We start from the raw sequence: 57,671 nt of genomic DNA, 5'->3' as shown, positions 1-57,671 counted from the left end.
AAGGTGACCTGGGATTCCCCGGGCCGCGAGAACGAAACGATGCGCTCGTACTCACCGGTTTCCATCAGCTTTTTTTCGATGCGTTCGGTGACCTGGCGCGAGACTTCCTCGGCGGTCGCGCCCGGCCAGTTGGTGCGAATCACCATGGCCTTGAAGGTGAACGGCGGGTCTTCACTCTGGCCGAGCTTGGTGTAGGAAAGTGCGCCGACGATGGCCAGCAACAGCATCAGGAACAGGACGATCTGGCGATTACGCAGCGCCCATTCGGAAACGTTGAAGCGCATCGGGGCTTACTCCTTGTTCGCCAGATTGACCACGCGATTGGAGCGATCCACTGGACGCACCTGCTGCCCTTCGAGAAGCACATGGACACCGGCGGCCACGACCCAGTCGCTGGCGTTGAGCCCCTCGAGCACCGGTACGGTTTTCTCACCGAAGGCACCCACTCGCACCGGGGTTTTCTTCAAGGTGTTGTTGGCGCTGACGACCCAGACATAGGTCACGCCGTTTTCTGCGGTCAACGCCGACAGTGGAACGGACAGAGGCACCACGTCGGCGGCCTGCACGAACACCCGGGCGCTCTGGCCCAGCTCCACCGGCACCTTGCCGGAGGTGAAGGCGATGCGCGCCGCGAACGTACGGGACTTTGGATCAGCCGCCGGCGACAGCTCACGGATGCGCCCTTCGAAACGCTGGCCGGGCTGGGTCCAGAGCTCCACCGCCACCGGCTCACCGACCTTGAAACGGCCGAAGTTCTGTTCCGGCAGGCTGATCAGCACTTCACGCTCACCATCGGTCGCCAGGGTGAATACCGTTTGCCCCGCGGCCACGACTTGCCCGACTTCCACCAGACGCTTGGCCACGACGCCGTCCTGCGGCGCACGCAGCACGGCGTAGCTGGCCTGGTTATTGGAAACGTTGAATTCGGCCTTGATTTGCTTGAGGCGCGCTTCGCCGGAGCGATAGAGGTTTTCGTGATTGTCGTACTGCGAACGGCTGACCAGCTGACGATCCATCAGGGTTTTGTAGCGATCACGCTCGGCACGCACCATGCTCAGATTGGCTTCAGCTGCAGCGACCTGGGCCCGGGTGGCCTCCAGTTGCAGGCGCACGTCTTGAGGATCGAGCTCCGCCAAGGGTTGATCGGCCTTGACCCGCTGCCCTTCCTCTACCAGTCGTCGGCTGACTTTACCGCCGATGCGGAACGCCAGGTCCGGCTCATAACGCGCACGGACTTCCCCTGGATAACTTTCCATGGACTGTGCCGAAGGCTCTGGCTGAACCACCATGGCTGGGCGCACGCTGACTGGCGGCACTTCGTCGGAGCCACACGCAGACAGTAAAAAAGCCAGGGTGACTGGCAACGCGAGGGGCAAGACATAGCGGAACATGGTGAAGGACCTTTCGCTAACGGTGCTTTGAATAATTATACTGAGCAGTATGTTATTAATAGCAAACTCACCAGTCCAGTAATAAAAGCGAATATGCCAAACAATCTTTCAGCACCCAATGGCCCAGGCAGACCCAAGGATCTGGTCAAACGCCAGGCGATTCTCGATGCGGCGAAAGTGCTGTTTCTGAGTAAGGGTTATGCCAATACCAGCATGGATGCCGTTGCAGCCGAGGCCGGAGTGTCGAAGCTGACGGTCTACAGCCACTTCAACGACAAGGAGACGCTGTTCTCCGCCGCCGTGGTGGCCAAGTGCGAGGAGCAATTGCCCCCGCTGTTCTTCGAGTTACCCGAAGGCGTGGCGGTGGAAACCGTGCTGCTGAACATCGCGCGCGGTTTTCATGCACTGATCAACAGTGACGAATCAGTGAACCTGCACCGACTGATGATGACCTTGGGCAGCCAGGACCCGAAACTCGCGCAAATCTTCTTTGAGGCGGGCCCGGAGCGCATGCTGCATGGCATGGAACGCCTGCTGAGCCGGATCGACGAGAGTGGCGTGCTGAGCATCGACAAGCCACACAACGCCGCCGAGCACTTCTTCTGCCTGCTCAAGGGCGCCGGGAATTTCCGCTTGCTGTATGGCTGCGGCGAGCCGCCGGTCGGCGAGGCCGCGGAGAGCCATGTGCGGGAAGTGGTGGGGTTGTTTATGCGGGCTTATCGGCCCTGATTTGGCGTTGCCTGGAAAGAGATCGCAGCCTTCGGCAGCTCCTACATTGGAATGCGTTCCCCTGTAGGAGCTGCCGAAGGCTGCGATCTTTCAAGGCTTCAAAGCCTTCTTCGGATAAATATCGTACCGGCTCGACTTGCCATCCAGCGCATGGCTCGGTTTCGGCCCGTCGATGCACGGCGCCTTGCGCGGGCGCTTGACCACCACCCGGTGGCTGGCCAGGGCCAACGCCGCTTCGAGCAAGGCCGGCGCATCCGGGTCATCGCCCACCAGCGGCCGGAACAGGCGCATTTCCTTCTTCACCAGCGCGGTTTTCTCACGGTGCGGGAACATCGGGTCCAGGTAGATCACCTGCGGCGGCTCACCTTCCCAATTGCGCATCACCTCGATCGAGTTGCCCTTGAGCAGCCGCATGCGCGCCACGATCGGCGCGACGTCGAAATCTTCCGCGCCACGGGCCAGGCCATCCTCCAGCAAAGCGCCGATCAGCGGCTGACGCTCGATCAGGCTCATCTCGCAACCGAGGCTGGCCAGCACGAACGCGTCCTTGCCCAGCCCTGCCGTGGCATCCAGTACCCGCGGGCGCACGCCTTGGGCGACACCAACAGCCTTGGCGATCATCTGCCCGCTGCCGCCGCCGTACAACCGGCGATGGGCCGCACCGCCCTCGACGAAATCCACCCGCACCGGCCCTGGCGCATCCGGCCCCAGCTGTTGCAGCTGCAAGCCCATGTCACCCACCTGCAAGGCAAATTCGCCGTCCGCCACTTGCATCGGCAAGCCCAGGCGCTCGGCCCATTGCTCGGCTTGTGACTCGAAAGCCGCGTCCAGCGCCTGGACATGGATGCGGCAGGCCGCGGGTTGATCAATCATCGGAAAACACGCTCAAAAAATTAATGATCGGCAAAAACTGCCGATAACAAAACTATCGAGCATTTTGCCAGAGCTGAGCGTCGACCGAGAGAAATGTCAGACATTCAACCCACAATCACAGGTTTTATATCGCCCTACGGCAATTACAACCTGCGAAATACCCAGGCACTGAGCGGTGTCAGTCACATCTGGCAGGATTTCTTTGCCCGTGCGCTGGCCGATCAGTCGGGTGATGTGCTGCCTGAATCACTGAATTTCCCGCCGGTCGATCTCGAAAGCCCGGTCGAGCCGACCGTTGGCAGCGATCTGCTGGAACACATCGTTTCCCAGCGTGAGTGCGACGTCAAAGAGACCGAGGTCCGCCCGCCAGAGCCTCTGTTCCTGCCAATTGCCGAATTCGAAATGGACCTGGCCGACAAGCCATTCCCACCGTTCCCGGCGGATGAAATCATCGCCCAGCAAAAACAACAGGACTTCGAAAGCGGCTGGGTTCGCCCGCTCGTGCTCAACGCCGGTCAGCCACTGCCGGAAGCCGGCCCTGCCCCGCAACCGCGCCCGCTGCACCTGCCGATTGCCGAATTCGAACTCGATCTGCTCGACAAGCCGTTCCCGCCGTTCTCGCCAGAAGAACGGCGGGAACAGCAGAAACAACTGGACTTCGACAATGGTTGGGCGCGCCCGATCGTCCTGCAAAACCTGCGCATCGCCGCCTGACCCTCAGCCTTTGAAGAACTGATTGGCCTTCTGGTACGGCATCGACCGCGAAGTGAAGCCGAACGTGCCTGATGTCTGGATTTCTTCGGCGGCGCGGAAGAATTCACCATAGGCCGCCAACGCCAGCGCCGAACCGACGCTGATGCGTTTGACGCCCATTTCAGCCAACTGCGCGACCGTCAGCTTCAAGCCGCCCGACATCAACACATTCACCGGCTTGGGCGCCACCGCGCGCACCACCGCCAGCACATCCTCGGCGCTGCGCAAACCAGGTGCGTAAAGCACATCGGCACCAGCCTCGGCGAACGCCTGCAAGCGGCGGATGGTGTCGGCCAGATCAGGATTGCCATGCAGGAAGTTTTCGGCCCGGGCGGTCAATGTGAAGGGGAACGGCAAACTGCGAGCGACAGCCACAGAGGCCTCGATGCGCGCCACGGCGTGGTCGAAACAGTAGATCGGGCCTTCTTCGTGGCCGGTGGCGTCTTCAATCGAACCCCCGACGGCTCCGGCCTCTGCCGCGCGCAAGATGCTTTTCGCGCAGTCGGCCGGGTTGTCGGCAAAGCCGTTTTCCAGGTCCACGGCAACCGGCAGGTCAGTGGCGGCGACAATCGCCTGAACGTTCATCAGGGTATCGTCGAGGCTCAAGCCGCCATCGGCACGGCCCTGGGAAAAGGCATAACCGGCACTGGTGGTCGCCAGCGCCTCGAAGCCGAGGCTGGCGAGCATCTTCGCTGAACCGGCATCCCACGGATTGGGAATCACAAAAGCGCCGGCACGTTCGTGAAGGGCTTTGAACGCCTGGGCTCGAAGGGTTTGCGCATCCATTTGGCAGGCTCCTGAAGAGGGGAAAAGAATCCGCCTCAGAGCAGGCCAAGTTGCTCGGCGGCGGGTTCTCTGTATAGCTCAGGCAGCGCCGGCAAGCCAGGCAGACGCCGCATCAGCCTGGCGTGAAAACGCTGCGCCAGTTTCGCGGCCAGCAGGTTGTCGGCGGTGTGCAGGAAGATATACGGCGTGCGCCCTTCTTCGATCCACAGCGCGATTTTCTCGACCCAGGGTTCCAGGAACGAATCGTTGGCCTCAAGCACCGGATGGCCGATAAAACGCACCTGCGGACACAGCGTGAACGCCGCCGGACGCGGAGGCACCCGAGGCTTCTTCGATTGGGCGTGAAGCACTGACGGCTCGGTCGATGTGCAACTGAACAACGCTCGGGGATCGAGACAGATGCGTTCAACACCGCGATCCAGCAGCAGACGGTTGAGCATCCGTTCGCTGTCACCCTTGGCGAAGAAATCGCCATGACGCACTTCAACGGCCAGCGGGCGCTGCAGGGCATCGATAAATCCGGCCAACTCGGGCAAGCGTTGGGGCGTGAAGCTTTTCGACAGCTGCAACCACAATGGCGACACCCGATCACCCAGCGGACTGAGCAATTGCAGGAAGGTTTCGGCGGCTGTCAGTTGTTCGCGCAGGTCGCCACCGTGGCTGATCTCGCCGGGGAACTTGGCGGTAAAGCGAAAGTGCTGCGGCATGGTTTCGGCCCAACGCTGCACGGTGCTGGCAGCCGGGCTGGCGTAGAAGGTCGTGTTGCCTTCTACGGCATTGAAAACCTGGCAATAGAGATCAAGAAACTCGGCGGGTCGGGCGTGCGGCGGATACAGGTAATCGCGCCAGGCGTTCTCGCTCCAGGACGGGCAACCGAGGTGATACGGCAGCAACATCAGATGTACAGGTCGAGACCCAGCACATCCGTATCCCAATCGACGAAACCGGCGGTACTCAGGTAGCTGGCCAGCGCCGTCGCCACGCTTTTGCTCATGGCACGGTGGTAAATCATGTCGTGCTGACGGGCGGGAAGATTGCTCAGTTTTTGCGCAGAGGCTTTGGCGGCGCGGGCAGCCAGTTGCTCTTCAGTCGGGAATTCGGGCTCGCCTTCGATATCAATGGCGTCGTCTTCCACCACAGGGTCTTTGCGTGGCTTGCGCTTGATGGGGTAGGACTGAGAGGAAACGCCGTCGATACGCATACGTGCATACTCGGAATCAGTGATGGCAGTTTAGTGGCGCAAAACCCACTTCGCAAACCGCCGAGTGATAACTAGAACACATAAAAGGCAAAAGGTTTAAAAGCTGGGGTTAGAAAATGACGACTGGAAAAGATCGCAGCCTGCGGCAGCTCCTACAGAAGATCGCATTCCCCTGTAGGAGCTGCCGCAGGCTGCGATCTTTTACGGTTAACGCGCCTTTGGTGTGGCCACTTTGTCCCGCAGATAAACCGGCTGCGCCTCGTCAGCCACGATCGCCTCGCCACGCGCCCAGGCAAATCGCGCCAGGGTCAGCAGGTCTTCGGCATGGGGCAACATGGCCGCGTCCTGGCCGCTCAGGCTGACCGCGATACGCTCGCCATACCCCCAACCGGTACCGGCACCGAACCACTCGCCGCCGGCATCGGCCGGCAATGCCGCGGACTCCGGCGGCAGTACCGCTTCAGCGCCAACAAGACGCATCTCCCCGGCCTTTTCGCGGTAGCACCCCCAATACACTTCATCCATGCGCGCATCGATGGCAGCGGCGACCTGAGTGGCGCCGTGTTCGCGCAATGCACGTTGCGCCAGCACGGCCAGGTTCGACACCGGCAGCACCGGGCGATCCAGGGCAAACGCCAGGCCTTGCACCACGCCGATGGCGATGCGCACACCGGTGAAGGCTCCCGGCCCACGGCCGAACGCAATGGCATCGACCGCTTGCAGGGTGGTGCCAGCATCGGCCAGCAATTGCTTGATCATCGGCAACAGCTTCTGCGCGTGCAGGCGCGGGATCACCTCGTAATGGCTCGTGACCTTGCCGTCATGCAGCAAGGCAACGGAGCAAGCTTCAGTCGCGGTGTCCAGGGCCAGCAAGGTGCTCATCGATGTATCCGTAACAAGAGGTCAGAAAAAGTGCGTCAGTATAAACAACTACGGCCCGCAAGCGGGCCGTAGAAGATGAAGCGATTCAGACTTTTCAGCTCAGGGCTGCAAGCACCTTGGCGGTGATCGCTTCAACCGAACCGACGCCTTCGATATGGCTGTACTTCGGCTTGCCATTGGCAGCCGACAGCGTCTGGTAGAACTCCACCAGCGGCTTGGTCTGGGAGTGGTAGACCGACAGGCGATGACGCACGGTTTCTTCGGTGTCGTCCTTGCGCTGTACCAGCTCTTCACCGGTGATGTCGTCCTTGCCGGCGATTTTCGGCGGGTTGTAGACGATGTGGTACACGCGGCCGCTGGCCTCGTGAACACGACGACCGGCGATACGCTGGACGATTTCTTCGTCTTCGACGGCGATTTCAACCACTGCGTCCAGCTCGACGCCGGCAGTCACCAGGGCTTCAGCCTGGGGAATGGTGCGCGGGAAGCCGTCGAACAGGAAACCGTTAGCGCAGTCTGGCTGGGCAATACGGTCCTTGACCAGTGCGATGATCAGGTCATCGGACACCAGGCCACCGGCATCCATGATGCTCTTGGCCTTGATGCCCAGCTCGGTGCCGGCCTTGACCGCTGCACGCAGCATGTCGCCGGTGGAGATTTGCGGAATGCCGAATTTTTCGGTGATGAACTTAGCCTGAGTACCTTTACCGGCCCCGGGAGCTCCCAGCAGAATGACGCGCATCGATGTGCTCCTCAATTTTTTATATGGATAACGTCAGATTCGCCTCGTGGGGCCAATCTCAAAAAAGGGTCGTGGCCGCCCAAACGGCCAAAGGCTGATCAAGATACACAGCAGGCTGCGCCCACACAAGACGCCAAAAGTCGGAGAAACCGCTGCCTCCTGCGACCATTGCGCACGGTTCCCCAAGTCGCAACCCCAACATTAACTGTCGCCTGACAGCACTTTTCAACCCGTCCTGCGGCGGCATCCGCCTCACCTGCCGGATGCCTGCCCCCATGGCAAAAACCTTAGCCGGTGTTACGCAAACCGGCGGCAATCCCCGCGACAGACACCAGCAGGGCCTGTTCTACAGGGCTGCCCTGCGCCACGTCCTGCACGCGTGAACGGGCCAGCAACTCGGCCTGCAATAGATGAAGCGGGTCGAGGTAGGTGTTGCGCAAGCGGATGAATTCAAGGGTCGCTGGGCTATGTGCCAGCAGCTGCGACTGCCCGGTCAGGCCGAGGACGATGGCGCACGCCTGCGACAATAGGTCGCGTAAGTGCGCACCCAATGGCAACAGATTCGGCTCCACCAGACGCTCGTCATAGGACTGGGCAATGTCGGCATCCGCCTTGGCCAGGACCATCTCCAGCATATCGATGCGGGTGCGGAAGAACGGCCATTGCTCACGCATCTGCCCCAGCAGTTCACCTTCACCCCGCTCCAGTGCCTTGCTCAGGGCAGATTCCCAACCCAGCCAGGCCGGCAACATCAGGCGCGTCTGGGTCCAGCCGAAGATCCACGGAATCGCCCGCAGGCTTTCGATCCCCCCGGCCCGGCGCTTGGCCGGGCGACTGCCCAGGGGCAAACGGCCGAGTTCCTGCTCCGGCGTGGACTGGCGGAAATACTCCACGAACTGCGGATTCTCCCGCACCACGGCACGGTAGGCGCTGACACCGTCTGCGGCCAGTTCGTCCATCAAATGGCGCCACTCAGGCGTTGGTGGCGGCGGCGGCAGCAAGGTCGCCTCAAGCACGGCGGCCAGGTACAGGTTGAGGTTTTGCTCGGCGATGTCCGGCAGGCCGAATTTGAATCGAATCATTTCACCCTGTTCGGTGGTGCGGAAGCGCCCTGCCACCGAACCCGGCGGCTGCGACAGGATCGCCGCGTGAGCCGGGCCGCCGCCACGCCCCACGGTGCCGCCGCGACCGTGGAACAGCAGCAGTTCCACTTGCTGTTCGCGGCAGATATCCACCAGTCGCTCCTGCGCCCGGTACTGCGCCCAGGCCGCCGCGGTGGTGCCGGCGTCCTTGGCCGAGTCGGAATAGCCGATCATCACTTCCTGCGGCCCTTGCAGGCGCGAACGATAGCCCGGCAACAGCAGCAGCTTCTCGATCACCGGGCCGGCGTTGTCGAGGTCGGCCAGAGTTTCGAACAGCGGCACCACGCGCATCGGCCGCAGCACGCCGGATTCCTTGAGCAACAATTGCACCGCCAGCACATCGGAAGCGGCACCGGCCATCGAGATCACATAGGAACCGAGCGACGCCCCCGGTGCAGCGGCGATTTCCCGACAGGTCGCCAGCACCTCGGCGGTGTCGGCGGAGGGCTTGAAGTACGCTGGCAGCAAGGGCCGGCGGTTGTTCAATTCACGCATCAGGAAGGCGATGCGCTCTTCCTCACTCCAGTCCTCGTAGCGCCCCAGGCCGAGGTAGTCGGTGATTTCGGTCATGGCCGCGGTGTGTCGCGACGAGTCCTGGCGCACATCCAGACGAACCAGGAACAGGCCGAAGGTCACCGCCCGGCGCAGGCAATCGAGCAACGGTCCGTCGGCGATCACGCCCATGCCGCACTCGTGCAACGAGTGGTAGCACAGCTCCAACGGGTCGAGCAGTTCGCGGTTGTCTTGCAGCACATCGGCCGAAGCCGGCGTGGGCGTCGCCAGCGAGGTGTGCGCCCAGTTGCGCGTCGCCCGCAGGCGTTCGCGCAGCTGTTTGAGCACGGCCCGGTAAGGTTCGGCACTGTCACCCGCCTTGGCCTTCAATTCATCGCTGGCCTGCTGCATGGACAGCTCAGCCGCCAGGTGGTCGACATCGCGCAGGTACAGATCAGCCGCCATCCAGCGCGCCAAGAGTAAAACCTCTCGGGTCACCGCCGCCGTCACATTGGGGTTGCCGTCGCGGTCGCCGCCCATCCACGAGGCAAAGCGAATCGGCGCCGCCTCCAGGGGCAAGCGCAGGCCGGTGGCGGCGTGCAGGGCCTGGTCGGCCCTGCGCAGGTAATTGGGAATGGCCTGCCACAGCGAATGCTCGATCACCGCGAAACCCCACTTGGCTTCGTCCACCGGTGTCGGACGCGTGCGGCGGATTTCCTCGGTGTGCCAAGCTTCGGCGATCAGGCGCTGCAAGGTGGTCTTGATCTGCTCGCGCTCGGCACTGGTCAAATCGCGGTGATCCTGCGCCGCCAGTTGCGCGGCGATGGCGTCGTACTTCTGGATCAGCGTGCGGCGCGCGACTTCGGTCGGGTGCGCGGTCAGCACCAGTTCAATCTCCAGTCGCCCCAATTGCCGGGCCAGTGCGTCGGCACCATGACCCTCGGCGCGCAGGCGAGCGAGCAATTCGGGCAACACCCTGGCTTCGAACGGCGCCGGCTGAGACTCCTCCCGACGGTGAATCAACTGGTATTGCTCGGCAATATTGGCCAGGTTGAGAAACTGGTTGAACGCCCGCGCTACCGGCAACAGTTCGTCTTCGCTCAACTGGTTGAGGCTGGCGCTGAGCTCGGCGTCCATGGAGCCGCGCCGATCCGCCTTGGCGCCCTTGCGGATCTGCTCGATCTTGTCGAGAAAACCGTCGCCATATTGCTCACGAATGGTGTTGCCCAACAGCTCACCCAACAGGTGAACATCCTCGCGCAAGCGTGCATCAATATCGGTCATCAGCAGGTCTCCAGCAAAAAATCCGGGCGGCTTGGAACCTAGAGAGTGCCGCCCCAGACAGGTTCTTACAAGCAAGACGACGAAGGGCCTTCAAACCTTGCCCGTTGAGGCTAGTCTGAAGATAAGCCGTACAACGGCTGTCGCCGGCCAATGCCGGACACTCACCCTGCCCGCCACGAGCGGTCGCGCCATGAGGTCACTATGAAAATTCGCGAGCTTGCCCACCACTGGGAAGAAAACGCCAAGGGTCGCCTGACCGACACCGGCTACTCGATTCATCTGGATGTGGAGTCCGCCGCACGGCTGGCCGCGCTCGTCGAGATGTACCCCAAGCGGCATCCCGAAGAACTGCTCGGCGATCTGATTGGCGCCGCGCTCGAAGAGCTGGAAAGAAGCTTCCCGTACATCAAGGGCTCGACCGTGGTCGCCACTGACGAAGAAGGTGATCCACTGTACGAAGACATCGGGCCGACCCCGCGTTTTCTGGCGCTGTCCCGTCGGCATCTGCACGACATGTCGGTGCCGGACGACAAACAGAAACACTGAGTTTTCGTAGAACCCTGTGGGAGCGGGCTTGCTCGCGAAGGCGGTATATCAGTCAACATTATTGTTGAATGTTAAACCTCATTCGCGAGCAAGCCCGCTCCCACACTGGCCCGTTTTTCACTTCAAAAATTGCGTTACTCCGGGCCTGTAAAAAGTCCGGTATACCGCTGTGCGTGACATAAATCCCCGCCTTAGAGCCCTGCCGATTCGGTCAAAGTTTTTCGATAGCCGGCTAATTTCTCTGAACTTTCAAAAAAAGCCTCGGGTCAACCCAAGTAACCACGCCTGGGACGAGCGTTTCAAAACACCCCGCAATTGATGGCTTCAGCGCCCTGCCCAGGATGGATTCAATGCTTTTCAGGAGTTAGCCCAATGGAGTTGAAGACCATGAAAACCCGAACCGGCACATCCTCGTTCACTCATTCACGCGGCCTCCAGCTGGCGGCGCTGGCCCTCGGCAGCAGCCTGATCCTGGCCGGTTGCGCCGGTAACCCGCCGACCGAGCAGTACGCGGTGACCCAATCGGCCGTCAACGACGCCGTGAGCGCCGGCGGCACCGAGTTCGCCGCGGTGGAAATGAAGTCGGCCCAGGACAAGCTCAAGCAAGCCGAAATCGCCATGCACGACAAAAAATATGACCAGGCCCGGACACTTGCCGAACAGGCCGAGTGGGACGCTCGTGTCGCAGAGCGCAAGGCCCAGGCGATGAAGGCCGAACAATCCGTGAAGGACGCGCAGAAAGGCGTTCAGGAATTGCGTCAGGAAAGCCAGCGCACCATTCAGTAAGCGGCGCGGCGCCACGCATTCCCACTCGACTAAAAGGACGAAATGATGAAACGCATTCAACTGATGATCCCAACCCTGCTGGCGGCCACCATCGCCCTGGCGGCCTGCTCCACGCCGCCCAACGCCAACCTCGAACAGGCCCGCACCAACTACAGCGGCCTGCAAGCCGACCCGCAAGCCAGCAAAGTCGCAGCCCTGGAAACCAAGGAAGCCAGCGACTATCTGGACAAGGCCGACCAGGCCTACAGGGACAAGCAAGACGCAGCCAAGGTTGACCAGCTTGCCTATCTGACCAACCAGCGGGTTGAACTGGCCAAGCAGACCATTGCCCTGCGCACCGCTGAAGCCAATCTGAAAAACACTTCGGCACAACGGGCCGAGGCCCGCCTGGCAGGCCGCGATCAGCAGATCAAACAACTGAAGGACAGCCTCAACGCCAGACAGACCGAGCGCGGGACACTGGTGACCTTCGGGGATGTGCTGTTCGCCACGGACAAGGCCGAGCTGAAATCCAACGGCCTGATGAACATCAACAAACTGGCGCAGTACCTCCAGGAAAACCCCGACCGCAAAGTGATTGTCGAGGGTTACACCGACAGCACCGGTACGGTATCGCACAACCAGTCGCTGTCGGAGCGTCGTGCGGATTCCGTGCGAGCGGCCCTGGTGAAGATGGGCGTCGACCCGACGCGCATCGTTGCCCAGGGGTATGGCAAGGAATATCCGGTGGCGGATAACACCAGCACCTCGGGCCGGGCAATGAACCGCCGGGTGGAGGTGACCATTTCCAATGACAACCAGCCGGTGATGCCGCGTTCGGCGGTGAGTTCATACACCCAATAATCAGCCACAACACAAACCAAATGTGGGAGTGGGCTTGCTCGCGAAGGCGGTTTAACTTTCAGCAATAATGCTGACTGATACACCGCCTTCGCGAGCAAGCCCGCTCCCACATTGGATCTGTGTTGTTAGTTGGAACCGGGTTACTGCTCCAGCTTCTGCGGCGTCTCCTGCCCCATGCAACGCACGGCTTTTTTCTTGCTGTCGACCAGCACGCCGGTCAGGCCTTTCTGTTCCATGTCAAACAGCACCAGCACGCCATCGATGCACTGCGCCACTTGCGCCGCCGGTTCCAGTGAGACCTTGTAGTCTTCGCCCGGAATGGTCTTGAGCATGGTGAAGTCGTTGAGCAGCAACGCATCCTCGGGCTTGGCGAAGTGCAGGTAGCCGTACCACCACAGGGCACCGACGGTGCCGAGGATGCTGCAGATACCGGTGATGATCAGCGGGATGGCGTTACGTTCTTCACTCATTGCGGACTCTCTGGTGGTTCATCTTCAGAATTCGGGGGTGCCGGATAATTGGGAATTTCACCCAGGCGGCGCAGGCCGTTGAAATGCTGCGGGTCATCGAGATAGCGCAGCATGACGTTACGCCAGACCGGGTCGGCGAACGTCTGCACGTGACCGCCCCGGGTCAGTTGCAGCACCCTCGGCGGGGGCGCAGCTTGATACAGTCGGATGCCGTTGGAAAGAGGCACGATCGGATCGTCGATGCTGTGGTAGATCAGTTTCGGCACATATTTAAGTTGCGCCATGGAGTTGATCGCGCTGTCGCCGTCTGGCACCAGCCACGACAACGGCACCTGGAACGTCCAGAACACCCATGAATTACTCAACGCATAGCGACCGACGCTACGGTAACTGGCGGGCACACCATCGAGGACAAAAGCCTTGAGTTGTTTCTGCCGTTGCGGGTGCTGGACCAGGTAATGCACGGCCATCGAGCCACCGAGGCTCTGGCCGAGCAGGATCAGCGGCTTGCCTTGAACCTCCGGCGCCTTGTCCAGCCAGGCGAACGCCGCATCGATGTCCTGGTAGATCGCCGGCAGGCTCGGTTCGCCTTCGGACAGGCCGTAACCGCGATAGTCCACAAGCAACACCTGGTAACCATTTTTCGGCAACCAGAAACTGCCGCCAAGGTGCATGGGCAGGTTTCCGCCATTGCCGTGCAAGTGCAGCACCGTGCCCTTGACCTCAACCCCCTGCTTCACCGGCAGCCACCAGGCATTCAGCTTGAGGCCATCGGCGGTGTTCAAGGTGATGGTGCGATACTCGAGCCCGGCCTTTTCCGGGGTGAACAACTGGCCGGGTTCCGGATAGAACAGCAGCGAGCTGCAGCCATTCAAGACCAGGAAAAGGCAAAGGATGCCGAGGATTCTCATCCGTTGAAACCTCGCAGAAAAGGGGTGGAACACGGTTCAATGTGGGAGCGGGCTTGCTCGCGAATGCGGTTTAATATTCAACATCTCAGTTGGCTGACACACTGCCTTCGCGAGCAAGCCCGCTCCCACATTTGGATCTCACCAGCCTTAAAGGATGTTGGAGTAATCCGCCTCGATCCGGTCCAGGCTCAGGTGGTTGAGGAAGTTGGAGAAGCACATCCACGCCGACAACGCGTTCATGTCGCGGAACTGTTCCGGCAGGTACTTGGGCGGCACCACCAGGCCTTCGTCCACCAGCTGACGCAAGGTACGCATGTCTTCCAGGGTGGTCTTGCCGCAGAACAACAGCGGTATCTGCTCCAGCTTGCCTTTACGCACGGCCAGTTGAATGTAGTTGTAAATCATGATGAAGCCCTTGAGGTAGGACAAGTCTTTGGTGAATGGCAGACCTGTCGGCACCGAGCCGCGGAACACGCGGCTGGCGTTGCTGTAGCTCTCGGGCATCTCGAAGCCTTGCTCACGGAAGAACTCGAACACCTGCAGGAAATCCGCGCCTTCCTCCACCATGTGAATGGCGCGGGTGCGGTTGGTCAGTTTGCGCAGGCGACTCGGGTACGAGGCGAAGGTGATGATTTCCATCAGGATCGCCAGGCCTTCCTGGGTCACCGTCGACGAGGGCGGGCCTTTGGCCAGGAAGGTGCAGATCGGCTGGTTCAGGCCGTTGAGCGTGGTACCGACGTGCACCAGCCCTTCGTGGACCTCCAGGGCGCGCACATCGCGCTGGTTGAACATCGCGTCGGAGCGGATCTTGATGTAGTCGGCGCCGGCCGCCGCATCGGCGACGATGCCATCGGACTCGAACACCCGGATGGTTTCCTCGGCTTCGCCAAACACCTTGTTCAACCGGTGCTGCAATAGGTCGACCGCATCCTTGGCGGTCAGCGTCTTCGGTTCGTCCTTGAGGTCGCCACGGCCGTCGATGTTGTTCAGGTATTCGGACAGCATCATGCCCAGGTCGGACAGGGTCGGGTCGCCGGCATGGAACGCGTCGGACGCGGCGCCGTACAATTCCTGGGAAATCAGGCCGAAATCCTCGGTGCCGCGCGCTTCGAGCATGCGCACCACCATGCGGTACTCCTTGCACATGCGCCGCATGATCTGACCGACGGGGTTGAACTGGCCGAGCTGGCGGGTGATGTCGCGCTCGATGTTCTGGAACTCCAGCTTCACTTTGCTGGAGTCGAACGCCAGCGGCCGGTTGAGGTAGTAGTCGCGGTCCACCGCGGGCATTTCCTTGCCCTTGGCCTTGAGGAAGCCCTTGCGAATGTTGTCGTCCCATTTGACCGCATCGAGTACGCGGATCGGCGTCTGTGCCAGTACGATGCGATCAGACAAAATGCGTATCGACTGTTGGTAATCGTCCACGCGAAACTCCTGTAGAAACCTGTGGGTGCTGCTTACTTGGCCTTGGCCTGGCGCTGATAGCGCACCGCTTCGACGAACACATCGGAATTGGCCGGGTCGTCGAGGTAGGCGGCGACTTGATCCATTTGGCTGTCTATCAATACGCCATCGCCCTCGTTGGTCTGGAAGCTTTCACCGCTCAGGGCGTTCTGCTTGATGGCCTGGTTGATCTGTTCGAGGTCGAGGTTGTAGACCACCAACTCATGTTTGTCGGTCAGCTCAAAACCGCCAAGGGTGAAATGCCCGCCGAACTGCGCCGGCACTTTTGCCGACAGGTACCAGCGGCTGCCATGACGCGACACTGTGAAAGGATAGGCCTCCCGCTCCCCGGGCCTGGCCCGGTAATAGCTGACGGCTTGATAACGATTGTCGCCGAGGCGGGTCAGTTCGAGGTTGAGCGCCTCGCCCCAGGCATTGGTGCTGGTCCATTTGCCGAGTAATCCTTTGGGCGCGGGGTCGCTTGCAGGCAGCGGCTCCTTGAAGGACACCAGACAGCCACTGAGCAGCAAGAACGACAAGGCGATCACAACGACACGCCAGGCTTTCATTCAATACTCCCTATGAATACACCGCCGACCTGTAGGAGCTGCCGCAGGCTGCGATCTTTTGATCTTGATCCTTTAAAAACAAGATCAAAAGATCGCAGCCTGCGGCAGCTCCTACAGGGATCGCGTTACACCGATGCCAGCACCAGGTGCATGTAGCGCGTCAGGATGCCGAGCATTTCCTCTTCGGCGGCAGGCTCGTCTACGTTGAGCAGGCCCTGATATTCCATCCGGCCGATAATCGCCGTCAACACCTTGGCATCCTGATGCGGCTCGCGCGAGCCCAGCACCTGGAACAGCTGGCAAGAGCCCTGCAACAGGATTTGCTGATGCGAACGCACCAGTTCGGCCAGGCGCGGGTTAAGCAACGCCTCCTGGCGGAACGCCTGCTCGGCCATCAGGTGTTCGCGGCGATTGATCAGTTGCCGGTGAACGTAATCGGTCATCAGCCGTGCGATATCGTCCGCCAGTTTCGAGCGCGCCTGCGGGCTGCCATCGCCACTGGCGATCATGTCACGCAGCAGGCCCTCGTTGTTCACCCACAGCTTGCCCATGTAAGCGGCACTGCGTTCCACGTATTGGGCGAAGGTATCGGTGAGCAAATCATCGATATCCTTGAAATAGTAAGTGGTTGCCGACAACGGCACTTGCGCCTCGGCGGCCACCGCACGGTGCCGGACTGCACGCACGCCATCGCGCACGACAATGCGCATCGCGGCGTCGAGAATGTCCTGTCGACGCTGCTCACTGCCCTGTCGGCTGGCCTTGCGACCCTGGTACTGAACACTTTCAGCGACCGCAGTGGCGATACCCGCTGCACCTTCTTGAGCCATTGCACGAATCACGACAGGTATTTCCTCTCAGATGAAAGTAACAAGTTGATACGTTTGTACCAGACAGGCAATAAAAAAGCCGCCTGAAAAGGCGGCTTTTTTAGTTGAAACACTTACGCTTGCGGCCGCATGTGCGGGAACAGGATCACGTCGCGGATCGACGGGGAGTTGGTCAGCAGCATCACCAGGCGGTCGATACCGATACCTTCACCCGCCGTTGGCGGCATGCCGTACTCCAGCGCACGCACGAAGTCGGCGTCGTAGTGCATGGCTTCGTCGTCGCCGGCGTCCTTGTCGGCCACCTGGGCCATGAAACGCTCGGCCTGGTCTTCCGCGTCGTTCAACTCGGAGTAGGCGTTGGCGATTTCACGACCACCGATGAACAGCTCGAAACGGTCGGTGACGTTCGGGTTGTCGTCGTTACGACGGGCCAGCGGCGACACTTCGAACGGGTACTGGGTAATGAAGTGCGGCTGTTCCAGCTTGTGCTCGACCAGCTCTTCGAAAATCATCACCTGCAGCTTGCCCAGGCCTTCGAAGCCCAGCACCTTGGCGCCGGCTTTCTTGGCGATGGCGCGAGCCTTGTCGATGTCGTTCAGGTCGTCGGCGGTCAACTCAGGGTTGTACTTGAGGATCGAGTCGAACACCGACAGACGCACGAACGGCTCGCCGAAGTGGAACACCTTGTCGCCGTATGGCACGTCGGTGCTGCCCAGAACCAGCTGCGCCAGCTCACGGAACAGTTCTTCGGTCAGGTCCATGTTGTCTTCGTAGTCGGCGTAGGCCTGGTAGAACTCCAACATGGTGAATTCAGGGTTGTGACGAGTCGAAACGCCTTCGTTACGGAAGTTGCGGTTGATCTCGAACACTTTCTCGAACCCGCCGACAACAAGGCGCTTGAGGTACAGCTCAGGTGCAATGCGCAAGAACATTTCCATGTCCAGCGCGTTGTGGTGGGTTTCGAACGGCTTGGCGGCCGCGCCGCCCGGAATGGTCTGCAGCATCGGCGTTTCCACTTCCAGGAAGTCACGCTTCATCAGGAAGCTGCGGATGTGGGCGATGACTTGCGAACGCACGCGGAAGGTCTGGCGCACGTCTTCGTTGACGATCAGGTCAACGTAGCGCTGGCGGTAGCGCTGTTCAGTGTCGGTCAGGCCGTGGTGCTTGTCCGGCAGCGGGCGCAGGGATTTGGTCAGCAGGCGCACGCTGGTCATTTCAACGTACAGGTCACCTTTGCCGGAACGGGCCAAGGTGCCTTCGGCGGCAATGATGTCGCCCATGTCCCAGGTTTTCACCGCGGCCAGGGTTTCTTCGGACAGGGTCTTGCGATTGACGTAGACCTGGATACGACCGGTCATGTCCTGGATCACCATGAACGAGCCACGGTTGAGCATGATACGACCGGCAACCTTGACCGGGATCGCAGCCTCTGCCAGCTCTTCCTTGGTCTTGTCCGCGTACTGTTTCTGCAGTGCATCGCAGTAGTTTTCGCGGCGGAAGTCATTCGGGAAGGCATTGCCCTTGGCGCGCTCGGCAGCAAGCTTTTCCTTGCGCAGGGCGATCAGGGAGTTTTCTTCCTGTTGCAGGGCTTGCGGGTCGAGTTCTAGGTCGCTCATGTCTTTAAATATTCCATCTGGTTCGTTTTCCCCGGCCTGCGGCCGGGGATCGCCGGCAAGCCGGCTCCTACAGGGGATCGCGGTGTGTCAGTAACTTACAGCCCGGACTTCAGGCTCGCTTCCAGGTATTCGTCGATGTCGCCATCGAGCACCTTGTCACAGTCGCTGCGTTCGATGTTGGTGCGCAGATCCTTGATCCGCGAGGCATCGAGCACGTACGAACGGATCTGATGACCCCAGCCGATATCGGACTTGGTGTCTTCCAGCGCCTGGGACGCCGCGTTGCGTTTCTGCATTTCCTGCTCGTACAACTTGGCCCGCAGCATTTTCATGGCGGTGTCCTTGTTGGCGTGCTGGGAACGTTCGTTCTGGCAGCTGACCACGGTGTTGGTCGGTACGTGGGTGATACGTACGGCCGAGTCGGTGGTGTTTACGTGCTGACCACCGGCACCCGAGGAACGATAGGTGTCGATCCGCAAGTCTGCCGGGTTGATTTCGATTTCCACCTTGTCATCGATCTCTGGCGAGACGAAGACCGCGGAGAACGAGGTGTGGCGACGGTTGCCGGAGTCGAACGGGCTCTTGCGCACCAGACGGTGAACGCCGATCTCGGTCCGCAACCAGCCAAACGCGTATTCGCCCTTGATGTGCACGGTCGCGCCCTTGATCCCGGCGACTTCACCGGCGGACAGTTCCATGATGGTCGCATCGAAACCGCGTTTGTCGGCCCAGCGCAGGTACATGCGCAGCAGGATGTTGGCCCAGTCCTGGGCTTCGGTGCCGCCGGAACCGGCCTGGATGTCCAGGTAGGCGTTGTTCGGGTCCATTTCGTGGCTGAACATGCGACGGAATTCCAGCTTGGCCAGACTTTCCTCGAGACGGGCCAGCTCGGCGACGACATCGTCCACTGCGCCTTCGTCGTTTTCTTCGACAGCCATGTCCAGCAGGTCGCGGCAATCGGCCAGACCGGTGTTCAGTTCGTCCAGGGTATCGACGATCTGCGCCAGCGCAGCGCGCTCGCGGCCCAACTCCTGGGCGTATTCAGGTTTGTTCCAGACACTCGGATCTTCAAGCTCGCGATTGACTTCGGTCAGACGCTCATGCTTTTGATCGTAGTCAAAGATACCCCCGAATGGTTTCGGAGCGCTCGGACAGGTCCTTGATGGTGTTCAGGATCGGGTTGATTTCCATGACGGGCAGCACTCGTTGGCGAACTTTTGAAAGCCGGCGAGTATAACGCAATCAAGCTGTCACGGCAGCCCGCCTGGCGGCTTTAGGGGCGAATGGTTGGGGGTTGCGACGAAAACTTGTAGGAGCTGCCGCAGGCTGCGATCTTTTGATCTTGCCTGTAAAAAACAAAATCAAAAGATCGCAGCCTTCGGCAGCTCCTACAGGGGCATGGTGCTTACCCGATGCCCACTTGGTTGCGCCCGTTGTTCTTCGCCGAATACAGCCCTTTGTCCGCCGCCAGGATCTGTAGGAGCTGCCGAAGGCTGCGATCTTTTGATCTTGCCTGTAAAAAACAAAATCAAAAGATCGCAGCCTGCGGCAGCTCCTACAGGGGCGTGGTGCTTACCCGATCCCCACTTGGTTGCGACCGTTGTTCTTCGCCGAATACAGCCCCTTGTCCGCCGCCAGGATCTGTAGGAGCTGCCGAAGGCTGCGATCTTTTGATCTTGCCTGTAAAAAACAAAATCAAAAGATCGCAGCCTGCGGCAGCTCCTACAGGGGCGTGGTGCTTACCCGATCCCCACTTGGTTGCGTCCGTTGTTTTTCGCCGAATACAGTCCCTTGTCCGCCGCCAGGATCAGGTCGCGGCAGTTGCTGCCCGCTTTCGGGGTGATGGTCGACAGGCCGATGCTGATGGTCAGGCTCGCCCCTTCGGTTGGCGAGTTATGCGGGATCTTCAGGGCTGCCACGGTCTGGCGCAGCTTCTCGGCGACAAGCCGCGCGCCGCCCTGGGAGGTATTGGGCAGCACCAGGGCAAATTCTTCGCCTCCGTAGCGGGCCGGCAGGTCCGAAGGGCGGGCGCTGGCGTCCTTGATCGCCGCGGCGACCTTGCGCAGGGCTTCGTCGCCTTCCAGGTGGCCAAAGCTGTCGTTGTAGGCCTTGAAGTAGTCGACATCGATCATCAGCAACGACAACTGGCTCTGCTCACGCAGCGAGCGGCGCCACTCCAGTTCCATGTACTCGTCGAAGTGCCGACGGTTCGACAGCCCGGTCAGGCCATCGGAGTTCATCAGGCGTTGCAGGACCAGGTTGGTGTCGAGCAGTTGCTGCTGGCTGACCCGCAACGCGCGGTACGCCGCGTCCCGTTGCAGCAGGGTCATGTAGGACCGTGAGTGATAGCGGATACGCGCGACCAGTTCGATGGTGTCCGGCAGCTTGACCAGGTAATCATTGGCCCCGGCCGCGAAGGCCGCGCTCTTGATCAGCGGGTCTTCCTTGGTCGACAGGACGATGATCGGAATGTCCTTGGTCGCCGGGTGATTGCGGTATTCGCGCACCAGGCTCAGACCGTCAAGGCCGGGCATGACCAGATCCTGCAGGATGACCGTCGGCTTGATGCGCACCGCGTGGGCGATGGCCTGGTGTGGATCGGCGCAGAAGTGGAAATCGATGTTCTCTTCGTTCGCCAGGCCCCGGCGCACGGCTTCGCCGATCATGGCCTGATCGTCCACCAGCAACACCATGGCGGCGTTTTCGTCGGTCTTGAAGTCGTCGAGCTGTAATTCATTCATGTGCGGTCACCTGAGTACTACCTGAGCCAGGAATGAGGAAAAAAGTGCTCATTTGGCGAAAATCTCCAGCAATCGTGGCGCTATCTTGTCCAGCGGGCGAATCTCCACGGCAGCGTCGATGGCTGCGGCCGCCTTTGGCATGCCGTACACCGCACTGCTGCCCTGGTCTTGTGCGATGGTCAGGTAGCCCTGTTGGCGCATGAGTTTAAGCCCCTGGGCGCCATCACGCCCCATGCCGGTGAGTAAAACCCCCACGGCATCACCGTTCCAGTAACTGGCCACGCTCTCGAAGAACACATCGATGGAAGGCCGGTAGATCTCGTTGACCGGTTCGGCGGTGTAGGCCAGCGTGCCGTTTTTCAGCAAGCGGATATGGTGATTGGTGCCGGCCAGCAATACCGTGCCGCTTTGCGGCGGCTCGCCTTCCTCGGCCAGGCGCACGTTGAGGCCGCTGGCACTGCCGAGCCATTCAGCCATGCCGGCGGCAAACACCTGGTCAACGTGCTGCACCAGCACGATGGCCGGGGAGAAATCACGCGGCAGGCCCTTGAGCAAGACTTCCAGCGCCGCCGGCCCACCGGCGGATGAGCCGATGGCGATCAGGCTCTGGCGTGAACCCGAACTGCGCAACGGTGCCGGCGCCGGGCGCGGGCGATTGCCCTTGTCGCCGATCAGCCAGCCGATGTTCATGATCTTGCGCAACAACGGCGCAGCCGCTTCCTGGGCATTGCCGGCGCCGACGGTCGGGGTGTCGACCACGTCCAGCGCACCGTGGCCCATGGCCTCGAACACCCGGTGCACGTTCTGCTGGCGATCCACGGTGACGATGACAATGGCGCACGGGCTCTCGGCCATGATCCGCCGCGTGGCCTCGACGCCATCCATCACCGGCATGATCAGGTCCATCAGGATCAGGTCCGGCGTGTCCTGCGCGCACAGGCGCACCGCTTCGGCGCCATTGCCGGCGACCCAGACCACCTCGTGTGTCCGCTCGAATGCCAGGGCGCGGCGCAGGGCCTCCACCGCCATGGGCATGTCGTTGACGATCGCAATCCTCATGCACGCGCTCCTCCAATGAGCTCGACCACTGCATCGAGCAAGGCGTCGTCATGAAAACTGGCCTTGGCTAGATAATAGTCGGCACCGGCATCCAGTCCACGGCGCCGATCCTCCTCACGATCCTTGTAGGACACCACCATCACCGGCAGCGATTGCAGGCGATTGTCCCGACGCAGCAACGTAACCAGTTCGATGCCGTCCATGCGCGGCATATCAATGTCGGTGATCAGCAGATCGAAATCCTCCGAACGCAACGCGTTCCAGCCGTCCATGCCGTCTACCGCAACCGCGACGTCGTACCCGCGATTGAGCAACAGCTTGCGCTGCAACTCTCGCACGGTCAGGGAATCGTCCACCACCAGAATTCGCTTGCGGGCTGCCTCGACCACCTGATTGCTGTGGCGGGCGATGCGTTCCAGGCGCCCGGTGTTGAGCAGTTTTTCCACCGAACGCAGCATGTCTTCGACGTCGACGATCAGCACCACCGAGCCGTCGTCGAGCAGGGCCCCGGCGGAAATGTCCTGCACCTTGCCCAGACGTTCATCCAGCGGCAGCACCACCAATGTCCGCTCCCCGATAAACCGCTCCACGGCCACGCCGTAGATCGCATCGCGCTCGCGAATCACCACGACTTTCAGGGTTTGCCCGCTGTTCTGGCTGGCCGGGCGATGCAGCAACTGGCTGGCCGCCACCAGCCCGACATGCCGGCCTTCGTGCCAGAAATGCTGGCGACCTTCGACCTGCACGATGTCCGCCGGCTCCAGATCACACATGCGCTCAATGTGCGCCAGCGGAAAGGCATAGGCCTCGTCGCCGACTTCCACCACCAGGCTGCGCACCACCGACAGGGTCAACGGCACTTCAAGATGGAAGCGACTGCCCTCGCCCGCCGTCTGCTCCAGCACCACCGCACCGCGCAACTGCCGGACCATGTGCTGCACCGCATCCAGGCCGACCCCACGACCGGACACCTCGGTGACCCTGTCGCGCAGACTGAAACCGGGCAGGAACAGGAACGTCAGCAGTTCTTCCTCGCTCAACTGCGCGGCGGTTTCTGCGGGGGACAGATTTCGTTCAACGATACTGCGACGGACTTTTTCCAGATCCACGCCGTTACCGTCATCGCTCAATTCAAGCACCAGCAAACCGGCCTGATGAGACGCGCGCAGGCGAATCAAACCTTCCGCCGGCTTGCCGGCCAGCAGGCGTTGTTCCGGAAGTTCGATGCCGTGATCGACCGCGTTGCGCAACAGGTGAGTCAGCGGCGCCTCGAGCTTTTCCAGCACGTCGCGATCGACCTGAGTCTTCTCGCCTTCAATCTCCAGTCGCACCTGTTTGCCCAGGTCGCGCCCCAGATCACGGACCATGCGCACCTGCCCGGTCAACACATCGGCAAAGGGCCGCATGCGGCAAGCCAGCGCCGTGTCGTACAACACCTGCGCCCGCTGGCTGGCCTGCCAGGCGAACTCATCGAGTTCAGCGTTCTTTTCCATGAGCAACTGCTGGGATTGCGCGAGCAAGCGCCGCGCATCCTCGAGGGCTTCCTGGGCTTCCAGGCTCAAGGCGTGATCCTTGAGATGAACGTTGAGATTTTCCAGCGCTCGCAGGCTGTTGCTCTGCATGCGCTTGAGTCGCTGCATGGTCGCCAGATGCGGCTTCAGGCGCTGGGTTTCCACCAGGGATTTGCTGGACAGATCGAGCAGGCTGTTCAGGCGCTCGGCGGTGACGCGCAACACACGTTCGCCATTTTCGGTGGTGCGTTTGGTCTTGCGCGGGGCTGGCGCCGGAGACGGTTCGACGACAGGCGCCGGCGGCTCGACCTCGGGCGCAGGTGCTTCGAGCATGAGCTCGGAAATAATCCGTTCGGCCATGACCGGTTCGGCAGGCGCAACCAGCGGCGCTGTCGGATCCAGCAAGCGTGCCATCAAGGATACGTAAGCCTCAATGTCCGAGGTCTGCGGGTTGTTGCCCGGCGTGGCGATGCGCATCAGCAGATCGGTGCCTTGCAGCAACGCATCGATGTGTTCGGGGCGCAGCAACAGGCGCCCTTCCTGGGCACTGACCAGGCAATCCTCCATGACGTGGGCGACGCTGACCCCGGCATCGACGCCCACGATCCGCGCCGCGCCCTTGAGCGAGTGCGCCGCGCGCATGCACGATTCAAGCTGATCGGCCAGGGTCGGATCGCGCTCAAGCGCCAGCAGGCCGGCACTCAAGACCTGGGTCTGGGCTTCGGCCTCCAGGCTGAACAGCTCCAGCAAAGAGGCGTCGCGCATTTGCTCGGGGGTCATGTGAGGCTCCGGGTCACGGCGGACAACAGCTGTTCTTCATCCAGCCAACGCAGGCTGCGACCTTTGAATTGCAACACGCCACGAGTGTATTTGGCGCTGGCCTGGGCCCCCGAGCGCGATGCGCTATCGAGGACATGCTCGTCGATGGCGTGAATCCCGTCGACTTCGTCCACCGGCACCACCACCGGCCCGCCATGGGCCGCGATGATCAGCATGCGCGGCATGACTCGCGCACCCGGCGCCACATTGCCGGTGCCGTCGAGCCCGAGCAGCTCCACCAGCGACAGGCAGGCGACCAGCGCGCCGCGCACATTCGCCACGCCGAGCAAGGCCCGGGAGCGCTGGTGCGGCAAAGAGTGAATCGTCTGCAACGGCGACACTTCCACAAGGCTGCGCGTGGCCAGGCCCAACCACTCCTCCCCCAGGCGGAACATCAACAACGAGCGGGTTTTCACCTCGCTCTCGAGCGCGACGGACACTGGCCCGCGCTCTTCCTGCTGCAAGGCATAACGATCGAGCAGACGCGTCGCAGCGGCCGAATACACGGCACAATTGCGGCAATGAATATGTTCGGCCAGCAACGGGCAGGACTTGTCGCCGTGGATACCGATGCGGTTCCAGCAATCGTCGATGGCCTGGGCATCCCGGGTGACGCTTAAGGTGTCGGAGGCGATCATCGTTTACGCTCACTGTCGGCGGCGCGTGCGCTGCGGGCGGCACGCTCCTGCAATCGTCTGGCCCCCGCCGCGTCACCCTGGGCCTGCAGCAAGGCGGCCAGGTGCATCAACGCTTCGGGATGTTGCGGTTCGAGGTACAACGCCTTGCGATAAAAGCCCTGGGCTTCCAGGACATTTCCCGCTACATCACTGAGCAGTCCCAGCCAGTAGAACACCTGGGCTACCGGTTCATGACTGCGCAAATAGCTGTCACACGCGGCTTTTGCCTCGGCGCTTTTGCCTTCGTTGGCCAGCCCGGCGATGTTCGCCAGCAGCGCGGCCGTATCGGTGCCAGAGGTTTTCGGCACAGGCGCCAGCGGCACGACACCGGCGAACGGACGGCTGCGCACCGGCGCTGCTGGTCGATTGCGCAACGGTTGCGGCACAGGCAAGGGGGTTGGAACGAATGTCGGCAGGGGTACAGGCTCCGCAGTCCCTTGTCGACTGAAGGCGAAGGACTGCGCGATACCGATCGAGCGCATCCCCAGACGCCCCAGCAGACTGCCTTCGGCCGGGCCGATAAACAGCACGCCGTCATCATGGGTCAGACGCTTGAGGACTTCAAAGACTTGCTTCTGGGTCGGCTGGTCGAAATAGATCAGCAGGTTGCGACAAAACACGAAATCGAATGGCGGCTCACCGGCCAGCAAGGCCGGGTCCAGCAGATTGCCGACCTGCAAGCGCACCTGCTCCTGCACACGCGGGTCCAGGCGATAGCCGTCGCCTTCGGCAATGAAATGGCGGTCGCGAAAGGCGATGTCGTCGCCCCGAAAGGAATTCTTGCCGTACAAGGCTCGCCTGGCTTTATCCACCGACAACGGGCTGACGTCCATGCCGTCGACCTTGAACTGGTGCGGCTTGAGCCCGGCATCGAGCAACGCCATGGCGATTGAGTACGGTTCTTCACCGGTGGAACACGGCAGGCTGAGAATCCGTAGTGCGCGCAGGTTGTTGATTTCAGCCAGCCGCTTGCTCGCCAGTTTCGCCAGGGTGGCGAAGGACTCCGGATAGCGGAAGAACCAGGTTTCCGGAACGATCACCGCTTCGATCAACGCCTGTTGCTCGTCCCGTGACCCCTGCAAGGTGCGCCAATATTCATCGGCCGACACGGCTTGCGAAACGATGCTGCGCTGGCGCACCGCTCGCTCGATGATCGCCGGTCCTACCGAGGTCACGTCGAGTCCGATGGTTTCCTTGAGAAAGTCGAAAAAACGCTGGTCGCTGTTCATGGCCGCTCCTGCAGCAGCGCCGGATCCATTGGCGGCGAAGGAAACAACAAGGCGCGCACCTGATCGTTCAGCAGATCACTGACCCGTACCCATTGCAGCAAGCCTTGCTCGTCCTTGCGCACCGGCCCCAGGTAAGGCGCCTGGCGATTGTCCAGGCCGTAGGGCTGGAAGTCCGCCGGATCGCAGCGCAAGGTGTCGGTCGCCTGCTCCAGAATCAGCCCGAGCAGTTGTGTCTCGCCGGCTTCATCCGGGCGGTAGTTGACCAACACCAGTCGGGTGCTGGTACGGGCCTGTGCCGGTGCACCAAACGTCAGTGCACTCAAGTCGATCACCGGCACCACGGCACCCCGATAGGCGAACACCCCGGCGACCCAGGCGGGGGCATGGGCAATGGGCTTTAACGGCAGGCGCGGCAGCACCTCAGCCACTTCGACAGCCTTCAAGGCATAGCGCTCGCTGCCGATGCGAAACACCAGAAACAATGCATGCAGCGCCTGCTTCACGGCAGAGCGCTTGGCCGTGATTTCGCTCATCAGACTTTGAATCGCGAAACGCCGCTGCGCAGCCCGACGGCCACCTGGCTCAGTTCATCGATGGCGAAACTGGCCTGGCGCAGAGACTCGACCGTCTGGCTGCTGGCATCACCCAACTGCACCAACGCATGGTTGATCTGCTCGGCACCGGTAGCCTGGGCCTGCATCCCTTCGTTGACCATCAGTACCCGCGGCGCCAGCGCCTGGACCTGATGGATGATCTGCGACAACTGCTCGCCGACCTGCTGCACCTCGGACATGCCGCGACGCACTTCTTCGGAAAACTTGTCCATGCCCATGACCCCGGCCGAGACCGCGGACTGGATCTCGCGCACCATTTGCTCGATGTCGTAGGTGGCCACTGCCGTCTGGTCCGCCAGGCGCCGCACTTCGGTGGCGACCACGGCAAAACCGCGCCCGTACTCACCGGCCTTCTCGGCCTCGATGGCGGCGTTGAGCGACAGCAGGTTGGTCTGGTCGGCCACCTTGACGATGGTCACCACCACCTGATTGATGTTGCCGGCCTTCTCGTTGAGGATCGCCAGCTTGGCATTGACCAGATCGGCCGCGCCCATCACCGAATGCATGGTTTCCTCCATGCGCGCCAGGCCCTGCTGCCCGGAGCCGGCGGCCACGGAAGCCTGATCGGCAGCGGTGGAGACCTCGGTCATGGTGCGCACCAGGTCCCGGGAGGTGGCGGCGATTTCACGGGAGGTCGCGCCGATTTCCGTGGTGGTGGCGGCGGTTTCCGTGGCAGTGGCCTGTTGCTGCTTGGAGGTGGCGGCGATCTCGGTGACCGACGTGGTCACCTGCACCGACGAGCGCTGTGCCTGGGACACCAGCGAAGTGAGCTCGGTCATCATGTCGTTGAAACCGGTCTCCACCGCACCGAACTCGTCCTTGCGCTCCAGATTGAGACGGCGGCTGAGATCGCCCGTACGCATGACTTCGAGGATCTGCACGATACGGTTCATCGGCGCCATGATTGCGCGCATCAACAGCAGGCCGCACAGACCGGCAGCCAGCACGGCGATCACCAGGGAAATGCCCATGATGACTTTTGCGGTGAGTACCGCATCGTCGATGGCCGCGATATCCCGGTCCGCCACTCCTTTGTTTTCGCTGATGATGTCGTTGAGTTTCATGCGCCCCGCGGTCCAGGCCGGGGTCAATTGTTCGTTGAACAAGCGGATCGCTTCGACGGCCTGATTGCGCTTGTGCAGGTCGAGCACCGCAGCCAGGACTTTGCTGTAGTCGTCGTGAAGCTTTATGAAGGCGGCGTACTCGACCTTGTCTTCATCCGTGGTGACCGTGTCGCTGTAGTTCTTCATCTGCGCTTGCAGACGGGTTTCGAAGGTATTGAAGTTTTCCGCCTGTTCAGCACTCAACCCCTGCCCTTCACTGAATCCAAGAATTTCCTGGGCCCGAAGGTAACTGTCCACCCAGGCGCTGCGAACCATGGAGCTGTAATACAGCCCGGGAAGCGCGTCTTCACGTACGCTCGCTTCACTGCTTTCGATCTTCAGCAACCGCGAATACGAGACGACCACCATCAACAACATGATGGCGATAATGACCGCAAAACTCGCCAAAATGCGTTGGCGCAATGTCCAGTTCTTCACAGTCAATCCTCAGGCCTGATTCGAAATGCGGGGAGTATAGCCGAGGGCGGTGTTTCATTTATAAGACGGATGCACGCCACTTCTCATCCCGTTGAAAAAAGGCGGGATGGGCTCTGGGTGGGACTGTCCGCTAATTGAGGGAAGGGGTGTTAGGGGTGATTGGGTAGAATCGGGCGATGGATCGGCCATTGGGGATGTGGCGCGACTGAAAACGAGGACCTGTGGGAGCTGGCTTGCCAGCGAAAGCGTCGTGTCAGACAACCGATTACTGACTGAATGACCGCCTTCGCTGGCAAGCCAGCTCCCACAATTACATCGAAGCCTGGCGCACCTGCTTCTCCAGTTCAGCCTTCAACCCCGGCTCCAGCTTGAGTTGCCGCGCCAGTTCATCCAGGTAGGACTTCTCCATGAAGTTCTCCTCGTCGACCATCATCACACTCGCGATGTACATCTCGGCGGCGGTCTCCGGCGTGCGCGCGGCACGGGCGACGTCGGCGGGGTCCAGCGGTTTGTTGAGTTCGGCGTGCAGCCAGTGTTGCAGCTCCTGGTCATTGTCGAGCTTGATGAACTCGCCCTCGATCAGTGCGCGCTCACGTTCGTCGACGTGCCCGTCAGCCTTGGCCGCGGCCACCAGCGCCTTGAGAATCGCCTGGCTGTGCTGCTCGACTTGCGCGGCAGGCAAGCGGTCGAGGGTTTGCGGTTCGGTTTCCGGCGCTGTGCCCTGCTGGGCCTGCCAGTTGCCGTAGGCCTTGTAGGCCAGCACGCCCAACGCGGCGAGGCCGCCGTAGACCGCCACCTTGCCGCCGACCTTGCGGGCCTTCTTGCTGCCGAGCAGCAAGCCCATGGCGCCTGCCGCCAATGCCCCGCCGCTCGCGCCTGAGAGCAAACCGCCGAGGGCACAGGTGCCACCGCTCGCGCCCTTTTGCTGTGAGCCGCCGGCCTTGTTCTGCAGCAGGTCCTGGCCGGACTTGAGTAGTTGATCGAGCAATCCACGGGTGTTCATTTGCTGCCTCCACAGGACGTTTAACCTGAAATCAAGGGCACCAGCCTAGATCGAAAGTGCCGACGCCCCGTGCGCGAGAGTGCTTCCAGATGTTGCATCGTCAGGCCACCTGGCGCTGACCATCGAAAAAAAAGATATACACTCCAGTAAATCGATAAAAACTGCCCACCGGGTGCTTCCCCATGATGACCTTGCGTCAGATCCGCCATTTCATCGCTGTGGCCGAGACCGGTTCGATCTCCGCCGCCGCGCAAACCGCGTTCATTTCCCAGTCGACCCTGACCCTGGCGATCCAGCAACTGGAGGAGGAAATCGGCGTCAGCCTGTTCAGCCGCCACGCCAAGGGCATGACCCTGACCCACCAGGGCCATCAATTCCTGCGCCAGGCGCACTTAATCCTGGCCACCGTGGACAACGCCAAGCGCAGCCTGCAACAGAGCACCGACCAGGTCGCCGGGCAATTGATCGTCGGCGTGACCAGCCTGGTGGCCGGTTATTACCTGGCGGACTTGCTCACCCGTTTCCAGCGCGCCTACCCCAACGTGGAAATCCGCGTGATGGAAGACGAGCGCCCGTACATCGAGCATTTGCTGGTCAGCGGCGAGATCGATGTCGGCGTGCTGATCCTCTCCAACCTCGAAGACCGTCACGCTCTGCAGACCGAAGTGCTGACCCACTCGCCGCACCGGCTATGGCTGCCGGCCCAGCATCCCTTGCTGGAACACGACAGCATCAACCTCGCCGATGTGGCCCGCGAGCCATTGATTCAACTGAACGTCGACGAAATGGACCGCAACGCCCAACGCATGTGGTCCGCCGCCTCGCTGCAACCGCGCATCACCCTGCGCACGGCCTCGACCGAAGCGGTGCGAAGCCTGGTGGCTGCCGGCTTGGGCGTGTCGATCCAGCCCGACATGACCTATCGCCCGTGGTCGCTTGAGGGCGACATCATCGAAGCGCGGCCGATTGCCGACCTCAGCCAGACCCTGGATGTCGGCCTCGCCTGGCGTCGCGGCACGGCCCGGCCGGCGCTGGTGGACCCGTTCCTGACGGTCGCTCGCGAACAACCCCATGGCGGGCGCAAGCCATCTATTTAATCGAACGCCACCTTCAGTATTTAGTATTTGTTGTCCTCGGGCCCGCGAACTAGTCTTGTTACATCTATATAAGACGGCCGGGTCCCAACCACTGGGAACACCATGGCCACACAAGAAAAGAGAACCCGAAAAATGGCCGGCGCGCAGACCCCGTTGTTCACCGCATTGTTGATCGATGGTGAATTAGTCGCCGGTCAAGGCTGTGTCGAGCCGATTCTCAACCCGGCCACTGGCGAAATCATCACGCAAATCGCCGAAGCCAGCACCGAGCAAGTCGAAGCCGCGATCCTCGCCGCCCACCGCGCCTTTGCCGGCTGGTCACGGACCACGCCACAGCAACGTTCGAACCTGTTGCTGGACATCGCCAACGCCATCGAAAAAAACGCCGACCTGCTGGCCCGCCTCGAATCCATGAACTGTGGCAAGCCGCTGCACCTGGCTCGTCAGGATGACCTGAGTGCCACGGTCGACGTGTTCCGCTTCTTCGCCGGCGCCGTGCGCTGCCAGACCGGCCAGCTCAGCGGCGAATACCTGCCGGGCTACACCAGCATGGTGCGCCGCGATCCTATCGGGGTGGTGGCATCGATTGCGCCGTGGAACTACCCGATCATGATGGCCGCGTGGAAAATCGCCCCGGCCCTCGCCGCCGGCAACACCCTGGTGTTCAAGCCGTCGGAACATACGCCGTTGTCGATCCTGGCCCTGGCACCCGCGCTGGCCGAGATCCTGCCACGGGGTGTGATCAACATCGTTTGCGGGGGTGGCGAAGGCGTCGGCAGCCACCTGGTGAGCCACCCTAAAGTGCGCATGGTGTCGCTGACCGGCGATATCGTCACCGGGCAGAAAATCCTCCAGGCCGCCTCGAAAACCCTCAAGCGTACCCACCTCGAACTCGGCGGCAAGGCTCCGGTGATCGTCTGCAACGATGCCGACATTCAGGCCGTGGTCGAAGGTGTGCGCACTTATGGCTACTACAACGCCGGCCAGGACTGCACCGCCGCTTGCCGCATTTATGCCCAGGCCGGGATTCACGACCGTCTGGTGGCCGAGCTCGGCGCGGCCGTCAGCAGCCTGCGCTTCGCCGGAAAACGCGACGCCGACAACGAAATCGGCCCACTGATCAGCACCCGCCAGCGCGACCGCGTGGCCAGCTTTGTCGAACGCGCCCTCGGTCAGCCACACATCGAGCGGGTGACCGGTGCGGCAGTGCATTCCGGCGCCGGCTTCTATTACCAGCCGACCCTGTTGGCCGGCTGCAAGCAAAGCGATGAGATCGTCCAGCGCGAAGTGTTCGGACCGGTGGTCACCGTGACCCGTTTCGATGAACTGGAACAAGCGGTGGACTGGGCCAACGATTCGGAATACGGCCTGGCGTCGTCGGTCTGGACCCAGAACCTCGACAAGGCCATGCAGGTCGCGGCGCGCCTGCAGTACGGCTGCACCTGGATCAACAGCCATTTCATGCTGGTCAGCGAAATGCCCCATGGCGGCCTGAAGCGTTCGGGCTACGGCAAGGACCTGTCCAGCGATTCGCTTCAGGACTACAGCGTGGTGCGGCACATCATGGCACGGCATGGACAGGAGCTTTAAGCGGCAAGCTACAAGCTACAAGCCAAAGCAGATCGCTGTTCCTTGCAGCTTGAAGCTTGCCGCTTGCAGCTACTCTTAACAAAAACCTAAAAGACAAAGAGGTGTGTCCCATGTTCGTGCACAAGACCGCACTGCTCAGTGCAATCACCACCGCGCTGCTGGCCAGTGCCAGCCTCCAGGCCGCCGAGCCGCTCAAAGCTGTCGGGGCGGGCGAGGGCCAACTGGATATTGTGGCCTGGCCTGGCTACATCGAACGTGGCGAGAGCGACAAGGCCTACGACTGGGTGACCGGTTTCGAGAAGGAAACCGGCTGCAAGGTCAACGTCAAGACCGCGGCCACTTCCGATGAAATGGTCAGCCTGATGGCCAAGGGTGGTTACGATCTGGTGACGGCGTCGGGCGACGCCTCGCTGCGCCTGATCGTCGGCAAGCGTGTGCAGCCGATCAACACCGCGTTGATCCCGAACTGGAAAAACCTCGACCCGCGCCTCAAGGATGCACCCTGGTACGTGGTCAACAAGCAGACTTACGGCACCCCGTATCAGTGGGGCCCGAACGTGCTGATGTACAACACCAACGTGTTCAAGACCGCGCCGACCACCTGGGGCGTGCTGTTCAATGCCGAAAACCTGCCGGACGGCAAGCCGAACAAGGGTCGCGTGCAAGCCTATGACGGCCCGATCTACATCGCCGACGCGGCGCTGTACCTCAAGACCGCCAAACCGGAGCTGGGCATCCAGAGCCCGTACGAACTGACCGAAGCCCAGTACAAGGCCGTGCTCGACCTGCTGCGCGCCCAGCAGCCGTTGATCCACCGCTACTGGCACGACACCACCGTGCAAATGAGTGACTTCAAGAACGAAGGCGTGGTCGCCTCCGGCGCGTGGCCGTATCAGGTCAACGGCCTGATGAACGAGAAACAGCCAATCGCCTCGACCATCCCGAAAGAAGGCGCCACCGGTTGGGCCGACACCACCATGATGCACACCGAGGCCAAGCACCCGAACTGCGCCTACAAGTGGATGGACTGGTCGCTGCAACCGAAAGTCCAGGGCGACGTAGCGGCGTGGTTCGGCTCGCTGCCAGCGGTCCCTGCGGCGTGCAAGGAGAGCGAACTGCTCGGCGCCGAAGGCTGCAAGACCAACGGTTTCGACCAGTTCGACAAGATCGCCTTCTGGAAAACCCCGCAGGCTGAAGGCGGCAAGTTCGTGCCGTACAGCCGCTGGACCCAGGACTACATCGCGATCATGGGCGGCCGTTAAGCCCTCTTCTCAAGATCAAAAGATCGCAGCCTGCGGCAGCTCCTACAGCGACCGCAGGCGCCGAAGATCCGAAGCCTTCTGCAAATCCTGTAGGAGCTGCCGAAGGCTGCGATCTTTTCGATGCCACAACTGATTCAAATTTTTAGAAAACGCGCCTTTTTGGAGCACCGCACCATGACGCTTGCAGTCCAGTTCACCAACGTTTCCCGTCAATTCGGCGAAGTGAAAGCCGTAGACCGGGTTTCCATCGATATCCAGGACGGCGAGTTCTTCTCCATGCTGGGGCCTTCCGGCTCGGGCAAGACCACCTGTTTGCGCCTGATTGCCGGTTTTGAACAACCGAGCGCAGGCTCCATCCGTATTCATGGCGAAGAGGCCGCCGGCCTGCCGCCGTACCAGCGTGACGTGAACACCGTGTTCCAGGATTACGCGCTGTTCCCGCACATGAACGTTCGCGACAACGTCGCCTACGGTTTGAAAGTCAAAGGCGTGGGCAAGGCCGAACGCCTGAAGCGCGCCGAAGAAGCGCTCGATATGGTGGCCCTCGGCGGCTACGGCGATCGCAAGCCGGTGCAGCTCTCCGGCGGTCAGCGCCAGCGTGTGGCCCTGGCCCGCGCCCTGGTCAACCGTCCTCGCGTACTCCTGCTCGACGAGCCACTCGGTGCACTCGACCTGAAACTGCGCGAGCAAATGCAGAGCGAGCTGAAAAAACTGCAGCGCCAGCTCGGCATCACCTTCATCTTCGTCACCCACGACCAGACCGAAGCACTGTCGATGTCCGACCGCGTGGCGGTATTCAACAAGGGCCGCATCGAACAAGTCGATAGCCCGCGCAACCTGTACATGAAACCGGCGACTACCTTCGTCGCCGAATTCGTCGGCACCTCCAACGTGATCCGCGGTGATCTGGCGAAGCAAATCAGTGGCAATCCGCAGCCGTTCTCGATTCGCCCGGAACACGTGCGTTTCGCCGAAGGCCCGCTGGCCAGCCACGAAATCGAAGTCACCGGCTTGCTCCACGACATCCAGTACCAGGGCAGCGCCACCCGCTATGAACTGAAACTGGAAAACGGCCAGACCTTGAACATCAGTAAGGCCAACAACCAGTGGCTGGACACCAGTGCGCAACACCAGACCGGTCAGCGCATCAGCGCACGTTGGGCACGCGAAGCCATGATCCCGTTGCACGACACCGTTGCAGGCGGGGTGTGAGATGAACACCGTAGCTATCCCTCAATCTCCGGCCAGCGGCTCGCTGCTGCGCAGGTTTTCCAACCTGCTGTATCGCCGGCCGAATTTTTACCTGTCGCTATTGCTGGTACCGCCGCTGCTGTGGTTCGGCGCGATCTACCTGGGCTCATTGCTGGTGCTGCTGTGGCAAGGTTTCTACACCTTCGATGACTTCACCATGGCGGTCACCCCCGACCTGACCCTGGCGAACTTCACCGCGCTGTTCCAGCCGTCGAACTTCGACATCATCCTGCGCACCCTGGGCATGGCGATTGTCGTGTCGATTGCCAGCGCCATCGTCGCATTCCCGATTGCCTACTACATGGCGCGCTACACCACGGGCAAGACCAAGGCGTTTTTCTACATCGCGGTGATGATGCCGATGTGGGCCAGTTACATCGTCAAGGCATACGCCTGGACCTTGCTGCTGGCCAAGGGTGGCGTGGCGCAGTGGTTCGTGCAGCACCTGGGGCTGGAACCGGTCCTGCAATTCGTACTGGGCATTCCGGGCGTTGGCGGCAGCACCTTGTCGACCTCGCACCTGGGACGCTTCATGGTGTTCGTCTACATCTGGCTGCCGTTCATGATCCTGCCGATCCAGGCTTCGCTGGAACGCCTGCCGCCCTCGCTGCTGCAAGCCTCCGCCGACCTCGGGGCCAAGCCGCGCCAGACCTTCATGCAAGTGATTCTGCCACTGTCGATCCCGGGCATTGCCGCCGGTTCGATCTTCACCTTCTCGCTGACCCTGGGCGACTTCATCGTGCCGCAACTGGTCGGCCCGCCCGGCTACTTCGTCGGCAGCATGGTCTACGCCCAGCAAGGCGCCATCGGCAACATGCCCATGGCTGCCGCGTTCACCCTGGTGCCGATCGTGCTGATCGCCATCTACCTGTCCATCGTCAAACGTCTGGGGGCCTTCGATGCACTCTGAAAAAGCTTCCCTGGGCCTGCGCATTGCCGCCTGGGGCGGGTTGGTGTTCCTGCACTTCCCGATCCTGATCATCTTCCTGTACGCCTTCAACACCGAAGACGCGGCGTTCAGCTTTCCGCCCAAGGGCTTCACCCTGAAGTGGATCGGCGTGGCGTTCTCCCGGCCGGACGTGCTCGAAGCCATCAAGCTGTCGTTGCAGATCGCCTCGATTGCCACACTGATCGCCATGGTTCTTGGCACGCTGGCTTCAGCGGCACTGTACCGCCGGGACTTCTTCGGCAAGCAAGGCATCTCGCTGATGCTGATCCTGCCGATCGCCCTGCCGGGGATCATCACCGGGATCGCGTTGCTGGCGACCTTCAAGACACTGGGCATCGAGCCGGGGATGTTCACCATCATCGTCGGCCACGCGACCTTCTGCGTGGTGATCGTCTACAACAACGTCATCGCCCGCTTGCGCCGTACGTCCCACAGTTTGATCGAGGCCTCGATGGACCTCGGCGCCGACGGCTGGCAGACCTTCCGCTACATCATCCTGCCGAACCTCGGTTCGGCGTTGCTGGCCGGCGGCATGCTGGCGTTTGCCCTGTCGTTCGACGAAATCATCGTCACCACCTTCACCGCCGGCCATGAACGGACCCTGCCGCTGTGGCTGCTCAACCAGCTCAGCCGCCCACGGGACGTGCCGGTGACCAACGTCGTGGCGATGCTGGTGATGATCGTGACCATGCTGCCGATCCTCGGCGCCTATTACCTGACCCGTGGCGGCGAAAGCGTTGCGGGCAGTGGCGGGAAATAAATCAATAACTCGTTACCTCTGTAGGAGCTGCCGAAGGCTGCGATCTTTTGATCTTGTTTTTGAAGATAAAAATCAAAAGATCGCAGCCTGCGGCAGCTCCTACAGGGGCCGGTTTCCACAGAAAAATATTCGTCTGTAAGAGGACAAAGCCATGCAAACCAAACTCTTGATCAACGGCCAACTACTCGACGGCGAAGGCCCCGCCCAACCGGTGTTCAACCCCGCGCTGGGTCGTGTGCTGGTGGAAATCAACGAAGCCAGCGAAGCCCAGGTCGATGCCGCCGTGCGCGCCGCCGACGCCGCCTTCGACAGCTGGTCGCAGACCCCGCCGAAAGAGCGTTCGCTGCTGTTGCTCAAACTTGCCGATGCCATCGAGGCCCACGGCGAAGAGCTGGCCAAACTGGAATCGGACAACTGCGGCAAACCTTACAGCGCCGCGCTGAACGACGAGATCCCGGCGATTGCCGACGTGTTCCGCTTCTTCGCCGGCGCCAGCCGTTGCATGAGCGGTTCGGCCGGTGGCGAATACCTGCCGGGCCACACTTCGATGATCCGCCGCGACCCGGTGGGCGTGATCGCCTCCATCGCACCGTGGAACTACCCGCTGATGATGGTCGCCTGGAAAATCGCCCCGGCCCTGGCCGCCGGCAACACCGTGGTGCTCAAGCCGTCGGAACAGACCCCGCTGACCGCCCTGCGCCTGGCCGAACTGGCGGCGGACATCTTCCCGGCTGGCGTGCTCAACCTGGTGTTCGGCCGCGGTCCTAGCGTCGGCAGCCCATTGGTCACTCACCCGAAAGTGCGCATGGTGTCGCTGACCGGTTCGATCGCCACCGGTTCGAACATCATTTCCAGCACCGCCGACAGCGTCAAACGCATGCACATGGAACTGGGCGGCAAGGCCCCGGTGATCATCTTCGACGACGCCGACATCGACGCTGCCGTGGAAGGCATCCGCACCTTCGGTTTCTACAATGCCGGGCAAGACTGCACCGCCGCCTGCCGCATCTACGCCCAGGAAGGCATCTACGAGAAATTCGTCGAGAAACTCGGCGCCGCCGTCAGCAGCATCAAGTACGGCTTGCAGGACGATCCGTCGACCGAACTCGGCCCGCTGATCACCGCCCAACACCGCGACCGCGTGGCCGGTTTCGTCGAACGCGCCATCGCCCAACCGCACATTCGCCTGATCACTGGCGGTAAAGCGGTGGACGGCAATGGTTTCTTCTTCGAACCAACGGTGCTCGCCGATGCCCAGCAGGATGACGAAATCGTCCGTCGCGAAGTGTTCGGGCCGGTGGTGTCGGTGACCAGGTTCAGCGATGAAGCGCAGGTACTGGGTTGGGCCAACGATTCGGAATACGGCCTGGCCTCCTCCGTGTGGACCACCGATGTCGGCCGCGCCCATCGGATGTCGGCGCGCTTGCAGTACGGCTGCACCTGGGTGAATACGCACTTCATGCTGGTCAGCGAAATGCCCCACGGCGGGCAGAAGTTGTCCGGGTATGGCAAGGACATGTCGATGTATGGGTTGGAGGATTACACCGTCGTGCGGCATGTGATGTTCAAGCATTAACAGCGAAAAGATCGCAGGCTTCGGCAGCTCCTACAAAGAGCGCCGTACACCCTGTAGGAGCTGCCGCAGGCTGCGATCTTTTCAGCAGACACAAGGATGATGTCGGCGATTTACACCAAGGATTCACCGCAACACCAAAAAACAATAACCACCGATCCTGGCGGTGCCCTCAAGGCCCCGCCACGGTTTCGGACATCCGAAATCTGCCGATTTTCCGGAGCAATCACACATGAGTGCATCACCCGATCTCTCTGCAGTCCTTGCCGACAGCGATGCCGAGCAACTGCGCAAACTGGGTTACACCTCCAACTTCAATCGCAGCATGAGCCTGTGGGAAAACTTCGCCCTGGGCTTCACCTACCTGTCCCCGGTCGTCGGGGTTTATACCCTGTTCGGCCTGTGCCTGGCCGCGGGCGGGCCACCGATGTTCTGGGCCTACTTGCTGGTCGGTTGCGGCCAGCTGCTGGTGTGCCTGATCTTCGGCGAAGTGGTTTCGCAATTCCCGATTTCCGGCGGCGTGTACCCCTGGGCCCGCCGTCTGGTGGGCAAGCGCTGGGCGTGGATGGTCGGCTGGATCTACTCCATCGCCCTGTGCGTGACCATCGCGGCGGTAGCCGTGGGTGCCGGCCCGTACCTGGCCGCGATGATGGGTTTTGAACCGAACAACAACACCAACATTGTCATTGCCCTGGTGCTGACGCTGTTCGCCACCCTGGTCAACCTCAGCGGCACCAAAGTGCTTGCGCGCATCGCCATGTTCGGTTTCCTGTGCGAACTGGTCGGTGCAGTCATCGTGGGCGTTTACCTGCTGATCTTCGAGCGTCATCAATCGATCAGCGTGCTGTTCAACACCTTCGATATCAGCGTCGACGGCTCGTACCTGCCGGCGTTCCTTACCGCTTCGCTGGCGGGGATGTTCCTGTACTACGGTTTCGAGGCCTGCGGCGACGTGGCCGAAGAAACCCCGAACCCGAGCAAGCAGATCCCGGTGGCGATGCGCATGACCATCTACATCGGCGGCATCGCGGCGATGTTCGCCTGCCTGGCGCTGATCCTGGCCGTGCCAGACATGCAAGCGGTGATCAATGGCACCGACAAGGACCCGGTCAGCACCATCCTCAACAACGCGTTCGGGCCGGTGGGTTCGAAAGTGGTGATGGGCGTGGTGATGATTTCCTTCATCTCCTGCGTGATCAGCCTGCAAGCGGCGGCCAGTCGTCTGCTGTATTCCTACGCCCGTGACGAAATGGTCATCGGCAGCCGACTGCTGAAGAAGATTTCCCCTACGACGCAGGTTCCGGTTGCCGCGTTGTTCGTCTCCGGTGTCCTGCCGGCGCTGATCATCATCCTCGGTTTCTTCCTGCAGGATGCGGTCGCCACCATCGTCAGCTTCGCGGCCATCGGCATCTACCTGGCGTTCCAGATGATCGTGCTCGCGGCCCTGTACGCCCGCATGAAGGGCTGGAAACCGAGCGGCAAATTCACCCTCGGCGCCTGGGGCTGGGCGGTGAACATCGGCGCACTGGTCTATGGTGTCGGGGCCATTATCAACATGGCCTGGCCACGGACACCGGATGCAGCGTGGTACATCAACTACGCCATGGTACTGAGCACGGCCATCGTGATTGGCCTGGGCCTGCTCTACATGTGGATCGCCAAACCGTATGACCACGGCACCGCCCCGGCGGGCGATGCGTGGAAAGTCAGCCGGTAACGGCATTCGCCCCGGTGCCGTTGTGATGCCGGGGCGATCAAAAAAAGACCAATAAAGATTGAGCATGGATATCGCCCCGACGGGCGTTGAGTCGGTTAACCCCATCTCGTTGCGCTAGCATCTGGCAACACATCCTTCCCTCTCGTTCGTGTTCGCCGCACTAGAGTTTCATATAGCCCATGCACGCCTGCGGTTGACGAAAACCCCGGCTCGGCCTAGGGTGTTTACGTCGTTTACAGCGTATACACTTTAGGAGAGCCATCATGGCCTCACCCGTTTTGTCTTTTCGCGTCGAGGAACATTTGGCTCAGCAGCTGGATTTATTGGCTGCGGCGACCGACAGAGATCGTCAGTACCATCTCAAGCGTGCATTGGTTCGATATGTGGAAGCCGAGTCCTGGCATCTGCAAGCCATCAGTGACGGCATCGCCGATGCCGACGCAGGGAAACTCACCGATCTGGATGCCGTGAAGGCTAAGTGGGCAAAACGTGCCGAGCGTAGTACTGACTGAAAAAGCCGAAAGCGATCTCGATGCCATCCATGAGCACTACCGAAAGGTAGTTGGCGCAAAAGTCGCCTTCGAAATCATTTCCACGATTTTGCAATCCCTTGAACTATTGGAACAGTTTCCCGGCTCGGGCAGGCCTTCAGGCATGCCCGATGTCCGAGAGTTGGTACTTGGCCGTTTTCCCTTTATCGCCCCCTACCGATTTTCCCAAGGCCAGGTACAAGTTCTGCGCGTGCTGCATCAGCGATCCGAGCGCTCTCAGGATTGGTAAAAAAGGCATCCAGCCAGAACGGGATGCCCCATTTGCTTCAAAACCTCGAAACACTCCTCATCGCATCCACCAGATACCTCATCGCGATCCTGTCGCTCTCCGACAACTCCCTATACCGCTCCACCAGTTTCATTTCCTCGTTATTAAGCCGGCGCCTGCGTCGCCCGATGGCCAGGCACGGAAAGATTCCCAACATTTCGGTGATGCCTTGTACTTTCGACATGGACGATGTCCTTCTCTATACGTCAAAGAAAACTGCAAAAAACCGCATCGCCCTATCCCTTTTTCAGCAGCCGCTGGGTGCCCGCTGAACCGCACCGGTCCGAAGGGCATAAACCGGTCATGTGCACAGAATAGAAATATTCCGGGCGCTGAAAAGCGGTTTTTAGAGTAATTAGTCGAAAAAAGCAGAAATGCCCTGTAAATCAGAAACCCCTGTCGGAATTGTTTCCCGACATGTCTTGTTTCATTGCCGAACCGGCGCTGTGCCATCAATCAATTTTGCTCTGCAATCGAACGGTTTAAGCTGTCGGGCATCTGTTCTACAGTCCGTTGCGTTTGGCCGAAGGCATGTCCGAACCGTTTTTTCTGATCCAGCACGTGCCAGGAACGGCGCGGGATTGCTCACGACAGGTTGTATTTATGCACCGCAGGAACTTGCTCAAAGCCTCCATGGCCATCGCGGCCTACACCGGTTTGTCCGCCACGGGTCTGTTGGCCGCCCAAGCCTGGGCCGCCAGCGGCGACACCGCGGATGGCGAGGCCAGCGCATTCGATTTCGAGGCGCTGAAACTCCAGGCCAAACAGCTCGCCAGCAATCGCTACCAGGACACCAAGCAACAGTTGCCGCCGACCCTGGCGACCATGACGCCGCAGAACTTCAATGCGATCCGCTACGACGGCAATCATTCGTTGTGGAAAGAACTCAAGGGCCAACTGGACGTGCAGTTCTTCCACGTCGGCATGGGCTTCAAGCAGCCGGTGCGCATGTACAGCGTCGACCCGAAAACCCGGATGGCCCGCGAGGTGCATTTCCGCCCGTCGCTGTTCAACTATGAAAACACCACGGTCGACACCGCACAGCTCAAGGGCGACCTGGGTTTCTCCGGCTTCAAGTTGTTCAAGGCCCCGGAGCTGGACAAGCACGACGTCGTGTCCTTCCTTGGCGCCAGTTATTTCCGTGCGGTGGACGCCACCGGCCAGTACGGTTTGTCGGCCCGCGGCCTGGCCATCGACACCTACGCCAAGAAGCGCGAAGAATTCCCCGATTTCACCAAGTTCTGGTTCGAGACACCGGACAAGGACAGCACCCGCTTCGTGGTCTACGCCCTGCTCGACTCGCCGAGCGCCACCGGTGCCTACCGCTTCGATATCGACTGCCAGGCCGAGCGCGTGGTGATGGAGGTCGATGCCCACGTCAACGCCCGTACCGCCATCGATCAACTGGGCATCGCACCGATGACCAGCATGTTCAGCTGCGGTACTCACGAACGCCGCATGTGCGACACCATTCACCCGCAAATCCACGACTCCGACCGCCTGGCCATGTGGCGCGGCAACGGCGAGTGGATCTGCCGCCCGCTGAACAACCCTGCGACCCTGCAATTCAATGCCTTCGCCGACAAGGACCCGAAAGGTTTCGGCCTGGTGCAGACCGACCACGAGTTCGCCAGCTATCAGGACACCGTCGACTGGTACAGCCGCCGCCCGAGCCTGTGGGTCGAACCGACCACCGCATGGGGCGAAGGCTCGGTCGATCTGCTGGAAATCCCTACCACCGGCGAGACCATGGACAACATCGTCGCCTTCTGGACTCCGAAGAAACCGGTGGCTGCCGGCGATTCGCTGAACTACGGCTACAAGCTCTACTGGAGCGCGTTGCCACCGGTCGGCACGCCGCTGGCGCGGGTCAATGCCACCCGTTCCGGGATGGGTGGTTTCACCGAAGGCTGGGCGCCGGGCGAGCATTACCCGCCCGTCTGGGCCCGTCGTTTTGCCGTGGACTTCACCGGCGGCGGCCTGGACCGCCTGCCCGAGGGCGCGGGCATCGAGCCGGTGGTCACTTGCTCGAACGGCGAGGTCAAGGATTTCAGCGTGCTCAAGCTCGATGACATCAAGGGTTACCGTGTCCTGTTTGACTGGTACCCGACCAATGACAGCGTGGAGCCCGTCGAGCTGCGCCTGTTCATCCGCACCAACGACCGCACGCTGAGTGAAACCTGGTTGTACCAGTACTTCCCGCCAGCCGCGGACAAGCGCAAATATCCCTGACTGTCTGCCCGTAGGAGCCGGCTTGCCGGCGATGGCGCCCTTGAGAGCGCTATCGCCGGCAAGCCGGCTCCTACAAAAAGCGATGCAGGCAATCCGCCATTCGGTTTTCCGAACGCGACCTGTTGGTCGGTTCGGTTAACCGGATCATTTCACTGATACTTCAACGCAATAAAAACTTAATTTCCTTATAAATCAATACTTTGCCTAATAGCGGCTGGTCTGGCACGAGTCATGCTCTACACTTCTTCGACGAATGTCCTTTGCGCCCACTCATCGTAGCGCTCAGGTGTTTTGCAGCACAAAAGGGCCGATGAACTGGCTCCATAAAAAAAACAAAGTCGAGGAAAATTTGATGCGCATCGTTCCCCATATCCTGGGCGCAGCCATTGCTGCCGCTCTGATCAGCACTCCGGTTTTCGCCGCCGAACTCACCGGCACCCTGAAGAAGATCAAAGAGTCCGGCACCATCACCCTGGGCCATCGCGACGCTTCCATTCCGTTTTCCTATATTGCGGATGCTTCCGGCAAACCGGTCGGCTACTCCCACGACATCCAGCTGAAAGTCGTCGAAGCCCTGAAAAAAGACCTCGACATGCCGAACCTCCAGGTCAAATACAACCTGGTGACTTCGCAAACCCGTATCCCGCTGGTGCAGAACGGCACCGTGGACCTCGAGTGCGGTTCCACCACCAACAACGTCGAGCGTCAGCAGCAAGTCGACTTCTCCGTCGGCATCTTCGAAATCGGTACTCGCCTGCTGTCCAAGGCAGACTCCAAGTACAAGGATTTCCCTGATCTGGCCGGCAAGAACGTCGTGACCACCGCCGGCACCACGTCCGAGCGCATCCTCAAGGCGATGAACGCCGACAAGCAGATGGGCATGAACGTCATCTCCGCCAAAGACCACGGCGAATCCTTCCAGATGCTGGAAACCGGCCGTGCCGTTGCGTTCATGATGGACGACGCCCTGCTGGCCGGTGAAGCGGCCAAGGCCAAGAATGCAAAAGACTGGGCCGTGACCGGCACTCCACAGTCCTACGAAATCTACGGCTGCATGGTGCGCAAAGGCGACGAGCCGTTCAAAAAGGCTGTAGATGACGCCATCAAGGCCACCTACGCATCGGGCGAAATCAACAAGATCTACGATAAATGGTTCATGCAGCCAATCCCGCCAAAAGGCCTGAACCTGAACTTCCCGATGAGCGACGAGCTCAAGGCCCTGATCGCCAATCCGACCGATAAAGCGGCTGACGACAAGAAGTCCTGATTTCTGACTAACCTTATCCCCTGAAAGGGCCGTAGCCCTTTCAGGGGAATGCACTCCCTGCTGGCATTTCTGGAAACACTCGAACCGGTGGCTGTCGAGCCGAGCGCGTGTGCCTGTCCCCCAAGGACAGGCGGGAACGGAGCTTCCCCCAAGCGGGCATTTGTACATCGATCGAATCCGAGGGGAGACCCTAATGAATTACAACTGGGACTGGGGCGTGTTCTTCAAGTCCACCGGCGTGGGCAGCGAGACCTATTTCGACTGGTACGTGTCCGGTCTGGGCTGGACCATCGGCATCGCCATCGCGGCCTGGATCATCGCCCTGACACTGGGCTCGATCCTGGGCGTCATGCGTACCGTGCCGAACCGCATCGTATCGGGCATCGCCACCTGCTACGTCGAACTCTTCCGTAACGTGCCGCTGCTGGTTCAGCTGTTCATCTGGTACTTCCTGGTACCCGACCTGCTGCCGGCCGACCTGCAAGAGTGGTACAAGCAGGACCTGAACCCGACCACCTCGGCCTTCCTCAGCGTCGTCGTGTGCCTGGGCCTGTTCACCACCGCCCGGGTGTGCGAACAGGTGCGCACCGGTATCCAGGCGCTGCCAAAAGGCCAGGAATCCGCGGCCCGCGCCATGGGTTTCAAGCTGCCGCAGATCTACTGGAACGTGCTGCTGCCCCAGGCTTACCGGATCATCATTCCGCCGCTTACCTCGGAGTTCCTGAACGTCTTCAAGAACACCTCCGTGGCCTCGCTGATCGGCTTGATGGAGTTGCTTGCGCAGACCAAACAGACCGCCGAGTTCTCCGCCAACCTGTTTGAAGCCTTTACCCTGGCCACGCTGATCTACTTCACCTTGAACATGAGCCTGATGTTGCTGATGCGCCTGGTCGAGAAGAAAGTCGCCGTACCGGGCCTGATCTCCGTAGGGGGTAAATGATGGAATTCGATTTTTCGGGCATCATCCCGTCCCTGCCGGGCCTGTGGAACGGCATGGTGATGACCCTCAAGCTGATGGCCATGGGCGTGGTCGGCGGGATCATCCTCGGCACCATCCTGGCGTTGTGCCGCCTGTCCCACAGCAAACTGCTGTCGAACCTGGCCGGCGCCTACGTCAACTACTTCCGCTCGATCCCGTTGCTGCTGGTGATCACCTGGTTCTACCTGGCGGTGCCGTTCGTGTTGCGCTGGATCACCGGCGAAGACACCCCGATCGGCGCGTTCGCCTCGTGCATCGTGGCGTTCATGATGTTCGAAGCGGCGTACTTCTGCGAAATCGTCCGAGCCGGCGTGCAGTCGATTCCCAAGGGCCAGATGGGCGCAGCCCAAGCCCTGGGCATGTCCTACGGCCAGATGATGCGCCTGATCATCCTGCCGCAGGCGTTCCGCAAGATGACGCCGCTGTTGCTGCAACAGAGCATCATCCTGTTTCAGGACACCTCGCTGGTCTACGCCGTCGGCCTGGTGGACTTCCTCAATGCTTCACGCGCCAGTGGCGACATCATTGGCCGCTCCAATGAGTTCCTGATTTTCGCGGGTCTCGTGTACTTCATCATCAGCTTTGCCGCCTCGCAGCTGGTCAAGCGTCTGCAAAAAAGGTTCGCCGTATGATCTCTATCAAAAGCATCAACAAGTGGTATGGGGACTTCCAGGTTCTGACTGATTGCAGCACCGAGGTCAAAAAAGGCGAAGTGATCGTGGTGTGCGGGCCATCCGGTTCCGGCAAGTCGACCCTGATCAAGTGCGTCAACGCCCTGGAACCCTTCCAGAAGGGCGACATCGTGGTCGACGGCACCTCCATTGCCGACCCGAAGACCAACCTGCCGAAACTGCGTTCGCGCGTGGGCATGGTGTTCCAGCACTTCGAGCTGTTCCCGCACCTGACCATCACCGAGAACCTGACCATCGCGCAGATCAAGGTATTGGGCCGCAGCAAGGAAGAAGCCACCAAGAAAGGCCTGCAACTGCTCGAGCGCGTCGGCCTCTCGGCTCACGCCCACAAGCACCCGGGCCAATTGTCCGGTGGTCAGCAGCAGCGCGTGGCGATTGCCCGTGCGCTGGCGATGGACCCGATCGTCATGCTGTTCGACGAACCGACCTCGGCGCTGGACCCGGAAATGGTCAACGAAGTGCTCGACGTGATGGTGCAACTGGCCCACGAAGGCATGACCATGATGTGCGTGACCCACGAAATGGGCTTCGCCCGTAAAGTGGCCGACCGGGTGATCTTCATGGACGCCGGCAAGATCATCGAAGACTGCAAGAAAGAAGAGTTCTTCGGCGACATCAGCCACCGTGCCGAGCGTACGCAGCACTTCCTCAACAAGATTCTGCAGCACTAAAGCCACACCGCCGCCCCTGTAGGAGCTGCCGCAGGCTGCGATCTTTTGATCTTGCTTTTGATTCTGGCGATCGTCCGGTCACAAAAGATCAAGATCAAAAAGATCGCAGCCTGCGGCAGCTCCTACAAGGACGCGTCAAGGCGGTAGTGGTGGTTGACCCAAGGCATCTGTGATGAAATGCGACCCTAATATTTATCGCGCAGCGTCGCCATCACTCGCCGTGAAACCCCGCCTGGTTCGTCATTTGTTCCTGCCGCCACTGATCATCGCCATGATGATCGGCCTGGGCTACATCGGCTTCTGGATCAGTGAGCACTATGGCATTCGCAACCTCAGCGAAAACGGCCAGCGTCAGCTGGAACTGCACGCCCGCGCCGTCGAAAGCGAAATCAGCAAATACACTTACCTGCCCAGCCTGCTTGAGCTCGAAACCAGTGTTTCGCAGTTGCTGGCCGACCCGACCCCGGAACACCGGCAAACGGTCAACGATTACCTCGAAGGCCTGAACCGGCGCAGCCGCAGTCGGGCCATCTACGTGATGGACACCACCGGCCGCGTCATGGCCACCAGCAACTGGCGCGATGTCGACAGTTACCTGGGTGAAGACCTGTCCTTTCGCGCCTATTTCCAGAACGCCGTGCGCGGTCAGCCGGGGCGTTTCTACGGCATCGGCAGTACCAACGGCGAACCCGGTTACTACCTGGCCCATGGCCTGGAAGAACACGGCAAGATCATCGGCGTCGCGGTGGTCAAGGTGCGCCTCGAAGCCATGGAAGAGCGCTGGCAGCGCGCGCGCCTGGAAGCCTTCGTCAGCGACGAGAACGGCATCATCATTCTCTCCAGCGATCCGGCCCGACGCTTGAAATCGGTGGTGCCACTGAGCGAAGACACCAAGGAAAAACTCGCCCGCAGCCTGCAGTACTACTGGTTCCCGCTCAACGAACTGCAGCCGCTGGCCCGGGAAACCCTGTCCGAAGGCGTGGAGAAACTCACGTTCCCGGCCAACAGTGAACTGCTGCTCCAACAAGATCGCGACGATGAAAACATCAGCTACCTGTCGCAAACCCGGCCCTTGAGCGATACGCCGTGGAATTTCACCCTGCTCACGCCGCTCCAGGACTTGCGCCGCGAAGCGATCAACCAGGGGATTCTGGTGGCCGTGGCGTTTGCCCTCTGCGCCTTCCTGTTGATCGCCTGGAACGAGCGGCGCAAGGTGATCGCCACCCGCCTCGCGGCCCGGGAAGCCTTGCAGGAAGCCAACAACCAGCTGGAACGTCGGATTACCGAACGCACCACCGACCTGCGCGCCAGCAACGAACGGCTCAAGGGGCAAATCCGCGAACGCCGGCACGCCGAAGAGACCTTGCGCCGCGCCCAGGACGAACTGGTACAGGCCGGAAAACTCGCGGCCATCGGCCAGATGTCCACCAGCATCGCCCACGAACTGAACCAGCCGCTGGCGGCGCTGCGCACCTTGTCCGGCAATACCGTGCGCTTCCTCGAACGCGGCCAGCTCGACGTCGCCAGCACCAACCTCAAGACCATCAATGAACTGATCGACCGCATGGGCCGCATCACCGCCAGCCTGCGCTCGTTCGCCCGCCGCGGTGACGACAAGGGGCAGGCCTGCCTTGGCAAAGCGGTGGACGCGGCCCTGCAATTGCACGGCGCGCGGGTGGAAAACACGCCTTTGCAATTGCACCGCCATTTTGACGCTGTGCAGGTGCAAATCGACCAGACCCGCCTGGAGCAGATTCTGGTCAACCTCATCGGCAACGCCCTGGATGCGATGCAAGCGCAGCCTAAACCCGAGCTATGGCTCGAAGGCGAAACCTTCGATGGCAAATACCGGCTGCGCGTGCGTGACAATGGCCACGGCATCGACGCCGAAGCGCGCAAGCACCTGTTCGAACCCTTCTTCACCACCAAACCTGGCGAACAGGGCCTGGGCCTTGGCCTGACCCTTTCCGCCAGCCTGGCCGCCGCCACCGGCGGTCACCTGGGTGTCGAGCACCCGGCCAGCGGTGGTACCGCATTCGTCCTCAGTTTACCGTTGGTAAGCCCCACTTCCGCCGAGCCAATATGAACAACGACCTTAGTGTATTGATCGTCGAAGACGACCCCCATGTGCTGCTCGGCTGCCAGCAGGCGCTGACCCTGGAAGACATTCCCTGCATCGGGGTGGGCAGCGCCGAAGAAGCCCTGGAACGGGTCGGCGACAACTTCGCCGGCATCGTCGTCAGCGACATTCGCCTGCCGGGCATCGATGGCCTGGAGTTGCTGACCCGGCTCAAGGAGCGCGACCGCAGCCTGCCGGTGGTGCTGATCACCGGCCACGGCGACATCTCCATGGCCGTCGGGGCGATGCAAAAAGGCGCCTACGACTTCATGGAAAAGCCGTTCTCCCCGGAGCGCCTGGTGGACGTGGCTCGCCGCGCCCTCGAGCAACGCAGCCTGGCGCGGGAAGTGTCGTCGCTGCGCCGGCAACTGGCCGAGCGCGACTCCCTCGAAGGGCGGATCATCGGGCGCTCGCCGGCCATGCAGAACCTGCGGGAACTGATCGCCAACGTCGCCGATACGTCGGCCAACGTGCTGATCGAAGGCGAGACCGGCACCGGCAAGGAACTGGTTGCGCGCTGCCTGCATGATTTCAGTCGACGGCACACCAAGCAGTTCGTTGCCTTGAACTGCGGCGGCCTGCCGGAGAACCTCTTCGAAAGCGAAATCTTCGGCCATGAAGCCAACGCCTTTACCGGTGCGGGCAAACGACGGATCGGCAAGATCGAACACGCCGACGGCGGCACGCTGTTCCTCGACGAAGTGGAAAGCATGCCCCTGCCCCTGCAGATCAAATTGCTGCGGGTGTTGCAGGAGCGCACCCTCGAACGCCTCGGTTCGAACCAGAGCGTGGCGGTGGATTGCCGCGTTATCGCAGCGACCAAATCCGACCTCGTCGAGTCGAGCAAGGCCGGCGAATTCCGCAGCGACCTGTACTACCGCCTCAACGTGGTGACCCTGGAACTGCCGCCGCTGCGCGAGCGCCGCGAAGACATACTGCAACTGTTCGAACACTTTCTGCAGCAGTCTTCCCTGCGCTTCGACCGCGCGGTGCCGGAGCTGGACAACCAGACCGTTTCCAACCTGATGAGCCACGACTGGCCGGGCAACGTGCGAGAGCTGCGCAACGTGGCCGAGCGCTTTGCCCTGGGCCTGCCGGCGTTCAAGAAAACCGGTGCCGGCGGCAGCAATCAAGGCCTGGCGTTTGCCGAAGCGGTGGAAGCCTTCGAGCGCAACCTGCTCAGCGATGCCTTGCAACGCAGCGGCGGCAACCTGACCCAGGCCAGCCAGGAACTGGGCATGGCCAAGACCACGCTGTTCGACAAAGTGAAAAAGTACGGCCTGAGCCATTGAGCCAAACCTGATCGCCCCCCCCCCTGTAGGAGCTGCCGAAGGCTGCGATCTTTTGATCTTGAAAATCAAAAGATCGCAGCCTTCGGCAGCTCCTACAGGGGGGGCGAGGGTTAGAGGAGATTGTGATCGGCCACAGGCTCGATCTGCGCCCAGTGCGAAGTGTCTTCACGGTGCTCGCGCAAGTACGGCAACACCGCCGCCAGCAACGGCGCCTTGAACGCCTCCTGGAAACGATGGGCCAGGCCCGGAATCAAGACCAACTGACTGCCCCGCAGATGCGCCGCCAGGTGCACCCCGTGCATCACCGGCAGCAAGGGGTCGGCCGTGCCATGCACCACCAGCGCCGGCACCCGCAACCGGTTGAGCAGCGCGACCCGGCTCGGCTCGGCCAGAATGGCCATGATCTGGCGTTTTACCCCCTCGGGATTGAACGCCCGGTCATAGGACTGCGCCGCCTGATGCAGCAGCACCTGACGATCATCGGTGACCATCGGGCTGCCCAGCGCCGCCAGCAAGTCGGCCTGTTGCTCCAGGGCCACCTCGCGGTTCGGTGCGCCACGTCGCGCCAGCAATTGCACCAGCGCCGCACTCGGCGCCGGCAAGCCTTCGGCCCCGGAGCTGGTCATGATCAGGGTCAGGCTCTCGACCCGCTGCGGGGCCATGGCCGCCATGTGCTGGGCGATCATCCCGCCCATGCTCGCGCCCAACACGTGGAACTGATCAATGTGCAAGGCATCCATCAAGCCCAAGCCATCGTCGGCCATGTCGGTCAGTGAGTACGGCGACGACACCGGCAATCCGAGCTTGTAGCGCAGCACTTCGAACGTCAGGTTGGCTTCGGATGGGGCTTGCCGCCAGGTCGACAGACCGACATCGCGATTGTCATAGCGGATCACCCGGAACCCCTGCTGACACAGGGCGACCACCACCTCGTCCGGCCAGTGGATCAACTGCCCGCCCAGGCCCATCACCAGCAGCAAGGCCGGATCCGACGCACGACCGATGCTCTGGTACGCCAGGCTTACCTGGGCCAGATCCACCCGCTCGGTCGGAACATTGACGTCACAACGCGAGGCCGCCAGGGACGGCAGGCCGAACAACAATGCGGCCAGAAACATGATTCGTGAAAAAAATGCAGCACCCATGGAAAAACACCAAAACGCAGAACCCCAGTAGAGCGCGAGTCTGATGAAGTTTGTTCAAGCGCGCTGCCACAGTTCCATGACAGTTTGATGAAGAGCGCCGGGCGGTCATCCGGCGTCACACCCGGTTTGGCGATAACTATGTACCGCCCCTCCTCCTGTCGACTGCCGCCTAATGCCCGCACCGCCGGCACGGCCCGGCCTTCTGGAGACTCATCGTCATGGTTGACGAAACCACCCCCCTTACGGCCGATTTCGGCCTCATCTACCCATTGCCCGCCAACCCGGACCAGGGCCTGAGCCTGAGCGCCTCGGCACGCTGGGAAGAATGCTGCGAGCAGTGGCTCAGCCTCATGGCGCAAAGCTCGCAAACCCGGCTCGACACCGCCTGGTGGAGCGCCCGTGCGCTCGGCACCGATCGCTCGCGTCGGGAACAAGCCATCCGCTTGTATCGCCAGCATTTCGAGGTGTCGAGCCAATGGGCGTTTGCCCAAGGCATCCTCGATGCCGGGCAGATCAAAACCTTACTGGCGCTCATCGACCCGCCAGCGCAAACACCAATGCCTGACCAGCACCCCGTGTACGTCGAACAGCTGAATCTCAACGATGACAACGGTCTGTCTGCCCCACTGTCGGGCGCGCTGGTCATCACCCGGGATACCGATCAACCGGTCGCTCAGCTGTTGTACCTGCCTTCGCACTCATCCGTCTGGATGACCTTTCAAAGCCGGATTGAACTGGAGCGCTGGTTGACCGAGCATCAACCACAGCGGTTCGACCAGCCCCGACTGTCGATGGACAAGGGGAGCGTCGGTTACACCGTCCTCGACAAGGCTGTGCTGCACACTGGCGCCGAAGCCCTGTTGTCCAGCTTGTCCATCGCCCCCGCGGACCGGCCCGGCAATGCTGCCGTGCTGGCCGCGCCACCCGATCTGCCACGGGTGGAGACAGACGACAACGCGTCCCTGTTCGGCCAGCTCAGTCCCGATATTCCCTTGGGTGTGCGGCACCGCGCGCTGGCACAACAACGCACAGCCCTGGAGCGTCTGCTCGGCGATGACTTTGCGGGTGATGCCAAGGATCCACGCCTGCAACGCCTGCACCAGCAACTCGAGAGCCTCAACGCTGCCGAGCAGGCCAGCAACGCCGCCGCGACGGCGCTGCTGGACAGCGCCGAAGGCCTCAAATGGCTGGAACTGCGCCACCAACCGGGGACGCATTATGCCGACCTGCTCCAGGCACGCCAGGACGGTTTGCGCGCCGAAGCCGAACTGCAATTGAGCCTGAATCAGATCGACAGTGAAGAGCATCAATGGCTCACCAGTGTGCTGGATGCCCCCGACCAGCCCCGCGCGGCCGACCTGGTGGTCGCGCGGCTGGAACTGTCGGCAACCGACACCGAAGGCGACACCCGCCGCACGCAAACCGAGGAACTGGACGGCGTTCTGCTGTTTGCCAAACCCTCGGCGCTGCTGGACCATTCGAGCGACAGCCTGTTGCTCTACTGGCCCGGACGCTTCGGTGGACTGCAACGGTTTGCCTCTCGACAGCTACTGGAACAATCGCTGTTCAAACGCCCGGTCAACGACCCTGCCCTGGCACTGCACATTTTGCCGCTGAGCGGCTCGCCGTTTAAATACGCCTTGCAAATCCAGCTCCACAGCTGTGAACAACAAGCGGCCCGGATCATCGCAGCCAATCCAGTTCCGCTTCGTACCAGCCAGCGTGCGGCCGAACTGGAAAAACTGCGCGAGCAGACCCTCGCCTGCCTGACCGTCCCCCCATCCGCCGCCCGGGACTGGGTGTACGCACGCATCGCCGAGCAAAACCAGAGCAGTGCGCTGGCCGCTCAATTGCCGTCGTGGCATCGCGAACTGCCCGCCGTGCAGCGTGACCGGCTCAAGACGCTGTTCAAATCCTGGATCGCCGCGATGCAGCGCTCCCACGCGTGGCTCGAACGTGAACTGCCGCCCCGGGAAGCCTTAGCTATCAAGGCTGTCGACGCCCGCCTGCGCGAGGAATTCGACCTCACTCAAAAGCTGGAGGTGCGGCTCGACGTTCCCGATTCCACGTTGTGGCAGAAAGTGGTGACTGAAGGCGCCGCTCCGGGTACCCCTCAGCAAAATGTGCTGGTCGCCAGCGAGCAGCGCAGCAAGCTGTCCCTGGGTGAGCTGGCGCTGGGCAACATAGATCAGGAAATGTGGTGGCGACTGTCATTCATGCAGGTCGAGGTCAGCGGTGCCGACGCCGCACAACAGCAGAAGCTGAACAGCGCCATCACGACGTCCTGGCTGCGCAAGCTGGTCACCGAGCTGGATCTGGCCGGGCAATATGAAAGGCTGATCCGCGAGACGTTCCTCGGCACCTCGACGGCATCGACGTTCGCTAATGAATATCGGCGCGAATGCCTGAGTGAGCCGTGGCGCCTGATGCTTCGCCTGCAAGGCGAATTCGCCGAGCTGGCAAAGGACATCGATGCCAACGGCCGGCAAGTGCTGGAAATCGCCATCGACGCCAACAGCCGTGAAGCCTTTGCCAGCGACGGCAAGCGCATCGAGTTGCTGCCCGCGCACCTGACCGTGGGCGGCAAGGACACCCACGCCGAGGGACCGAGCACCTTGTCCGGCGTCACCTTTATCGTGGAGCACGTCAGCGGCCTGACCCTGCTGTATCTGCCCGACAGCCCCGACGGCGTTTATCTGCGCCAATTCGGCAGCCTTGAACAGGCACGCATGCGCCTGTTCAACGATTGCCTGCGCAGCCCGATGGTCAACTACCTGGCCGGCCGGGCCTTGACGGGTGATGTCGCCCACCACGTCAGCCGGATCAACCAGGCACGCTTGAAAAACTTCGACGGGCTGATCGGCGTCGGTACGCCCTGGCCAGCCAGCACTTCCCTGGCAGCGCATCTGCTGAATGTGCACATGGGCCGTTTGCTGGAAGCCCATCGGGCGACGTCGCGCTCCAATGATGCGTTGTACCTGGAGCAGGTCGCCTTGGAGTCCGGCGCAATGTTCAACTACCTGAAAATGGCCGTGGGCATGCTGCCCTTCGTCGGTACGAGCATCGCCCTGTACGACGCCTGGAGCAGCGCCAACCTGGCGGTGGCGGCCTTCCTGCGCGGCGATGTCGGCCATGGCCTGGCCGAGGTGGAGGCGGTGCTGTTGTCACTGATCGACGCGGCCATGGACATTCTCCCCGGCACCACTGCCACCCCTGCTACTGCCCGCGTCGCCACGCGCAGTCGTCAGTGGCGGGCGCTGGGCAAAAGTCCGCGGGCCCTGCAAGTATCGACACAACGCCAGGCACGGCGGTCGCTGGAGCGTTTCAAGGGTTATGAATATGAAAAACCGATTTCCCTCGCGGGCCTGCAACCGGGCAGCGAAGGCATTTTTCGCAACGTGTATCGCCACGCCGACGGCGACTTCATGCTCAGCCAGGGACGAATCTATCGCATCGAGCTGGAAGGCGAACCACCCCGCTGGCGTTTGAGCGGCACCAGCAGCCGGACCTACAAACAGCCAGTCGCCCTCGATGAGTCAGGCCACTGGAACACCCACTACGCGGTGTACGGCACCGCGATCGAAGGCGGCGTGGGCGGTGGCGCGGTGCTCGGGCACATGGCCGACGGGCTTGACCCACTCTGGCCGGCCGCCATTCGCCGCTGGCTGCCGCGCTGGTGGACGGACCGCGCCTTGCGCCGGCAATTGACCCTGACCCATACCGCCGACGCCTACTCGCTACGGCTCGATACCCAGACCCGCAGCAGCAACACGCTGCTTGAGCACTACTTCGGCCTCGAACTCCAGCAGCGCCCGGCCCTTCGCCCCCGTGTCGATGTCGCCTGCGCGAACGATATCGACCTTGCCCAGGCCCAATACCTGAACCTCGATGAGCTGATGCTGTATAGCCATGGCCGCAAACGCGTGCAGATCGAAGACATCCAAAGCCGCTGCGCCTGGATCATCGTCAACCGTTCGGTGCGGCGGATCGGCCTGGCCAAGGAACGGCTAGTGGAACATCTGAACCGTATCGATCAGTTGATCGCCCGGTCAGATGCCACAGCGATCACCGATACCGCCGCGCACTTGCAGCTCATGGCGCAACGCAAGGAGATCCGCAAAGACTTTCTCAAAGACTTCGATCAGCTCCATACGACGGTCGAGGAAGCCAATCGCTGGAACCGCCGTATCACTAACCGGGCGCAAAAATCGAAGATGACGCAGGAAATGGCGACCGTGAATGAGAAATTCAGCGACGCCAATCACTACTACCTGAAAACGGCGCACACCCTGGAAATCGTCACCCGTTATGACGCGGTGACCGACCTGTCCTGGACGTACTTCCAAATGCAGTTGAAAGCGGCCCGCAACAAGGTCGGCCGCGCGCTGCTGACGCAACATCAGCTACCCCAGGTGAGCGCCAGCGTCCCTCAGCGCAGCAAAGTCCTCAAAGACTGCCTGGCCACCTATACCGAGTTCCGGCGTCAGCTGGGCGCCTGGACCCTCGGCTATCCGCAGCATCTGGACCTGGAACAGGTCACCGCGTTTCTGGACAACCTGGACAAGGTTGAAGACTTTGCACGCCAAGCCAGCAAGACGCGACCTTCGGTGGTGCCCAAAGAAGGCCGGCCCGGACAGCAACTGTTCGAGACCGAGGACAACCAATTGCTGATCGGTATCGCCAGCACCGACGCCGTCACCCGACAAAAGCGCATCACCATCGAAGGGGTCGATGGCCATACGGAAACCTGGCTGCCGCGCTCAAGCGGCAAATATCGCCTCAACGAGCCAACGGCTTCCGTACAGCCGGAACTGTCGACCGATATAGGGCCGCTACTGGCAGAAGCGAGGAACAGGCTGGAGGCGGCAAATGCCTACACCCGCAAAGTCGAAGGCTATGCACGGCAAGACACTCTACCGGTCGACCTTGAGCACATGATGGGCAGCGAGGCCACAGAGTTGACCATGCGTGCCCGGGCGATCGAACGCTTGTCCCCCACCGATGCCGTAGCGCTGCAACTGCGCAATCGGGCGGATGAGATGTTGCGCACGGGGCGCACCCTGCGCATCAATCAAAGCATGAGCAGCAAAACCCCGACCGAAGGCTATCTGGACTATTTGGTTGAACAACAGAGGGTGGATATCCGCAAGGAAGGTGGCTTGCGCGACCTGGGCAAACGCGCCGACGGACGACGGGATTTCCTGCAGGAGTACGAGGTACGCGACCTGCGCAGCGAACCGGCGCAAACCCTGTGGTACGCCCACTTCCACTACACCTCGGCCCAGCCGGCATTCGGTGACTTCGTCAAAGGCCATCTGAAACTGCCGGAACAACGCAACCTCGGCCTGAAATGGCAGCAGGCAGTGGCCGCCAGTGGCGGTACGGTCGACGCGATCTGGCGCGGCGACATCGGCAAGCCGCTGGGCAACAAACACTTTTCCACGCTGTAAAACGACAACGACGGGGCACGCAATGTGCCCCGTCGTGGACAGCGACATCAACATGAGACAAACTCAACCTTTTCGGTTTATCTACAAGTTTTACTCATGGAGCCTCCGGTGCTTGAAATCCGTCACCTCAAGACCCTGCACGCCTTGCGCGAAGCCGACAGCCTGGTGGATGCGGCCGATCGCCTGCACCTGACCCAGTCGGCCCTGTCTCACCAGTTCAAGGAGCTGGAAGAGCGCATGGGCATGCCGTTGTTCGTGCGCAAGACCAAACCGGTGCGCTTCACCAGTGCCGGTTTGCGCCTGCTGCAATTGGCCGACGCCACCTTGCCATTGCTGCGCGCAGCCGAACGCGACATCAGCCGCCTGGCCGGGGGCACCGCCGGTCGTCTGCACATGGCCATCGAATGCCACAGTTGCTTCCAGTGGCTGATGCCGACCATCGACCAGTTCCGCGATGCCTGGCCGGAAGTCGAGCTGGACCTGGCCTCGGGTTTTTCCTTCGCTCCGCTGCCGGCCCTGGCCCGTGGCGACCTGGACCTGGTGGTGACCTCCGATCCGCTGGATCTGGCCGGGATCACCTATGTACCGCTGTTCACCTATGAAGCGATGCTGGCGGTGGCCAACCAGCACCGCCTGGCCGGCAAGGCCTATATCGTCCCCGAAGACTTGCTCCCGGAAACCCTGATCACCTACCCGGTGGAACGGGACCGGCTGGACATCTTCACCCGCTTCCTCGAACCCGCCGACATCGAACCGGCCCAGGTCCGCACCTCGGAACTGACGGTAATGATGATGCAGCTGGTGGCCAGCGGTCGTGGCGTGTGCGGCATGCCCCATTGGGCGCTGCACGAATACAGCTCGCGGGGTTATGTGAAAGGCAAGCGGCTGGGTGAGAAAGGTTTGTTCGCCACGCTGTATGCGGCGATCCGCGCCGATATGCTCGATGCACCGTACATGCGCGATTTCTTGCTGACGGCCAAGGACACGTCGTTTTCTACATTGGATGGTGTGAGTGCCGTACGCTGAAACCATCAGACGATGCAGTCTTTGTGGCGAGGGGGCTTGCCCCCGTTGGAGTGCGAAGCGCTCCCTTTGCATTCCTTCAGGGTCACTGCGCTTGTAGGTTTCGCGACTGCTTCGCAGCCGAACGGGGGCAAGCCCCCTCGCCACAAAAGCCCGCTCCCACCGGGGATCTGCGGTGGCTTCAGAGCTCGCGCCACATGTGGATCTTGTCGAAGTAATCCTCCCCCACCCGCACGGCCATCGGTTCCAGGCCGAACTGGACGAAACCGCAGCGCCGGTAGAGGTTGAACGCGGCATCGT

At 61.4% G+C, this 57,671-nt stretch carries 51 protein-coding genes (2 of these 51 only partly in view); 24 read left to right on the top strand and 27 right to left on the bottom strand.

The annotated features are described in order from the left end of the window. Positions 1-284, bottom strand: partial view of an efflux RND transporter permease subunit gene (locus ACEN83_RS05240; RefSeq protein WP_495579693.1) — the start only. 2,782 nt of this gene lie to the left of the window's left edge; only the first 284 of its 3,066 coding nucleotides appear in the window; the start codon lies at positions 282-284; the stop codon falls past the left edge of the window. A gap of 6 nt (positions 285-290) precedes the next feature. Beyond that, the gene (locus ACEN83_RS05235; protein ID WP_495579692.1) at positions 291-1,391 is read right to left on the bottom strand and encodes an efflux RND transporter periplasmic adaptor subunit; all 1,101 of its coding nucleotides are present in this window, start codon (positions 1,389-1,391) and stop codon (positions 291-293) included. A gap of 93 nt (positions 1,392-1,484) precedes the next feature. On the opposite strand from ACEN83_RS05235, the gene ACEN83_RS05230 reads away from it, so the two are divergent. After that, positions 1,485-2,120 (top strand): TetR/AcrR family transcriptional regulator, encoded by a 636-nt coding sequence (locus tag ACEN83_RS05230; protein WP_495579691.1) that lies wholly within the window; start codon positions 1,485-1,487, stop codon positions 2,118-2,120. 90 nt (positions 2,121-2,210) lie between these two features. Here ACEN83_RS05230 and ACEN83_RS05225 read toward each other — a convergent pair whose 3' ends face one another. Next, positions 2,211-2,993 (bottom strand): class I SAM-dependent methyltransferase, encoded by a 783-nt coding sequence (locus ACEN83_RS05225; protein WP_495579690.1) that lies wholly within the window; start codon positions 2,991-2,993, stop codon positions 2,211-2,213. A gap of 93 nt (positions 2,994-3,086) precedes the next feature. Here ACEN83_RS05225 and ACEN83_RS05220 point away from each other — a divergent pair, with 93 nt between their 5' ends. Continuing rightward, complete coding sequence (locus ACEN83_RS05220; protein ID WP_258684351.1) at positions 3,087-3,707, top strand: energy transducer TonB; 621 nt, start codon at positions 3,087-3,089, stop codon at positions 3,705-3,707. Between the two features lie 3 nt (positions 3,708-3,710). On the opposite strand, the gene ACEN83_RS05215 is transcribed toward ACEN83_RS05220, so the two are convergent. The 6 genes from ACEN83_RS05215 to ppc all read right to left on the bottom strand — a co-directional run bounded on the left by ACEN83_RS05215 (position 3,711) and on the right by ppc (position 10,275). Then, positions 3,711-4,532, bottom strand: coding sequence for an isocitrate lyase/PEP mutase family protein (locus ACEN83_RS05215; protein WP_495579689.1), 822 nt, complete (start codon positions 4,530-4,532; stop codon positions 3,711-3,713). Positions 4,533-4,567: 35 nt separating this feature from the next. Next, positions 4,568-5,428, bottom strand: coding sequence for a DUF72 domain-containing protein (locus tag ACEN83_RS05210; RefSeq protein ID WP_495579688.1), 861 nt, complete (start codon positions 5,426-5,428; stop codon positions 4,568-4,570). Continuing rightward, positions 5,428-5,733: a hypothetical protein gene (locus ACEN83_RS05205; protein WP_495579687.1), complete on the bottom strand. Its 306-nt coding sequence runs from the start codon at positions 5,731-5,733 to the stop codon at positions 5,428-5,430. The genes ACEN83_RS05210 and ACEN83_RS05205 overlap by 1 nt, the downstream gene beginning before the upstream one ends. 207 nt (positions 5,734-5,940) lie before the next feature. Further along, complete coding sequence (tsaB, locus tag ACEN83_RS05200) at positions 5,941-6,615, bottom strand: tRNA (adenosine(37)-N6)-threonylcarbamoyltransferase complex dimerization subunit type 1 TsaB (protein ID WP_495579686.1); 675 nt, start codon at positions 6,613-6,615, stop codon at positions 5,941-5,943. Positions 6,616-6,709: 94 nt separating this feature from the next. After that, positions 6,710-7,357, bottom strand: a complete 648-nt coding sequence (adk, locus tag ACEN83_RS05195; RefSeq protein ID WP_007975015.1) for an adenylate kinase — start codon at positions 7,355-7,357, stop codon at positions 6,710-6,712. A gap of 287 nt (positions 7,358-7,644) precedes the next feature. Then, positions 7,645-10,275 (bottom strand): phosphoenolpyruvate carboxylase, encoded by a 2,631-nt coding sequence (gene ppc / locus ACEN83_RS05190; protein WP_495579685.1) that lies wholly within the window; start codon positions 10,273-10,275, stop codon positions 7,645-7,647. Between the two features lie 201 nt (positions 10,276-10,476). On the opposite strand from ppc, the gene ACEN83_RS05185 reads away from it, so the two are divergent. From ACEN83_RS05185 to lptF, 3 genes are all read left to right on the top strand, one after another. Continuing rightward, positions 10,477-10,821 carry a hypothetical protein gene (locus ACEN83_RS05185; RefSeq protein ID WP_007975019.1) on the top strand — a complete coding sequence of 115 codons (345 nt, stop codon included), beginning with the start codon at positions 10,477-10,479 and terminating at the stop codon, positions 10,819-10,821. A gap of 372 nt (positions 10,822-11,193) precedes the next feature. Beyond that, positions 11,194-11,607: a DUF4398 domain-containing protein gene (locus ACEN83_RS05180; RefSeq protein WP_495579684.1), complete on the top strand. Its 414-nt coding sequence runs from the start codon at positions 11,194-11,196 to the stop codon at positions 11,605-11,607. A gap of 45 nt (positions 11,608-11,652) precedes the next feature. Continuing rightward, positions 11,653-12,450 (top strand): lipotoxin F family OmpA-related lipoprotein LptF, encoded by a 798-nt coding sequence (lptF, locus tag ACEN83_RS05175; protein ID WP_495579683.1) that lies wholly within the window; start codon positions 11,653-11,655, stop codon positions 12,448-12,450. Positions 12,451-12,590: 140 nt separating this feature from the next. Here the strand turns inward: lptF and ACEN83_RS05170 are convergent, their stop codons facing one another. The 15 genes from ACEN83_RS05170 to ACEN83_RS05100 form a co-directional block, all read right to left on the bottom strand. Next, positions 12,591-12,920 (bottom strand): PA3694 family proteiin, encoded by a 330-nt coding sequence (locus tag ACEN83_RS05170; protein WP_495579682.1) that lies wholly within the window; start codon positions 12,918-12,920, stop codon positions 12,591-12,593. Continuing rightward, positions 12,917-13,831 carry an alpha/beta hydrolase gene (locus ACEN83_RS05165; protein ID WP_116581978.1) on the bottom strand — a complete coding sequence of 305 codons (915 nt, stop codon included), beginning with the start codon at positions 13,829-13,831 and terminating at the stop codon, positions 12,917-12,919. Before ACEN83_RS05165 ends, ACEN83_RS05170 begins: the two co-directional genes overlap by 4 nt. 147 nt (positions 13,832-13,978) lie before the next feature. Further along, a complete protein-coding gene (locus tag ACEN83_RS05160) occupies positions 13,979-15,256 on the bottom strand; it encodes a flavohemoglobin expression-modulating QEGLA motif protein (RefSeq protein ID WP_007975033.1) in 1,278 nt (425 codons plus the stop codon). Between the two features lie 32 nt (positions 15,257-15,288). Beyond that, on the bottom strand, positions 15,289-15,843 hold the full coding sequence (locus tag ACEN83_RS05155) for a hypothetical protein (RefSeq protein WP_495579681.1): 555 nt from the start codon (positions 15,841-15,843) through the stop codon (positions 15,289-15,291). 125 nt (positions 15,844-15,968) lie between these two features. Next, the gene (locus tag ACEN83_RS05150; protein ID WP_041474790.1) at positions 15,969-16,685 is read right to left on the bottom strand and encodes a TetR/AcrR family transcriptional regulator; all 717 of its coding nucleotides are present in this window, start codon (positions 16,683-16,685) and stop codon (positions 15,969-15,971) included. A gap of 101 nt (positions 16,686-16,786) precedes the next feature. Next, positions 16,787-18,289, bottom strand: a complete 1,503-nt coding sequence (gene lysS / locus ACEN83_RS05145) for a lysine--tRNA ligase (protein ID WP_150732066.1) — start codon at positions 18,287-18,289, stop codon at positions 16,787-16,789. Between the two features lie 95 nt (positions 18,290-18,384). Further along, positions 18,385-19,480 (bottom strand): peptide chain release factor 2 gene (gene prfB, locus ACEN83_RS05140; protein ID WP_095965010.1). Its coding sequence is split into 2 segments (ribosomal slippage): positions 18,385-19,407 and positions 19,409-19,480, totalling 1,095 coding nucleotides; the frame shifts between segments, so codons are not numbered across the junction. A gap of 548 nt (positions 19,481-20,028) precedes the next feature. Beyond that, the gene (locus ACEN83_RS05135) at positions 20,029-21,030 is read right to left on the bottom strand and encodes a diguanylate cyclase domain-containing protein (RefSeq protein WP_495579680.1); all 1,002 of its coding nucleotides are present in this window, start codon (positions 21,028-21,030) and stop codon (positions 20,029-20,031) included. Positions 21,031-21,078: 48 nt separating this feature from the next. Then, positions 21,079-22,089 carry a chemotaxis response regulator protein-glutamate methylesterase gene (locus ACEN83_RS05130; protein ID WP_116581974.1) on the bottom strand — a complete coding sequence of 337 codons (1,011 nt, stop codon included), beginning with the start codon at positions 22,087-22,089 and terminating at the stop codon, positions 21,079-21,081. Next, the gene (locus tag ACEN83_RS05125; RefSeq protein WP_495579679.1) at positions 22,086-24,380 is read right to left on the bottom strand and encodes a hybrid sensor histidine kinase/response regulator; all 2,295 of its coding nucleotides are present in this window, start codon (positions 24,378-24,380) and stop codon (positions 22,086-22,088) included. Before ACEN83_RS05125 ends, ACEN83_RS05130 begins: the two co-directional genes overlap by 4 nt. Then, positions 24,377-25,057: a chemotaxis protein CheW gene (locus ACEN83_RS05120; RefSeq protein WP_495579678.1), complete on the bottom strand. Its 681-nt coding sequence runs from the start codon at positions 25,055-25,057 to the stop codon at positions 24,377-24,379. Before ACEN83_RS05120 ends, ACEN83_RS05125 begins: the two co-directional genes overlap by 4 nt. Further along, positions 25,054-26,325, bottom strand: a complete 1,272-nt coding sequence (locus ACEN83_RS05115) for a CheR family methyltransferase (RefSeq protein ID WP_116581971.1) — start codon at positions 26,323-26,325, stop codon at positions 25,054-25,056. Before ACEN83_RS05115 ends, ACEN83_RS05120 begins: the two co-directional genes overlap by 4 nt. After that, positions 26,322-26,858, bottom strand: a complete 537-nt coding sequence (locus ACEN83_RS05110; RefSeq protein ID WP_116581970.1) for a chemotaxis protein CheW — start codon at positions 26,856-26,858, stop codon at positions 26,322-26,324. The genes ACEN83_RS05115 and ACEN83_RS05110 overlap by 4 nt, the downstream gene beginning before the upstream one ends. Beyond that, complete coding sequence (locus tag ACEN83_RS05105) at positions 26,858-28,480, bottom strand: methyl-accepting chemotaxis protein (protein WP_495579677.1); 1,623 nt, start codon at positions 28,478-28,480, stop codon at positions 26,858-26,860. Before ACEN83_RS05105 ends, ACEN83_RS05110 begins: the two co-directional genes overlap by 1 nt. Positions 28,481-28,790: 310 nt before the next feature. Further along, positions 28,791-29,483, bottom strand: coding sequence for a tellurite resistance TerB family protein (locus ACEN83_RS05100; protein WP_495579676.1), 693 nt, complete (start codon positions 29,481-29,483; stop codon positions 28,791-28,793). A 182-nt stretch (positions 29,484-29,665) separates the two neighbouring features. On the opposite strand from ACEN83_RS05100, the gene ACEN83_RS05095 reads away from it, so the two are divergent. From ACEN83_RS05095 to ACEN83_RS05050, 10 genes are all read left to right on the top strand, one after another. Continuing rightward, a complete protein-coding gene (locus ACEN83_RS05095; RefSeq protein WP_007975056.1) occupies positions 29,666-30,580 on the top strand; it encodes a LysR family transcriptional regulator in 915 nt (304 codons plus the stop codon). A gap of 102 nt (positions 30,581-30,682) precedes the next feature. Beyond that, positions 30,683-32,170 (top strand): gamma-aminobutyraldehyde dehydrogenase, encoded by a 1,488-nt coding sequence (locus ACEN83_RS05090; protein ID WP_495579675.1) that lies wholly within the window; start codon positions 30,683-30,685, stop codon positions 32,168-32,170. A 110-nt stretch (positions 32,171-32,280) separates the two neighbouring features. After that, positions 32,281-33,432: a putative ABC transporter substrate-binding protein YdcS gene (ydcS, locus tag ACEN83_RS05085; RefSeq protein ID WP_116581966.1), complete on the top strand. Its 1,152-nt coding sequence runs from the start codon at positions 32,281-32,283 to the stop codon at positions 33,430-33,432. A gap of 174 nt (positions 33,433-33,606) precedes the next feature. Beyond that, positions 33,607-34,644 carry an ABC transporter ATP-binding protein gene (locus ACEN83_RS05080; protein WP_218485964.1) on the top strand — a complete coding sequence of 346 codons (1,038 nt, stop codon included), beginning with the start codon at positions 33,607-33,609 and terminating at the stop codon, positions 34,642-34,644. 1 nt (position 34,645) lies between these two features. Continuing rightward, positions 34,646-35,593 carry an ABC transporter permease gene (locus ACEN83_RS05075; RefSeq protein ID WP_007975063.1) on the top strand — a complete coding sequence of 316 codons (948 nt, stop codon included), beginning with the start codon at positions 34,646-34,648 and terminating at the stop codon, positions 35,591-35,593. Continuing rightward, the gene (locus ACEN83_RS05070) at positions 35,583-36,392 is read left to right on the top strand and encodes an ABC transporter permease (protein ID WP_102699051.1); all 810 of its coding nucleotides are present in this window, start codon (positions 35,583-35,585) and stop codon (positions 36,390-36,392) included. The genes ACEN83_RS05075 and ACEN83_RS05070 overlap by 11 nt, the downstream gene beginning before the upstream one ends. A gap of 151 nt (positions 36,393-36,543) precedes the next feature. Then, on the top strand, positions 36,544-37,968 hold the full coding sequence (locus tag ACEN83_RS05065; protein ID WP_495579674.1) for a gamma-aminobutyraldehyde dehydrogenase: 1,425 nt from the start codon (positions 36,544-36,546) through the stop codon (positions 37,966-37,968). Positions 37,969-38,197: 229 nt separating this feature from the next. Beyond that, positions 38,198-39,682, top strand: a complete 1,485-nt coding sequence (locus ACEN83_RS05060; RefSeq protein ID WP_116581964.1) for an APC family permease — start codon at positions 38,198-38,200, stop codon at positions 39,680-39,682. A 263-nt stretch (positions 39,683-39,945) separates the two neighbouring features. Continuing rightward, a complete protein-coding gene (locus tag ACEN83_RS05055; protein WP_218501196.1) occupies positions 39,946-40,194 on the top strand; it encodes a CopG family ribbon-helix-helix protein in 249 nt (82 codons plus the stop codon). Further along, a complete protein-coding gene (locus tag ACEN83_RS05050) occupies positions 40,172-40,462 on the top strand; it encodes a type II toxin-antitoxin system RelE/ParE family toxin (RefSeq protein WP_493726911.1) in 291 nt (96 codons plus the stop codon). The genes ACEN83_RS05055 and ACEN83_RS05050 overlap by 23 nt, the downstream gene beginning before the upstream one ends. Before the next feature lie 37 nt (positions 40,463-40,499). Here the strand turns inward: ACEN83_RS05050 and ACEN83_RS05045 are convergent, their stop codons facing one another. Beyond that, complete coding sequence (locus ACEN83_RS05045) at positions 40,500-40,685, bottom strand: hypothetical protein (protein ID WP_007975077.1); 186 nt, start codon at positions 40,683-40,685, stop codon at positions 40,500-40,502. Between the two features lie 419 nt (positions 40,686-41,104). On the opposite strand from ACEN83_RS05045, the gene ACEN83_RS05040 reads away from it, so the two are divergent. From ACEN83_RS05040 to aauR, 7 genes are all read left to right on the top strand, one after another. After that, entirely contained in the window at positions 41,105-42,733 is a 1,629-nt protein-coding gene (locus tag ACEN83_RS05040; protein ID WP_495579673.1) for a glucan biosynthesis protein D, read from the top strand. 352 nt (positions 42,734-43,085) lie between these two features. Next, positions 43,086-44,000, top strand: coding sequence for a glutamate/aspartate ABC transporter substrate-binding protein (locus ACEN83_RS05035; RefSeq protein ID WP_495579672.1), 915 nt, complete (start codon positions 43,086-43,088; stop codon positions 43,998-44,000). Between the two features lie 193 nt (positions 44,001-44,193). Further along, positions 44,194-44,940 (top strand): amino acid ABC transporter permease, encoded by a 747-nt coding sequence (locus ACEN83_RS05030; protein WP_007975080.1) that lies wholly within the window; start codon positions 44,194-44,196, stop codon positions 44,938-44,940. Beyond that, positions 44,940-45,611, top strand: coding sequence for an amino acid ABC transporter permease (locus tag ACEN83_RS05025; protein ID WP_218485989.1), 672 nt, complete (start codon positions 44,940-44,942; stop codon positions 45,609-45,611). The genes ACEN83_RS05030 and ACEN83_RS05025 overlap by 1 nt, the downstream gene beginning before the upstream one ends. Further along, the gene (locus tag ACEN83_RS05020) at positions 45,608-46,342 is read left to right on the top strand and encodes an amino acid ABC transporter ATP-binding protein (RefSeq protein WP_007975082.1); all 735 of its coding nucleotides are present in this window, start codon (positions 45,608-45,610) and stop codon (positions 46,340-46,342) included. Before ACEN83_RS05025 ends, ACEN83_RS05020 begins: the two co-directional genes overlap by 4 nt. Before the next feature lie 172 nt (positions 46,343-46,514). Then, a complete protein-coding gene (aauS, locus tag ACEN83_RS05015) occupies positions 46,515-48,428 on the top strand; it encodes a two-component sensor histidine kinase AauS (RefSeq protein WP_495579671.1) in 1,914 nt (637 codons plus the stop codon). Next, entirely contained in the window at positions 48,425-49,753 is a 1,329-nt protein-coding gene (gene aauR, locus ACEN83_RS05010; RefSeq protein WP_218476404.1) for a two-component response regulator AauR, read from the top strand. Before aauS ends, aauR begins: the two co-directional genes overlap by 4 nt. A gap of 110 nt (positions 49,754-49,863) precedes the next feature. Here aauR and ACEN83_RS05005 read toward each other — a convergent pair whose 3' ends face one another. Next, positions 49,864-50,898, bottom strand: a complete 1,035-nt coding sequence (locus tag ACEN83_RS05005) for an alpha/beta fold hydrolase (protein WP_495579670.1) — start codon at positions 50,896-50,898, stop codon at positions 49,864-49,866. A gap of 218 nt (positions 50,899-51,116) precedes the next feature. On the opposite strand from ACEN83_RS05005, the gene ACEN83_RS05000 reads away from it, so the two are divergent. Both ACEN83_RS05000 and metR read left to right on the top strand, forming a co-directional pair. Then, entirely contained in the window at positions 51,117-56,348 is a 5,232-nt protein-coding gene (locus ACEN83_RS05000) for a dermonecrotic toxin domain-containing protein (protein ID WP_495579669.1), read from the top strand. 108 nt (positions 56,349-56,456) lie between these two features. Next, positions 56,457-57,374 carry a transcriptional regulator MetR gene (metR, locus tag ACEN83_RS04995; protein WP_008000240.1) on the top strand — a complete coding sequence of 306 codons (918 nt, stop codon included), beginning with the start codon at positions 56,457-56,459 and terminating at the stop codon, positions 57,372-57,374. 178 nt (positions 57,375-57,552) lie between these two features. On the opposite strand, the gene ACEN83_RS04990 is transcribed toward metR, so the two are convergent. Continuing rightward, positions 57,553-57,671, bottom strand: the final stretch of a protein-coding gene (locus ACEN83_RS04990; protein WP_495579668.1) for a GNAT family N-acetyltransferase. 379 nt of this gene lie beyond the right edge of the window; the window shows 119 of its 498 coding nt (coding positions 380-498); its start codon lies off the right edge, out of view — the gene reads right to left on this strand; the stop codon is at positions 57,553-57,555.

Source organism: Pseudomonas sp. Pseusp49 (genome assembly GCF_059491875.1).
This window is presented reverse-complemented; position numbering and strand designations above follow the sequence as displayed.

What these genes read in the sequence shown, in the direction of transcription:
- ACEN83_RS05235 (WP_495579692.1), bottom strand. Translation starts at nt 1,391, where the DNA reads ATGTTCCGCTATGTCTTGCCCCTCGCGTTGCCAGTCACCCTGGCTTTT.
- ACEN83_RS05230 (WP_495579691.1), top strand. Translation starts at nt 1,485, where the DNA reads ATGCCAAACAATCTTTCAGCACCCAATGGCCCAGGCAGACCCAAGGAT.
- ACEN83_RS05225 (WP_495579690.1), bottom strand. Translation starts at nt 2,993, where the DNA reads ATGATTGATCAACCCGCGGCCTGCCGCATCCATGTCCAGGCGCTGGAC.
- ACEN83_RS05220 (WP_258684351.1), top strand. Translation starts at nt 3,087, where the DNA reads ATGTCAGACATTCAACCCACAATCACAGGTTTTATATCGCCCTACGGC.
- ACEN83_RS05215 (WP_495579689.1), bottom strand. Translation starts at nt 4,532, where the DNA reads ATGGATGCGCAAACCCTTCGAGCCCAGGCGTTCAAAGCCCTTCACGAA.
- ACEN83_RS05210 (WP_495579688.1), bottom strand. Translation starts at nt 5,428, where the DNA reads ATGTTGCTGCCGTATCACCTCGGTTGCCCGTCCTGGAGCGAGAACGCC.
- ACEN83_RS05205 (WP_495579687.1), bottom strand. Translation starts at nt 5,733, where the DNA reads ATGCGTATCGACGGCGTTTCCTCTCAGTCCTACCCCATCAAGCGCAAG.
- tsaB (WP_495579686.1), bottom strand. Translation starts at nt 6,615, where the DNA reads ATGAGCACCTTGCTGGCCCTGGACACCGCGACTGAAGCTTGCTCCGTT.
- adk (WP_007975015.1), bottom strand. Translation starts at nt 7,357, where the DNA reads ATGCGCGTCATTCTGCTGGGAGCTCCCGGGGCCGGTAAAGGTACTCAG.
- ppc (WP_495579685.1), bottom strand. Translation starts at nt 10,275, where the DNA reads ATGACCGATATTGATGCACGCTTGCGCGAGGATGTTCACCTGTTGGGT.
- ACEN83_RS05185 (WP_007975019.1), top strand. Translation starts at nt 10,477, where the DNA reads ATGAAAATTCGCGAGCTTGCCCACCACTGGGAAGAAAACGCCAAGGGT.
- ACEN83_RS05180 (WP_495579684.1), top strand. Translation starts at nt 11,194, where the DNA reads ATGGAGTTGAAGACCATGAAAACCCGAACCGGCACATCCTCGTTCACT.
- lptF (WP_495579683.1), top strand. Translation starts at nt 11,653, where the DNA reads ATGAAACGCATTCAACTGATGATCCCAACCCTGCTGGCGGCCACCATC.
- ACEN83_RS05170 (WP_495579682.1), bottom strand. Translation starts at nt 12,920, where the DNA reads ATGAGTGAAGAACGTAACGCCATCCCGCTGATCATCACCGGTATCTGC.
- ACEN83_RS05165 (WP_116581978.1), bottom strand. Translation starts at nt 13,831, where the DNA reads ATGAGAATCCTCGGCATCCTTTGCCTTTTCCTGGTCTTGAATGGCTGC.
- ACEN83_RS05155 (WP_495579681.1), bottom strand. Translation starts at nt 15,843, where the DNA reads ATGAAAGCCTGGCGTGTCGTTGTGATCGCCTTGTCGTTCTTGCTGCTC.
- lysS (WP_150732066.1), bottom strand. Translation starts at nt 18,289, where the DNA reads ATGAGCGACCTAGAACTCGACCCGCAAGCCCTGCAACAGGAAGAAAAC.
- ACEN83_RS05135 (WP_495579680.1), bottom strand. Translation starts at nt 21,030, where the DNA reads ATGAATGAATTACAGCTCGACGACTTCAAGACCGACGAAAACGCCGCC.
- ACEN83_RS05130 (WP_116581974.1), bottom strand. Translation starts at nt 22,089, where the DNA reads ATGAGGATTGCGATCGTCAACGACATGCCCATGGCGGTGGAGGCCCTG.
- ACEN83_RS05125 (WP_495579679.1), bottom strand. Translation starts at nt 24,380, where the DNA reads ATGACCCCCGAGCAAATGCGCGACGCCTCTTTGCTGGAGCTGTTCAGC.
- ACEN83_RS05120 (WP_495579678.1), bottom strand. Translation starts at nt 25,057, where the DNA reads ATGATCGCCTCCGACACCTTAAGCGTCACCCGGGATGCCCAGGCCATC.
- ACEN83_RS05115 (WP_116581971.1), bottom strand. Translation starts at nt 26,325, where the DNA reads ATGAACAGCGACCAGCGTTTTTTCGACTTTCTCAAGGAAACCATCGGA.
- ACEN83_RS05110 (WP_116581970.1), bottom strand. Translation starts at nt 26,858, where the DNA reads ATGAGCGAAATCACGGCCAAGCGCTCTGCCGTGAAGCAGGCGCTGCAT.
- ACEN83_RS05100 (WP_495579676.1), bottom strand. Translation starts at nt 29,483, where the DNA reads ATGAACACCCGTGGATTGCTCGATCAACTACTCAAGTCCGGCCAGGAC.
- ACEN83_RS05095 (WP_007975056.1), top strand. Translation starts at nt 29,666, where the DNA reads ATGATGACCTTGCGTCAGATCCGCCATTTCATCGCTGTGGCCGAGACC.
- ACEN83_RS05090 (WP_495579675.1), top strand. Translation starts at nt 30,683, where the DNA reads ATGGCCACACAAGAAAAGAGAACCCGAAAAATGGCCGGCGCGCAGACC.
- ydcS (WP_116581966.1), top strand. Translation starts at nt 32,281, where the DNA reads ATGTTCGTGCACAAGACCGCACTGCTCAGTGCAATCACCACCGCGCTG.
- ACEN83_RS05080 (WP_218485964.1), top strand. Translation starts at nt 33,607, where the DNA reads ATGACGCTTGCAGTCCAGTTCACCAACGTTTCCCGTCAATTCGGCGAA.
- ACEN83_RS05075 (WP_007975063.1), top strand. Translation starts at nt 34,646, where the DNA reads ATGAACACCGTAGCTATCCCTCAATCTCCGGCCAGCGGCTCGCTGCTG.
- ACEN83_RS05070 (WP_102699051.1), top strand. Translation starts at nt 35,583, where the DNA reads ATGCACTCTGAAAAAGCTTCCCTGGGCCTGCGCATTGCCGCCTGGGGC.
- ACEN83_RS05065 (WP_495579674.1), top strand. Translation starts at nt 36,544, where the DNA reads ATGCAAACCAAACTCTTGATCAACGGCCAACTACTCGACGGCGAAGGC.
- ACEN83_RS05060 (WP_116581964.1), top strand. Translation starts at nt 38,198, where the DNA reads ATGAGTGCATCACCCGATCTCTCTGCAGTCCTTGCCGACAGCGATGCC.
- ACEN83_RS05055 (WP_218501196.1), top strand. Translation starts at nt 39,946, where the DNA reads ATGGCCTCACCCGTTTTGTCTTTTCGCGTCGAGGAACATTTGGCTCAG.
- ACEN83_RS05045 (WP_007975077.1), bottom strand. Translation starts at nt 40,685, where the DNA reads ATGTCGAAAGTACAAGGCATCACCGAAATGTTGGGAATCTTTCCGTGC.
- ACEN83_RS05040 (WP_495579673.1), top strand. Translation starts at nt 41,105, where the DNA reads ATGCACCGCAGGAACTTGCTCAAAGCCTCCATGGCCATCGCGGCCTAC.
- ACEN83_RS05035 (WP_495579672.1), top strand. Translation starts at nt 43,086, where the DNA reads ATGCGCATCGTTCCCCATATCCTGGGCGCAGCCATTGCTGCCGCTCTG.
- ACEN83_RS05030 (WP_007975080.1), top strand. Translation starts at nt 44,194, where the DNA reads ATGAATTACAACTGGGACTGGGGCGTGTTCTTCAAGTCCACCGGCGTG.
- ACEN83_RS05025 (WP_218485989.1), top strand. Translation starts at nt 44,940, where the DNA reads ATGGAATTCGATTTTTCGGGCATCATCCCGTCCCTGCCGGGCCTGTGG.
- ACEN83_RS05020 (WP_007975082.1), top strand. Translation starts at nt 45,608, where the DNA reads ATGATCTCTATCAAAAGCATCAACAAGTGGTATGGGGACTTCCAGGTT.
- aauS (WP_495579671.1), top strand. Translation starts at nt 46,515, where the DNA reads ATGAAATGCGACCCTAATATTTATCGCGCAGCGTCGCCATCACTCGCC.
- aauR (WP_218476404.1), top strand. Translation starts at nt 48,425, where the DNA reads ATGAACAACGACCTTAGTGTATTGATCGTCGAAGACGACCCCCATGTG.
- ACEN83_RS05005 (WP_495579670.1), bottom strand. Translation starts at nt 50,898, where the DNA reads ATGGGTGCTGCATTTTTTTCACGAATCATGTTTCTGGCCGCATTGTTG.
- ACEN83_RS05000 (WP_495579669.1), top strand. Translation starts at nt 51,117, where the DNA reads ATGGTTGACGAAACCACCCCCCTTACGGCCGATTTCGGCCTCATCTAC.